Source organism: Streptomyces sp. HNM0575, assembly GCF_012726265.1.
Lineage (GTDB): Bacteria > Actinomycetota > Actinomycetes > Streptomycetales > Streptomycetaceae > Streptomyces.
Genome location: NZ_JAASAG010000011.1, coordinates 230,382 through 288,052, shown reverse-complemented (window position 1 = coordinate 288,052; position 57,671 = coordinate 230,382). Strand labels below are relative to the sequence as shown.

At 72.2% G+C, this 57,671-nt stretch carries 47 protein-coding genes and 1 pseudogene (2 of these 48 cut by a window edge); 27 read left to right on the top strand and 21 right to left on the bottom strand.

Annotated features, from left to right (window positions below; translation table 11 throughout):
* From HCC61_RS25150 to HCC61_RS25140, 3 genes are all read left to right on the top strand, one after another.
* On the top strand, nt 1-81 hold the final stretch of the coding sequence (locus tag HCC61_RS25150) for a cysteine dioxygenase family protein (RefSeq protein WP_169139227.1). 393 nt of this gene lie to the left of the window's left edge; the window shows 81 of its 474 coding nt (coding positions 394-474); its start codon lies off the left edge, out of view; the stop codon is at nt 79-81.
* A gap of 108 nt (nt 82-189) precedes the next feature.
* Nucleotides 190-1,221 carry a 2-phospho-L-lactate transferase gene (locus HCC61_RS25145; protein ID WP_169139106.1) on the top strand — a complete coding sequence of 344 codons (1,032 nt, stop codon included), beginning with the start codon at nt 190-192 and terminating at the stop codon, nt 1,219-1,221.
* Nucleotides 1,218-2,717 (top strand): coenzyme F420-0:L-glutamate ligase, encoded by a 1,500-nt coding sequence (locus tag HCC61_RS25140; protein ID WP_169139104.1) that lies wholly within the window; start codon nt 1,218-1,220, stop codon nt 2,715-2,717. The genes HCC61_RS25145 and HCC61_RS25140 overlap by 4 nt, the downstream gene beginning before the upstream one ends.
* A gap of 146 nt (nt 2,718-2,863) precedes the next feature.
* Here HCC61_RS25140 and HCC61_RS25135 read toward each other — a convergent pair whose 3' ends face one another.
* From HCC61_RS25135 to HCC61_RS25125, 3 genes are all read right to left on the bottom strand, one after another.
* Nucleotides 2,864-3,718 (bottom strand): DNA-3-methyladenine glycosylase 2 family protein, encoded by an 855-nt coding sequence (locus HCC61_RS25135; RefSeq protein WP_240969283.1) that lies wholly within the window; start codon nt 3,716-3,718, stop codon nt 2,864-2,866.
* Between the two features lie 344 nt (nt 3,719-4,062).
* Nucleotides 4,063-5,145, bottom strand: a complete 1,083-nt coding sequence (locus tag HCC61_RS25130) for an NDP-sugar synthase (protein WP_169139100.1) — start codon at nt 5,143-5,145, stop codon at nt 4,063-4,065.
* Nucleotides 5,146-5,348: 203 nt separating this feature from the next.
* A complete protein-coding gene (locus tag HCC61_RS25125) occupies nt 5,349-6,851 on the bottom strand; it encodes a peptidoglycan recognition protein (protein WP_169139098.1) in 1,503 nt (500 codons plus the stop codon).
* 223 nt (nt 6,852-7,074) lie between these two features.
* Here HCC61_RS25125 and HCC61_RS25120 point away from each other — a divergent pair, with 223 nt between their 5' ends.
* From HCC61_RS25120 to HCC61_RS25105, 4 genes are all read left to right on the top strand, one after another.
* Entirely contained in the window at nt 7,075-7,830 is a 756-nt protein-coding gene (locus HCC61_RS25120) for a TIGR03089 family protein (RefSeq protein WP_169139096.1), read from the top strand.
* Between the two features lie 196 nt (nt 7,831-8,026).
* A complete protein-coding gene (locus tag HCC61_RS25115; RefSeq protein WP_346777374.1) occupies nt 8,027-9,505 on the top strand; it encodes an LCP family protein in 1,479 nt (492 codons plus the stop codon).
* A gap of 164 nt (nt 9,506-9,669) precedes the next feature.
* On the top strand, nt 9,670-11,352 hold the full coding sequence (locus tag HCC61_RS25110; RefSeq protein WP_169139094.1) for an LCP family protein: 1,683 nt from the start codon (nt 9,670-9,672) through the stop codon (nt 11,350-11,352).
* A 225-nt stretch (nt 11,353-11,577) separates the two neighbouring features.
* Nucleotides 11,578-13,107, top strand: a complete 1,530-nt coding sequence (locus tag HCC61_RS25105; RefSeq protein WP_240969264.1) for an LCP family protein — start codon at nt 11,578-11,580, stop codon at nt 13,105-13,107.
* Nucleotides 13,108-13,273: 166 nt separating this feature from the next.
* Here the strand turns inward: HCC61_RS25105 and HCC61_RS25100 are convergent, their stop codons facing one another.
* Nucleotides 13,274-14,308: a glycosyltransferase family 2 protein gene (locus tag HCC61_RS25100; protein ID WP_346777373.1), complete on the bottom strand. Its 1,035-nt coding sequence runs from the start codon at nt 14,306-14,308 to the stop codon at nt 13,274-13,276.
* 113 nt (nt 14,309-14,421) lie between these two features.
* Here HCC61_RS25100 and HCC61_RS25095 point away from each other — a divergent pair, with 113 nt between their 5' ends.
* A complete protein-coding gene (locus tag HCC61_RS25095) occupies nt 14,422-15,912 on the top strand; it encodes an LCP family protein (protein ID WP_240969263.1) in 1,491 nt (496 codons plus the stop codon).
* 109 nt (nt 15,913-16,021) lie between these two features.
* Here HCC61_RS25095 and HCC61_RS25090 read toward each other — a convergent pair whose 3' ends face one another.
* The gene (locus HCC61_RS25090; protein ID WP_169139090.1) at nt 16,022-16,582 is read right to left on the bottom strand and encodes an acyl-CoA thioesterase; all 561 of its coding nucleotides are present in this window, start codon (nt 16,580-16,582) and stop codon (nt 16,022-16,024) included.
* Nucleotides 16,583-16,730: 148 nt separating this feature from the next.
* Here HCC61_RS25090 and HCC61_RS25085 point away from each other — a divergent pair, with 148 nt between their 5' ends.
* Complete coding sequence (locus HCC61_RS25085) at nt 16,731-17,951, top strand: LCP family protein (protein ID WP_169139088.1); 1,221 nt, start codon at nt 16,731-16,733, stop codon at nt 17,949-17,951.
* Nucleotides 17,952-18,034: 83 nt separating this feature from the next.
* Here the strand turns inward: HCC61_RS25085 and HCC61_RS25080 are convergent, their stop codons facing one another.
* Nucleotides 18,035-18,412 carry a VOC family protein gene (locus HCC61_RS25080; RefSeq protein WP_169139086.1) on the bottom strand — a complete coding sequence of 126 codons (378 nt, stop codon included), beginning with the start codon at nt 18,410-18,412 and terminating at the stop codon, nt 18,035-18,037.
* A 76-nt stretch (nt 18,413-18,488) separates the two neighbouring features.
* Here HCC61_RS25080 and HCC61_RS25075 point away from each other — a divergent pair, with 76 nt between their 5' ends.
* Complete coding sequence (locus HCC61_RS25075; protein WP_169139084.1) at nt 18,489-19,049, top strand: CGNR zinc finger domain-containing protein; 561 nt, start codon at nt 18,489-18,491, stop codon at nt 19,047-19,049.
* 118 nt (nt 19,050-19,167) lie between these two features.
* On the opposite strand, the gene HCC61_RS25070 is transcribed toward HCC61_RS25075, so the two are convergent.
* Entirely contained in the window at nt 19,168-20,520 is a 1,353-nt protein-coding gene (locus HCC61_RS25070; protein ID WP_169139082.1) for a UDP-glucose/GDP-mannose dehydrogenase family protein, read from the bottom strand.
* A gap of 204 nt (nt 20,521-20,724) precedes the next feature.
* Between HCC61_RS25070 and HCC61_RS25065 the strand changes: the two genes are divergently transcribed.
* Nucleotides 20,725-21,912, top strand: a complete 1,188-nt coding sequence (locus HCC61_RS25065; protein ID WP_277349091.1) for an acyl-CoA dehydrogenase — start codon at nt 20,725-20,727, stop codon at nt 21,910-21,912.
* Between the two features lie 46 nt (nt 21,913-21,958).
* Here HCC61_RS25065 and HCC61_RS25060 read toward each other — a convergent pair whose 3' ends face one another.
* Together HCC61_RS25060 and HCC61_RS25055 are read right to left on the bottom strand one after the other, a co-directional pair.
* On the bottom strand, nt 21,959-23,101 hold the full coding sequence (locus HCC61_RS25060; RefSeq protein ID WP_169139078.1) for an alpha/beta hydrolase: 1,143 nt from the start codon (nt 23,099-23,101) through the stop codon (nt 21,959-21,961).
* Nucleotides 23,102-23,256: 155 nt separating this feature from the next.
* A complete protein-coding gene (locus HCC61_RS25055) occupies nt 23,257-24,762 on the bottom strand; it encodes a peptide MFS transporter (protein WP_169139076.1) in 1,506 nt (501 codons plus the stop codon).
* A gap of 537 nt (nt 24,763-25,299) precedes the next feature.
* On the opposite strand from HCC61_RS25055, the gene HCC61_RS25050 reads away from it, so the two are divergent.
* Both HCC61_RS25050 and HCC61_RS25045 read left to right on the top strand, forming a co-directional pair.
* Nucleotides 25,300-25,983 (top strand): response regulator transcription factor, encoded by a 684-nt coding sequence (locus tag HCC61_RS25050; protein WP_169139074.1) that lies wholly within the window; start codon nt 25,300-25,302, stop codon nt 25,981-25,983.
* 25 nt (nt 25,984-26,008) lie between these two features.
* The gene (locus HCC61_RS25045) at nt 26,009-27,292 is read left to right on the top strand and encodes a HAMP domain-containing histidine kinase (RefSeq protein WP_169139072.1); all 1,284 of its coding nucleotides are present in this window, start codon (nt 26,009-26,011) and stop codon (nt 27,290-27,292) included.
* On the opposite strand, the gene HCC61_RS25040 is transcribed toward HCC61_RS25045, so the two are convergent.
* Nucleotides 27,206-27,742 carry a GtrA family protein gene (locus HCC61_RS25040; protein ID WP_169139070.1) on the bottom strand — a complete coding sequence of 179 codons (537 nt, stop codon included), beginning with the start codon at nt 27,740-27,742 and terminating at the stop codon, nt 27,206-27,208. The genes HCC61_RS25045 and HCC61_RS25040 overlap by 87 nt on opposite strands.
* A 258-nt stretch (nt 27,743-28,000) precedes the next feature.
* Here HCC61_RS25040 and HCC61_RS25035 point away from each other — a divergent pair, with 258 nt between their 5' ends.
* From HCC61_RS25035 to HCC61_RS25025, 3 genes are read left to right on the top strand one after another with little or no spacing between them, the layout of a single operon-like run.
* Entirely contained in the window at nt 28,001-29,212 is a 1,212-nt protein-coding gene (locus tag HCC61_RS25035) for a 5-(carboxyamino)imidazole ribonucleotide synthase (protein WP_169139219.1), read from the top strand.
* Nucleotides 29,209-29,745 carry a 5-(carboxyamino)imidazole ribonucleotide mutase gene (purE, locus tag HCC61_RS25030; protein ID WP_169139068.1) on the top strand — a complete coding sequence of 179 codons (537 nt, stop codon included), beginning with the start codon at nt 29,209-29,211 and terminating at the stop codon, nt 29,743-29,745. Before HCC61_RS25035 ends, purE begins: the two co-directional genes overlap by 4 nt.
* Nucleotides 29,745-31,007, top strand: coding sequence for a dipeptidase (locus tag HCC61_RS25025; RefSeq protein ID WP_169139066.1), 1,263 nt, complete (start codon nt 29,745-29,747; stop codon nt 31,005-31,007). Before purE ends, HCC61_RS25025 begins: the two co-directional genes overlap by 1 nt.
* 123 nt (nt 31,008-31,130) lie before the next feature.
* Here the strand turns inward: HCC61_RS25025 and HCC61_RS30935 are convergent.
* Nucleotides 31,131-31,538 (bottom strand): annotated as a pseudogene (locus HCC61_RS30935) (ATP-binding protein); the annotation flags it as partial.
* A 566-nt stretch (nt 31,539-32,104) separates the two neighbouring features.
* Nucleotides 32,105-32,485: an STAS domain-containing protein gene (locus HCC61_RS25015; RefSeq protein ID WP_169139062.1), complete on the bottom strand. Its 381-nt coding sequence runs from the start codon at nt 32,483-32,485 to the stop codon at nt 32,105-32,107.
* Nucleotides 32,486-32,729: 244 nt separating this feature from the next.
* On the opposite strand from HCC61_RS25015, the gene HCC61_RS25010 reads away from it, so the two are divergent.
* Nucleotides 32,730-33,731 (top strand): RNA polymerase sigma factor SigF, encoded by a 1,002-nt coding sequence (locus tag HCC61_RS25010; RefSeq protein ID WP_169139061.1) that lies wholly within the window; start codon nt 32,730-32,732, stop codon nt 33,729-33,731.
* Nucleotides 33,732-33,873: 142 nt separating this feature from the next.
* On the opposite strand, the gene hutI is transcribed toward HCC61_RS25010, so the two are convergent.
* From hutI to hutU, 4 genes are all read right to left on the bottom strand, one after another.
* Nucleotides 33,874-35,052, bottom strand: a complete 1,179-nt coding sequence (hutI, locus tag HCC61_RS25005) for an imidazolonepropionase (protein WP_169139059.1) — start codon at nt 35,050-35,052, stop codon at nt 33,874-33,876.
* 512 nt (nt 35,053-35,564) lie between these two features.
* Nucleotides 35,565-36,935 (bottom strand): formimidoylglutamate deiminase, encoded by a 1,371-nt coding sequence (locus HCC61_RS25000; protein ID WP_346777372.1) that lies wholly within the window; start codon nt 36,933-36,935, stop codon nt 35,565-35,567.
* Between the two features lie 11 nt (nt 36,936-36,946).
* Entirely contained in the window at nt 36,947-38,170 is a 1,224-nt protein-coding gene (locus HCC61_RS24995; protein WP_169139217.1) for an allantoate amidohydrolase, read from the bottom strand.
* Between the two features lie 425 nt (nt 38,171-38,595).
* Nucleotides 38,596-40,290 (bottom strand): urocanate hydratase, encoded by a 1,695-nt coding sequence (gene hutU / locus HCC61_RS24990; RefSeq protein ID WP_169139055.1) that lies wholly within the window; start codon nt 40,288-40,290, stop codon nt 38,596-38,598.
* A 138-nt stretch (nt 40,291-40,428) separates the two neighbouring features.
* Here hutU and HCC61_RS24985 point away from each other — a divergent pair, with 138 nt between their 5' ends.
* Nucleotides 40,429-41,931: a diaminopimelate decarboxylase gene (locus tag HCC61_RS24985; protein WP_169139053.1), complete on the top strand. Its 1,503-nt coding sequence runs from the start codon at nt 40,429-40,431 to the stop codon at nt 41,929-41,931.
* Between the two features lie 95 nt (nt 41,932-42,026).
* Here the strand turns inward: HCC61_RS24985 and HCC61_RS24980 are convergent, their stop codons facing one another.
* Together HCC61_RS24980 and HCC61_RS24975 are read right to left on the bottom strand one after the other, a co-directional pair.
* Nucleotides 42,027-43,067: a LysR substrate-binding domain-containing protein gene (locus HCC61_RS24980; RefSeq protein WP_169139051.1), complete on the bottom strand. Its 1,041-nt coding sequence runs from the start codon at nt 43,065-43,067 to the stop codon at nt 42,027-42,029.
* 431 nt (nt 43,068-43,498) lie between these two features.
* The gene (locus tag HCC61_RS24975; RefSeq protein WP_169139031.1) at nt 43,499-44,668 is read right to left on the bottom strand and encodes a 5-methyltetrahydropteroyltriglutamate--homocysteine S-methyltransferase; all 1,170 of its coding nucleotides are present in this window, start codon (nt 44,666-44,668) and stop codon (nt 43,499-43,501) included.
* Between the two features lie 289 nt (nt 44,669-44,957).
* Between HCC61_RS24975 and HCC61_RS24970 the strand changes: the two genes are divergently transcribed.
* Both HCC61_RS24970 and HCC61_RS24965 read left to right on the top strand, forming a co-directional pair.
* Nucleotides 44,958-46,346, top strand: coding sequence for an APC family permease (locus HCC61_RS24970; protein WP_169139029.1), 1,389 nt, complete (start codon nt 44,958-44,960; stop codon nt 46,344-46,346).
* A 63-nt stretch (nt 46,347-46,409) separates the two neighbouring features.
* Nucleotides 46,410-47,153: a maleylpyruvate isomerase family mycothiol-dependent enzyme gene (locus HCC61_RS24965; RefSeq protein WP_169139027.1), complete on the top strand. Its 744-nt coding sequence runs from the start codon at nt 46,410-46,412 to the stop codon at nt 47,151-47,153.
* Between the two features lie 170 nt (nt 47,154-47,323).
* Here the strand turns inward: HCC61_RS24965 and HCC61_RS24960 are convergent, their stop codons facing one another.
* On the bottom strand, nt 47,324-48,184 hold the full coding sequence (locus HCC61_RS24960) for a MurR/RpiR family transcriptional regulator (RefSeq protein WP_169139025.1): 861 nt from the start codon (nt 48,182-48,184) through the stop codon (nt 47,324-47,326).
* A gap of 70 nt (nt 48,185-48,254) precedes the next feature.
* Entirely contained in the window at nt 48,255-49,763 is a 1,509-nt protein-coding gene (locus HCC61_RS24955) for an aromatic amino acid ammonia-lyase (RefSeq protein WP_169139023.1), read from the bottom strand.
* A 137-nt stretch (nt 49,764-49,900) separates the two neighbouring features.
* On the opposite strand from HCC61_RS24955, the gene HCC61_RS24950 reads away from it, so the two are divergent.
* The 6 genes from HCC61_RS24950 to HCC61_RS24925 are packed head-to-tail and all read left to right on the top strand — an operon-like array spanning nt 49,901 to nt 55,609.
* Entirely contained in the window at nt 49,901-51,247 is a 1,347-nt protein-coding gene (locus HCC61_RS24950) for an ABC transporter ATP-binding protein (protein WP_346777380.1), read from the top strand.
* A 41-nt stretch (nt 51,248-51,288) separates the two neighbouring features.
* Complete coding sequence (locus HCC61_RS24945; RefSeq protein ID WP_169139215.1) at nt 51,289-51,951, top strand: ABC transporter permease; 663 nt, start codon at nt 51,289-51,291, stop codon at nt 51,949-51,951.
* 3 nt (nt 51,952-51,954) lie between these two features.
* Complete coding sequence (locus tag HCC61_RS24940; RefSeq protein ID WP_169139019.1) at nt 51,955-52,626, top strand: ABC transporter permease; 672 nt, start codon at nt 51,955-51,957, stop codon at nt 52,624-52,626.
* Nucleotides 52,627-52,654: 28 nt separating this feature from the next.
* Entirely contained in the window at nt 52,655-53,608 is a 954-nt protein-coding gene (locus HCC61_RS24935; protein WP_169139017.1) for an ABC transporter substrate-binding protein, read from the top strand.
* Between the two features lie 32 nt (nt 53,609-53,640).
* Nucleotides 53,641-55,155, top strand: a complete 1,515-nt coding sequence (locus tag HCC61_RS24930; RefSeq protein ID WP_206322968.1) for a cytosine permease — start codon at nt 53,641-53,643, stop codon at nt 55,153-55,155.
* Between the two features lie 10 nt (nt 55,156-55,165).
* The gene (locus tag HCC61_RS24925) at nt 55,166-55,609 is read left to right on the top strand and encodes a hypothetical protein (RefSeq protein WP_169139013.1); all 444 of its coding nucleotides are present in this window, start codon (nt 55,166-55,168) and stop codon (nt 55,607-55,609) included.
* Nucleotides 55,610-55,946: 337 nt separating this feature from the next.
* On the opposite strand, the gene HCC61_RS24920 is transcribed toward HCC61_RS24925, so the two are convergent.
* A complete protein-coding gene (locus HCC61_RS24920; RefSeq protein ID WP_169139213.1) occupies nt 55,947-57,353 on the bottom strand; it encodes a cystathionine beta-synthase in 1,407 nt (468 codons plus the stop codon).
* Nucleotides 57,354-57,646: 293 nt separating this feature from the next.
* On the opposite strand from HCC61_RS24920, the gene HCC61_RS24915 reads away from it, so the two are divergent.
* Nucleotides 57,647-57,671, top strand: the beginning of a protein-coding gene (locus HCC61_RS24915; RefSeq protein WP_169139011.1) for an SGNH/GDSL hydrolase family protein. It continues 1,004 nt past the right edge of the window; only the first 25 of its 1,029 coding nucleotides appear in the window; its start codon is at nt 57,647-57,649; its stop codon lies beyond the right edge, outside the window.

Below are 57,671 nucleotides of genomic sequence, written 5' to 3'. Positions count from 1 at the left end.
ATGGACGAGCCCCGTACCGCGGTGGGCGCGTGCGCGGCGCACGGGCCGTGGGCCGCGCCGGAGCCGCTCGCGGCCGGATGAGCGGGGGCCTGGCGGCGCAACGGCGCCGGGCGGGCACCGGCCCGTGCGGGACGACCACGAGGTGACCGCCCTGCTGTTCGAAGGCCGTCTGCTGACACACTGGTCGGCATGGAGCGGATCGTGGTTCTGGCCGGGGGCATCGGTGGTGCCCGATTTCTGCGCGGGCTGAAGTCGGCGGTGCCCGACGCGGACGTCACCGTCATCGGCAACACCGGTGACGACATCCATCTCTTCGGGCTGAAGGTCTGCCCCGACCTCGACACCGTGATGTACACGCTCGGCGGCGGCATCCACGAGGAGCAGGGCTGGGGCCGGGCCGGCGAATCCTTCGCGGTGAAGGAGGAGTTGGCGGCGTACGGCGTCGGCCCCGAGTGGTTCGGGCTCGGCGACCGCGACTTCGCGACCCATATCGTCCGTACGCAGATGATGAGCGCCGGATACCCGCTCAGCGCCGTCACCGAGGCTCTGTGCTCGCGCTGGCAGCCCGGGGTGACGCTGCTGCCGATGACGGACGACCGGGTCGAGACGCACGTGCTGATCGACACGGCGGACCTGGAGGGGACGGCAGGCGCCGCGCCGGGTTCCGGCGGCGGCACGGGCTCCGGCAGCGGCTCCGGTGGCGACAGCCGCAAGGCCGTGCACTTCCAGGAGTACTGGGTGCGGCTGCGTGCCTCCGTCGACGCACACGCGGTGGTGCCGGTGGGCGCCGAGAACGCGAAGCCCGCGCCCGGAGTGCTCGACGCCCTCGCGGACGCGGACGTCATCCTCTTCCCGCCCTCCAACCCCGTGGTCAGCGTGGGCACGATCCTCGCCGTGCCGGGGATCAGGGAGGCCATCGCCGACGCCGGGGTGCCGGTCGTCGGGCTGTCGCCGATCGTCGGGGACGCGCCCGTACAGGGCATGGCGGACAAGGTGCTCGCGGCGGTCGGCGTCGAGTCCACGGCGGCCGCGGTCGCACAGCACTACGGCAGCGGGCTGCTGGACGGCTGGCTCGTCGACACGGTCGACGCCGGTTCGACGCAGGCCGTGGAGGACGCCGGAATCCGTTGCCGCGCGGTCCCGTTGATGATGACGAGCACGGAGGCGACGGCCGCGATGGCGCGTGAGGCGCTGGCGCTGGCGGAAGAGGTGGGCGCATGACGGCGGGCGGCGGCAGAGCTCGGCCGGCCCCGGCTGCGGCACCCGCGTACCGGGTGTGGGCCCTGCCGGGAATCCCCGAAGTGCGCCCCGGCGACGACCTGGTGAAGCTCATCGTCGACGCCGTGACGAACGGCCCGGCCGGCGACGTGACCGGTGCCGGGGCTACCCCCGCCGGACTCGCCGACGGCGACGTGCTGATCGTCACATCGAAGATCGTGAGCAAGGCCGAGGGCCGCATCGTGCGTGCGGACGACCGCGAAGCGGCCATCGACGCCGAGACCGTGCGCGTGGTCGCACGCCGCGGGCCCGCCCGGATCGTGGAGAGCCGGCACGGCTTCGTGATGGCGGCGGCGGGCGTGGACGCCTCCAACACCCCCAAGGGGACTGTGCTGTTGCTGCCGGAGGATCCCGACGCGTCGGCAGCGCGGATCCGCGAGGGAGTGCGGGACGCGCTCGGCGCGGACGTCGGCGTCGTCGTCACCGACACCTTCGGACGGCCGTGGCGCGAGGGACAGACCGACGTGGCGATCGGCGCCTCGGGCGTACGCGTGCTGGAGGACCTGCGCGGCGGGCTCGACACCTTCGGCAACCCGCTCGGCGTGACCGTCACCGCCGTAGGGGACGAACTGGCCGCGGCCGGCGAGCTGGTGAAGGGCAAGGCGGACGGTTTTCCCGTCGCGGTCGTACGCGGTCTGCCGCAGCACGTGCCGGGGGCGGCGACCGGACCCCGCGCGCCCGGAGCGGAACCGGAAGCCGCGCCAGAGGCGCAACCCGCGGGAGAAGCACAGGACTCAGGCACGGCTCTCGCCGGAGGCGCGGCCGAGCCGGAGCCCGTGGCGGACACCGCGCGTGCGCTGGTACGGGACGCCGCGCACGACATGTTCCGGCTGGGCACCTCCGAGGCCGTACGGGAGGCGCTCGCCCTGCGCCGTACAGTCCGCGAGTTCACCTCCGAACCGGTCGACGGCGGCGCGGTACGCCGTGCCGTGGACGCCGCGGTGACGGCCCCCGCTCCGCATCACACGACGCCGTGGCGCTTCGTACTGCTGGAGTCGCCCGAAGCGCGGCTGGAGCTGCTCGACGCGATGCGCGAGAAGTGGACCGCGGATCTGCGGGCGGACGGGAAGAGCGAGCAGAGCATCGCCAAGCGGGTGCGGCGCGGCGACGTGCTGCGCGACGCCCCGTACCTGGTGGTGCCGTGTCTCGTCGCGGACGGTTCGCACGACTACCCGGACGAGCGGCGCTCGGCGGCGGAGCGGGAGATGTTCGTCGTCGCGTGCGGCGCGGGCATCCAGAACTTCCTGGTGGCCCTTGCCGGGGAGCAGTTGGGCTCGGCGTGGGTGTCGTCGACGATGTTCTGCCGGGACGTGGTGCGCGAGGTGCTGCGGCTGCCCGGCGACTGGGATCCGATGGGCGCCGTGGCCGTGGGACATGCGGCGGCGCCGCCGCGGCAGCGTCCGCCGCGCCGGGGCGACGACTTCACCGAGGTGCGCTGAGGCGACGACACCGGGGCGAAGGTTCCGAGGGGATGTCACCAGGGCGAAGGCACCGAGGAGTCGGCCCGAGTCGAAGGCGCCCGGCGGCCCCGGCCCGGCCCCGTCTCACAGCCGTGCGATCCCGTCTCACAGCCGTGCGATCCGTCTCACAGCCGTGCGATGTCGCCGATCGGGAACCTCGGCTGACGCCGGGCCGGCGCCCGCCCCGCGAGCATGATCAGCCGGGCCGCGCGGTGCCGCTGTCCCTCGTACGGGGCGAGCAGTTCCAGCATCCCCGCGTCGTCGGTGTCCCGGGCGCCGGTGAGTGAGTAGCCCACGATGCGCGGCAGATGCAGATCGCCGACGGTCAGCGCGTCGGGATCGCCGTTGCTGCGCTGAAGGGTCTCGGCCGCGGTCCACGGGCCGACGCCCGGGATGAGCTGTAGCCGCCGCATCGCCTCCGCCAGCTCCATCGAAGCGGCCTCCTCCAGCCGCGGCGCGCGCTGTGCCGCACGTATCACGGCCGCCGAGCGCTTGCCGTCGACTCCGGCGCGGTGCCACTCCCAGGAGGGGATGCGGCACCAGGCACGCGGTTCCGGCATCACGTACAGGTTCTGGTGCGGGCCCGGCGCGCGCTCCCCGAACCGGCGCACGAGGAGACGCCATGCGCGGTACGCCTCATGGGTCGTCACCTTCTGTTCGAGCACCGACGGGATCAGCGCCTCCATCACGAGCCCGGTGCGCGGCAGCCGCAGCCCCGGGTGGCGCCGGTGCGCCTCCCTCGTCAACGGATGGTGCGGGACGAAGGCTGACGGGTCGTCGTCCGCGCCGAGCAGCGCCGGCAATCGTTCCAGGCACCAGTCGCCGCCGGGTCCCCAGGCCTCGGCCCGTACGGCGCCGCACGCGGCGTCGGCGGTCACACGCAGCGTCGCGGGGCCCGCCGGTGTGCGGGTCCCGCGCCACACCGCGCCGCCTTCGCTGCGGTAGCAGGGGTCGTACGGACCGCGCCCCAGCACGCGCAGATTGCCGCCGAGGTCGTACGAGGCGGGCGCGGTCCAGGTACGGGTGGCGGTACGGGTGGCAGACACGCCCGACAGCGTATGTGCGGTGCGCGGGCGGGGGCCCGGCCGGGGCAGAGCGGGACGGAACGGTGACCGGCGACGGGACGGCGGGCGGTCGCCGTGGGGCGCCAACGCCCGCCGCCGCGCGGGCAGTTCACGGCCGGGCCGCGCGCCGGGCGACTGGGATCCCCGGCCGGATCCCCGGCCGGGGCGTAGATCTCAGCGCGGATCGCGGCGCGGAGCGGGTCACGGATCGGGGTGCGGATCGGTCCCCGGCGGTGTCACCCGTCGGGTCACCTGCCGTGTCACCTGTCGGACGAGAAGCGCACAGCGCCCGCCGGGATGTGCGCGTCGCACCACACGCGGACCCCTTCGCGCAGCTCGTTGTCCTCGCCGACGACGGCGCCGTCGCCCACGACCGCGCCGTCGAGCACGGCACCCGAGCCGATGCGGGCGCCGGTGCCGATCAGCGAGTCACGTACGTCGGCGCCCGCTTCGACGACCGCGCCGTCCAGCACGGTCGATCCATCGACGCGCGCTCCGGCGCCGACCGTCGCCCCCGCGCCCACGACGGTGCCGCCGGTCAGCTTGGCGTCGGGCGCGACGCTCGCGGTCTCCAGCACGAGGTGTTCGCCGCAGCGGCCGGGCAACGCCGGCGAGGGGGCACGGCCGAGCACGAGGTCGGCGGAGCCGCGTACGAACGCCTGCGGCGTGCCCAGGTCCAGCCAGTAGGTGGAGTCGACCATGCCCTGAAGGTGCGCGCCGTCGGAGAGGAGACCGGGGAAGGTCTCGCGCTCCACGGATACGGGGCGCCCGTCCGGGATGGTGTCGATGACGGAGCGGTCGAAGACGTACGCGCCCGCGTTGATCTGGTCGGTGACGATCTCCTCGGGCGTCTGCGGCTTCTCCAGGAAGGCGGTGACGCGCCCGTCCGCGTCGGTGGGCACCAGCCCGTACGCGCGCGGGTCGTCGACGCGGGTGAGGTGGAGGGAGACGTCGGCGCCGGTGCGGGTGTGGGTGGCGACGAGCGCGCCGATGTCGAGGCCGGTGAGGATGTCGCCGTTGAAGATCAGGACCGGCTCGGAGGGCGCGGCGCGCAGCCTCGGCGCGACGTTGCGGATGGCTCCGCCCGTGCCGAGCGGCTCCTCCTCGGTGACGTACTCCAGGTGCAGTCCCAGCTGGGAGCCGTCGCCGAAGTACGGCTCGAAGACCTCCGCGAGATAGGAGGTCGCCATCACCACGTGATCCACACCGGCCGCCCGCGCTCTCGCCAGCTGGTGGGCGAGGAAGGGGACCCCGGCCGCCGGCACCATCGGCTTCGGTGTGTGCACGGTCAGCGGGCGCAGCCGGGTGCCCTTGCCCCCGACCAGGAGGATCGCTTCTGTCACCGGTGTTCTTCGCTTCCTGACTGGTGGAGGAGGCGGCCTGAGCCGGGGTGGTCGGCGGCCAGTTTATGCAGGACGCGGCAGGGGCGGGGCCGCGCAGGCGCACGGGCCGGTACGGCGGGCGGCCGGGCCCGTGCGGGCGCTCCGTCCGCGCCCCGGCCGCTCCCGTACCAGTTCCCGTACCAGCTCTCGTATCAACTCCCGTATCAGCGCCTGCCCTGAAGCCGCGCCGCCTCGGTGCGGACGGCGGGGAGTTCGCGGTAGAGGCTTTCGCCGGGGCACTCCGTCGTGAAGCCGTCCCGGTGTCCCGAGACGGCGTTGAACGCCACCTTCTTGCCCTTCTCGTACTTGCTGCCGCCGCCCGAGGTCAGGGTCACCCTGGCCGACGCGTCGACTCCGTGCACGCCGAGCTTCCACGCCGTCAGCTTGGACAGCGCCTCCTTGGCGGCCTTCGACGGCGCGGTCTTCGAGTACGTGCCGAGCACGGCGATCCCGGTGGTGTCCGCGTTGAAGCCGAGGGTGTGGGCGCCCATCACGGGTTTGGCCATCCCGCCCGCGCGGCCCTCGTAGATCTTTCCGCACTTGTCGACGAGGAAGTTGTAGCCGATGTCGCGCCAGTGGCTGCTCTGGACGTGGTAGCGGTAGACGGCCCGGATGATCCCCGGCACGTCGGCGCAGCTGTAGTCGTTCGTCTCGGCCGAGTGGTGCACGAACGCCGCCTTCACGGTCTTGCTGTAGCTGAACTCCCGCTCGCGCAGCGTCTCGTCCGCGCCCCAGCCCTTGCGGGTGACGATCGCCGGGCGCGGGCCGATCCGGGTGTCCTTTGCGCGGTCCGTTTCCGAGGGGGTGGCGTCGGCGGCCTCGTCCCCGTACGTACTGCGCGTATCGGCCCTGCTGAGCTCGGGGAGGACTCCGCCGGGGCGCTTCGCGGGATCGTCGTCGCTTGGCCCGTCCCCGGCCCGCGAGCCGGAACCCGACCGCGACCCGGAACCGGCCCCCGCGGACCCCGACTCCGAGGACCCGGATCCCGCGGACTTCCCCGGGTCGACGAGTTCGAGGCGGGCGCCCTCGGGCAGCCGGGTCTCCGCCGCCTTCCGGTCGGAGGAGCCCCCGCCGGCCTTCGTCCCGCGCGCGGGGTCCGGCACGATCCGTACGCGCACCGCCGTGGAGTCGCCGGTCCACAGGGGCGCGGTGGCGCCGACTGCCTTCTTGCCCGAGCGGTCGTGCTCCGCGGGTTCCTGGGTGCCGTCGCCGTGGGTGTCGAGCGTCCGCCACGCGGACCACTTCGCGGTGCCGGACCCGCGCGTCTGCACCTGGAGACGTCCCGGCGGTACGGCGGAGGAGTCGTCCCAGACGACGCCCACCAGTGAGAAGGGCTTCACCTTGCGGGACGTCACGCGCCTTCCGCCCGACGGGTCGTCCTCCCAGGCGGAGAGCAGCTTGTCGCCGGCGCGGGTGCCGTCGCCGGAGCGCAGCGGGAGCGACCGGGTGCTGCCCGGGATCTTCGGGCCGCCGCTGTCCGCGGCGGAGATCCGGCTTCCGCGCTCCGCGCCGCCGGGACCGCGCAGGGCGGCGGGAGGTGCGGCGTCCTCGCCGGACGACGAGCGCTTGCCGTGCAGCATGGATTCGGCGGACTCGGTGGGCGCGAGCGGCAACAGCAGAGCTCCTGCACACGCGGCACCGATCGAGGTGACTAGTAGTGCTCGCATGACGCGATCGTGCACATAGGCTCACTTGTCTGTCTATTCGGGCAAATTGGAGCGAAGCTGATGCTCCATCCGATGCCCCTGTCACGCTCCGTCAGCGGTCACGGGTCTGCCGGACGGGCCGTGACGGACGCTCCCGAACGGGCCGTGACGGGCAGGGGCCGCGCTTCGTACGACCGCACCCTCGGGTGCCGCCCGGCCCACGCGCCCGCGTAGGGTTGCCCGCGTGAGCACTTCACCGCGCACTCCCGCCGGCCTGCTGAGTTCCGCCCTCGACCAGGACCCCGGGCGCCCGCTGGTGACCTTCTACGACGACGCCACCGGCGAGCGCGTCGAGCTCTCCGTCGCCACCTTCGCCAACTGGACGGCGAAGACGGCGAATCTGCTCCAGGACGAGCTGGCCACCGAGCCGGGCGACCGGCTCGCCCTGCTGCTGCCCGCCCACTGGCAGACGGCCGTCTGGCTGCTGGCCTGCTCCTCCGCCGGCGTCGTCGCCGACATGGCGGGCGACCCGGCCGGCGCCTCGCTCGTCGTCGCCGGACCGGACACCCTCGAAGCGGCCCGCGCGTGCGGCGGCGAGCGCGTCGCCCTGAGCCTCCTTCCGCTCGGTGCGCGCTTCCGTGAGCAGCCCGAGGGGTTCATGGACTACGCGGCCGAAGTGCCGGGCCAGGGCGACCGGTTCATGCCGTACGCACCGGTCGGACCCGGCGACGAATTCCTCCGGCCGCCCGGCGGCGAGACCCTCACGGGCGGCGAGGCCGTCGAGCGCGCGCTCGCGGACGCGGAGTCGCTCGGCCTGAAGGCGGGTTCGCGGGTGCTCTCGCTGCGCCCGTACGACAGCTGGGACGGACTCAGCGCCGGGCTGCTGGCCCCGTTGGCGGTCGGCGGATCGGTCGTGCTGTGCCGTAATCCCGAGCGGCTCGACAGCGCCGGCCTGGGCAAACGCGCCGAGGACGAGCGCGTCACCCACACCATCGACTGAGCGGCGCTCCCGACCCGCTTCTCCTCCCGGCCCGGCTCAGGACGGTCGGCGATGATCGACGTCAATCAGTTGTGATCAGCAGCGATCAGCGCTGCGTACAACCTTGTACGGGTATCGGGCGTCTGCTCAGTGACCGGCGCCCACACGCCTGTACGCGTCCCCATGCGCCGCCGAGACCACGAGGGATGACGCAGACGTGACCGACTCCGGGACCGACGAGGACAGACCGGCAGGGACACGGCACGGCCGGGCACGGACATCCGCACCGGCCACACTGGCCGCCCCGGCCGATCCACGCGCCCACCACCGCACAGCCGCCACGGAACCTCCGCGCCCACGCACCTCCGCCTCCGCCTCCGCCTCCCCTTCCGCCCTCGGCCGTCGGCCGCCGGAGCTCCCGGCACCTACGCCACCCCCGCCCCCGCCCCGGCGCCGCAGACGCTGGCTGCGACTGCTCGCGCTCACCGCCTCGCTGCTGGTGCTCGCCGCGGCCGGCATCGGCTGGACCCTCTACAACAGGCTCGACGGCAACATCCGTACGGACGACGCCACCGCCCGCGACCTCAAGGACTACGAGAACGAGCGCCCGCACCGCGCCACCGGCGAAGCCGAGAACATCCTCCTGCTCGGCTCCGACAGCCGCCGCGGCGGCAACAGCGCCTACGGACACGACGAGGGCGGCCAGCGCTCCGACACCGCGATCCTCCTGCACATCGCCGCCGACCGCCGCAGCGCGACCGGCGTCTCGATCCCCCGCGATCTGATGGTCGGCATCCCCGCGTGCACGGACCCGGACGGAGGCCGCGGCGAGCCCCGCTTCGGGCAGTTCAACAGCGCGTTCCAGAGCGGCGGCGCGGCCTGCACCATCCGTACCGTCGAGACGCTCACGGGCCTGCGCGTCGACCACCACCTCGTCGTCGACTTCACCGGCTTCAAGTCGCTGGTCGACACGGTGGGCGGCGTCGAGGTCTGCCTTCCGGGCGCGGTCCACGACCGGGACGCCAAGCTCGAACTGCCCGCGGGGCGGCAGACCCTGGGCGGCGAGGACGCCCTCGGCTATGTGCGGGCGCGGCACGGGCTCGGCAACGGCAGCGACACCGACCGGATGAGCCGCCAGCAGGAGTTCCTCGGCTCGCTCGTGAAGAAAGTACGGAGCAACGGTGTGCTGCTCAATCCGGCGAAGCTTTATCCCGTGCTGCATTCCGCGACGTCCGCACTCACCGCCGACGCGGGGCTCGATTCCCTCGGCGAGCTGTACGAACTCGCGCGCGGCGTACGGAACATCCCCGAGGACCGCGTGCGATTCCTCACCGTTCCGAGGCAGTCGTACAGGCTGGACCGCAATCGCGACGAACTGACCCAGCCGGAAGCCGGCCGGCTCTTCGCGCAATTGCGGGCGGACCGCCCCGTGAGGATCGGCGGACGGCCCGGCGAGAACGCCGGGGCGGACGGCCGCGACGGGGACGGCGGCACCACGGCGGAGAGCGGCGGAAGTACCCCGCGCGCCTCCGGAAGCCCTGATCACAAGGACAGGAACCAAGCCGGGGCCGGTGCCGTCAGACCCTCGGTGCCAGCGGGCGGGGAAAGCCCGGCACCCGACGGCGGCGAACGGCCGGGGGACCCGGCGCCGGTGTATCGCGGAACGACCGCGGCGCGCGATGTCTGCCGTACATGACATCTCCACCGCCGACCACATTGGGATTGGGGCGAATTGACCACTTTCGAGCTTGTGGAATTTGCCACCGGCGTCGCTCGGCGCCGAACCTGCCGGATAGTGTGGCCGCTCCGGTCCGCCCCGACAGGGCGACGCCAGCCGGCATATGGAGGACTTACGCAATCGTGAACGCGCAAGGCCGTGGGCATGCGGGAGACGTCGATCCCGCGGATCAGTGGGTGTTCGACCCGAACACCGGCAGCTACAAGCTGCGGCTGAATGCTGGCGCCGGCGATTCCCGGAATCCGTCGGCCCGCAACCGTCCCGACGCGTCGCGCCAGCGGAGATCCTCCTCCGCCCAGCAGAGCGAACCCAGGCTTCCCTCGCAGCGCCGCCGCGGCGGCCGCGGCCAGCCGCCGCCTCCGCCCGCCGGCCACGGCCGCCGCAAGCGCAGGCCGGGCCCGTCGAGGAAGCAGAAGGTACTGCGCTGGAGCGCGGGGACGCTGGGGCTGATACTGGTCGCCGGCGGCACGGCGGGCTACTTCCTGTACGACCACTTCAACGGGAACATCAGCAAGGTCGACGTCGGCAAGAGCAACGCAGCCGTGACCGACGGCCCGGTGAACATACTCGTGCTCGGCACCGACTCCCGTAAGGGCAAGGGCAACTCCGGCTACGGCGACAACGCGAGCGTCGGCCACGCCGACACCACGTTCCTCTTCCATGTCTCGAAGGACCGCAGCAACGCCACTGCGCTGTCCATTCCGCGCGACATGATCACTGACATTCCGAACTGCCCCACGAAGCAGAAGGACGGCTCGACGCAGACCGTCCCAGGGCAGCAGCACGTACGGTTCAACACCAGCCTCGGCCAGTCCGGCCGCGACCCGGGCTGCACCTGGCGGACGGTCGAGAAGATGACCGGCGTCAAGATCAACCACTTCATGATGGCCGACTTCAACGCCGTCAAGTCGCTCTCCACCGCGGTCGGCGGCGTGCAGGTGTGCACGGCGAAGCCCATCAAGGACCCCAAGTCCCACCTCGACCTCAACGCGGGCAAGCACGTCGTCAAGGGCGAGCAGGCCCTGGCCTTCGTACGCACCCGGCACTCGGTCGGATTCGGAAGCGACCTGGACCGCATCAAGCTCCAGCAGCAGTTCCTCAGCTCGATGATCCGCAAGATGAAGTCCGGGGGCACGCTCAGCAGCCCGTCGAAGCTGTTCGACCTGGCCAACGCCATGACCAAGGCGCTGACCGTCGACACCGGCATCGGCACCGTGGGGAAGCTGACCGACCTCGCGAAGGACCTTCAGCGGGTGAACATCAAGAACATCACCTTCGCCACAGTCCCGGTCGTGGACAACCCTGAAGACCCGGCGACCGTCGTAATGAATGAAGCGAAGGCGAACCCTCTCTTCAAGATGGTGCAGGCGGACAAGTCGCTTTCCCAGACGAAGAAGGGCTCCAAGGGGAAGGAGCCGGCCAAGGCGAAGAAGGCACCCGCGTCCCAGGTGCGCGTCGACGTACGCAACGGCGGCGGACCCGTGGGCGCGGCCCAGGAAACGGTGGACTGGCTTCAGAACCAGCAGGGCGTCCGGCTGTCGACCAATGCCGGCAACGCTCAGGCCCAGCTGTCCAAGACCAGGCTGGAGTTCTCCTCCAGCCAGGCCGGGCAGGCGGCCACGCTCGCCGAGATGATGGGCCTGCCGAAGTCTGCGATGAAGCAGAGCGAAAGCGTCGGCAAGGCCATGGAACTCACCCTGGGCAAGGACTTCACCAAGGCGGGAGAGCCGGTCTCCGCACCCGAGAAGGCGCCTGACGGTGTCCAGAACGTCAAGGCGAACGACAAGAAGGTCTGCGCGAAGTGACGTAAGCGCCCTTCGGCGCCGCCGACCAGGCGCACGAAGGGCCCGACCGCTCACACCGCGTGGGGACGGAGACGGGGAGGTCCCGTGCGGCAGCGGAACGGCACCGGAGGTGCCCGGGGGATGCAGGGCGGAGCGCCTGTGCGCGACCGCGGGTGGGACTCGCAGTACGAGGCAGGCCGCGTACCGCGACAGCGACAGCGGTACTCACAGAACGGCGGCGGCGGTATGGGTACGGACGACTTCGGCGGAGGCGGGGGCGAGGGCGGCGGCCCTCCCCGCAAGAAGAGACGCGTCCTGCGCTGGTTCACCGTCTGCCTGTCGCTGCTCATACTCGCCACCGCCGGCGCGGGCTACTTCTACATAGAGCACCTCAACGGCAACCTCAGCAAGGACATCCTCAACCTCGGCGACAGCAAGCTCGACAAGAGCAATCCGAACGCCGCCGGCCAGACCCCGATGAACATCCTGCTGCTGGGATCGGACTCCCGGCAGTCCAAGTCGAACGTCGAACTCGGCGGCGCGAAGGGCGACAGCGGCCGTCCTCCGCTCGCAGACGTGCAGATGCTGCTCCACGTCTCGGCCGACCGCAGCAACATGTCGGTGATCTCCGTACCCCGTGACACCAAGGCCACGATCCCCAAGTGCACGGATCCCGACGACAAGAAGGTCTACGACGAGACGACCGACAAGATCAACACGAGCCTCCAGCACGGCGGTCCGGGCTGCACGGTCGCCACCTGGGAGGAGCTGACCGGCATCCCCGTCGACCACTTCATGATGATCGACTTCTCCGGTGTGGTCTCGATGGCGGACGCTGTCGGCGGAGTCCCGGTCTGCGTGAACAACAACGTCTACGACCCGCAGTCCAAGCTCCGGCTGAAGAAGGGCAACTCCGTCGTACGCGGCGAGCAGGCCCTCCACTGGCTGCGCACGCGCCACGGCTTCGGCGACGGCAGCGACATCGGCAGGGCCCGCGCCCAGCACCTGTACATGAACTCGATGGTCCGCCAGCTGAAGGCCGGCACGAAGCTCACCGACCCCGGCAAGATGCGCGGCCTGGCCGAGGCGGCCACCAAAGCGCTCACCGTGGACGAGGGCCTCGGCAGCGTGAAGAAGCTCTACGACCTCGGCAACGACCTGAAGCGGGTGCCGACAAAGCGCATCACCATGGTCACGATGCCCTGGCAGTACGCGCCGGGCGGCTATGTCGTACCGAAGAACGGCGACGCCGACCACACCTTCTCGCTCATCCGCAACGACGTCGCCCTGGACGGCAAGGACAAGAAGAAGGCGCACGCCAAGAAGCCGGAGCCGACCGAGCCGACCCAGCCGAGGTCGGAGATCCCCGTACGGGTGATGAACGGCACAGGAAGCGCGCTACAGCCGCCGGTGAGCGGGCGGGCCGGCGTCGTCTCCGAGCAGCTCGGACGCAAGGGCTTCGCACAGACCACCGCCGACCAGACCCCCAAGTCGCAGGCGGACACGACGATCAGCTACCAGCGCCGGGACCAGCGCGGCAACGCACTGGCCGTAGCGAGGGCGATCGGACTGCCCGAGAACGCCGTCAAGCACTCCAGCGGGGTGCAGGGGGTGACGCTGGTGGTCGGCGGCGACTGGCGCGAGGGCACCTCCTACCCGAAGGGCGCGGGCCGCTCCGGCGGCGAGCAGGAGAACAAGGCGCCCGACAGCGCCGACGCCCTGCGCGGCGACGACGACAAGGCGTGCATGGAGGTCAATCCTTCGTACGTGTGGTGACCCCGGCGACCTCGCGGACGGCACCGGGCACCGGGTCACGGGGGGGCGTACGAGGCATCGGCACCGCGAGCATGAGAGCCGCGACATGAGAGCCGCGACATGAGAGAGGGGCAGCCGCCGAAGCGGCTGCCCCTTCCATGTGTCCGCCGTGCCGTCGATGCGCGGATCAGTTCGTCGCGGGGACCGGCGCCCTGCGGGACGCGATCACCTTGCGCGCCAGCTTCCGCGGGCTCGTCAGGAAGCCCCAGCCCCACGACATGTGCATCGTCGCCAGAGCCACGGGTATCCACGCCCGGCTCTTCACCGGCAGCCCCTTCCCCGCGGGCAGCGACCCGAGGACGACGGCCGCCAGATAGCCGCCCGGCACGACGAACCCCAGGGGGAACCCGGCCAGGCCGAGCGCCGTCCCCAGCGCGATCGCGCACAGGGCGGTCGGCGGCGCGAGATAGCGGAGGTTGATCGACCCGGCGTGGTAGCGCGCCACGACATGACGCCAACGCCCGTAGTTGCGGTACTGCTTGGCCAGCGCGCCGACGCTCGGCCGCGGACGGTATTCGACCTTCAGCTCGGGCGAGAACCAGACCAGTCCGCCCGCCCCGCGGATGCGGAAGTTCAGCTCCCAGTCCTGGGCGCGGATGAACTCCTCGTTGTAGCCGCCCTGTTGCTCCAGCACATCGCGCCGGAACACCCCGAGATAGACGGTCTCGGCCTCCCCCGCCGTACCGCCCGTGTGGAAGGCGGCGTTGCCGACGCCGATCTTCGACGTCATCGCGGCCGCGACGGCCCGCTCCCAGTCCTTCTCGCCCTCGGCGTGCATGATGCCGCCGACGTTGGCGGCACCGGTCTCGGACAACAGCCGTACCGCCGTGGCGATGTACCCGGGCGAGAGCATGCCGTGCCCGTCCACGCGCACCACCACGGGATGCCGGGAGGCCTTGATGGCGGCGTTCAGCGCCGCGGGCGTGCGTCCGCTCGGATTGGGGACCGTGTGCACGCGGGGATCCTCGGCGACCAGCTCCGCCGCGATCTCGTCCGTACGGTCCCCGGAGGGTCCGAGTGCGATGACGACCTCCAGCTCACCGTCGTATTCCTGCTGGAGGATGTGCTTCACGGAGCTGCGCAGATGCCGTTCCTCGTTGAGCACCGGCATGATCACCGAGACCGGGGGCAGCTCCGCGCCCGGGGAAGTCCAATCAGTCACGTGTTCACGTTACCGCGGCGCCGGAAGGCCCCCGCACGCCAGCCGGGTGCCGTCGGGATCGCACGACGGCGTGTGTTCAAGTAGCGCAGATCGTATCGCCCTACGGTATGGCAATGCGCGCGGAAGCACACAAAAACGGCCGGAAGGCCCGTTGGGGACTGCGCCTGACGACTGCTCTCTCCGTGCTGGTTCTGGGGGCGAGCGGCGTCGGCCACGTCATGGTGAACGGACTCAACGCCGATGTGAACAGGGTCGATCCGTTCCAGGGGCTCACCGACCGGCCACGGGACACCGGCGGCGTCAACTTCCTTGTCGTGGGCACCGACCGGCGCGACAAGCTCTCGCACGAGGACCGGCAGAGATACCGGCTCGGCGGCTCGGCGTGCGACTGCACGGACACGCTGATGCTCGTGCACCTCTCCGCCGACCACGACCGCGCCAGCATCGTCAGCCTCCCCCGCGACTCGTACACGAAGCTCCCCGCGCACACCGACCCCAGCGGCAGACGGCACCCCGCCGAGGCCGCGAAGCTCAACTCGGCCTATGCGCACGGCGGTGCGCATCTGACCGTGCGCACCGTCGAGGCGATGAGCGGCATCCACATCGACCACTACCTGGAGGTCGACTTCACCAGCTTCATGCGCACCGTCGACGTGCTGGGCGGCGTGCCCGTCTGCACCGAGCAGGCGCTCCACGACAACTACTCCGGGCTGAATCTGCCCGCTGGCACCAGCACGCTCGACGGCGGCCGCGCGCTCCAGTACGTACGGGCAAGGCACCTCGGCGACGGCTCCGATCTGAGCAGGATGGAGCGGCAACAGCACTTCCTCGCCGCCGTCATCGAGAAGGCCACCGACAGCGGCGTGCTGATGAACCCGGTGAAGCTGAGGAAGGTCGCCTCCACGGTCCTCGACTCCGTACGCGCCGACTCCGGGCTCGGCAGCGACCAGATGCTCGAACTGGGGCGCGCGCTGCGGCGCTTCGACTCCGACTCCTCGGAGTTCGTCTCCGTGCCCGTCGCGGACGCCGACCACCGGGTGCGGAAGCTGGGCTCCACGGTCAAGTGGGACGAGCGCAAGGCCCGGCGGCTCTTCGCGAAGCTGCGCGACGACAAGCCGCTCACGGAGCCGGAGCACCACGACACCGAGCGCGCCGGGGGCTCCGGCGGCGGCAAGACGGCACGCGACCCCGCTCCCGCGACCGTGGACGTCCCGCCCGGCGCCGTCCAGGTTCAGGTGGACAACGGCACCCGGCGCGAGGGCCTGGCGCGCGACGTCGAGCGGCGGCTGCGGGGCACGGGCTTCGCCACGACCGGCTCCCCGGGTGCGGCGGACCACGACGACGCCTCCCGTACGACGATCGCCTACGACCCCCGCTGGTCCCGCTCGGCACAGGCGCTCGCCAAGGCCCTGCCGGGCGCCCGGCTGGTGAAGGAGCCGGACAGGGGTCCGGTGATGAGGGTCACGGTAGGACGGGAGAGCCACAGCGTGCGGAAGGTGCGCGTCAGTTCGCCGTCGACCGGGGCACCGTCCTCCGGGCGGCCGGGCAGCGGCAAGCCCGACAGCGGCGCCGTCAAGGGCGGCGAGCAGGCCTCCTGCGCTTGACGGGCGGCACCGCACCCGCTCCGGTCACTCCGATCGCTCCGAGCGCTCCGGGGCTCTGCCGTTCCGGCCGCTGCCACCGCCGGCCGCTCGCCACCCCCCGGCTCCGCCGTCAGGCGCCGTTCTCCGGTGCGGACTGCTCGCGCCGCCTGAGGGCCCGCAGCTCCTTGATGGCCCGGCGGCTGGCCAGCCGGTGCGTGCGGCGGATCTGCGCCTCCTGGTTGCGCCGCTTGTCCGGTTCCGTCTGCGGCAGTACGGGCGGTACGGGGCGGGGCCTGCCGTCGGCGTCGACGGCGGCGAAGACCAGGTAGGCGGAGCCGACGTGGGTCGCCGGGACGGCCTCGTTCCAGCGTTCCGCCAGTACCCGCACGCCGATCTCCATCGAGGAGCGGCCCGTCCAGTTCACCTGCGCCTTGACGTGGACGAGGTCGCCGACGCGCACCGGCTCCAGGAAGACCATCTCGTCCATGGACGCCGTCACCGCGGGCCCGCCGGAGTGCCGTCCGGCGACCGCGCCCGCCGCGTCGTCCACGAGTTTCATGATCACGCCGCCGTGCACGGTGCCGAGCAGGTTCGTCTCGTTGCCCGACATGATGTGCGAGAGCGTCGTGCGGGAGGCGGCGGTGGGCTTGCCCTTGACGTCCGCGTCCGCCGCGGGAACCTGGTCGGCCATGACCCCACCCTAGGGCGTGAACCCGCTGTGACCGGGCGGTGGCCGTACAGCGGGCGAACAGTGGCTTTGCATCAGAACAGCTACAGCATCTGTCCGATCTCGCCCCCGGGCTGTGTTCCTCAGGGCCGGTCAAGGCAGACTGCCCTCCATGAATGACTGGCCCGGTGGATGGAACGACTCACACGACAGGTACGGCAGCCCGCGAGCCCACAGAGGCGTGCCGCCGCAGTCGAGGGGCGGCTATGAACCGGGCTACGGCGGTCAGCCCGGCTACTACGACGGCCCGTCGGCGGACTACGACTCGGGTTACAACACCGGGCAGGTCTACGGCGGCAGTGGCGACCGCGGCTACGACGACTACGGCCCGTACGACGACGTGCCCCGCAGGCGGCGCGGCCCGCGCTTCAAGACGGTGGTGATATCCCTCGTCGTCATCGTGCTGGCCTGGGGGATCGGCACGTACTTCTGGGCGGACTCCAAGCTGCGACGCGAGGTCGACCTCAGCATCGTCGAGAAGCGCCCGGAGGCCGGCCAGGGCACCAACTACCTGATCGTCGGATCCGACAGCCGCGAGGGCATGACCGCGCAGCAGAAGAAGGACCTGCACACGGGCTCGGCCGAGGGCAAGCGGACCGACTCGATGATGATCCTGCACGTCGGCAGCGGCGGCCCGACGCTGGTCTCGCTGCCGCGTGACTCGTGGGTCACGATCCCGCCGTTCACCGGCTCCGAGTCCGGCAAGCACTTCGACCGCACCCAGCAGACCAAGCTCAACGCCGCCTACGCGCAGGACGGCGCCACGCTCCTGGTCCGTACGGTCGAGCACAACACCGGGCTGAAGATCGACCACTACGCGGAGATCGGCTTCGGCGGCTTCGCCCAGATCGTGGACTCGGTCGGCGGCGTCGAGATGAACATCCCGCAGGACATCAAGGACAAGAACTCCGGCGCGGACTTCAAGAAGGGCAAGCAGACGCTCGACGGCAAGCAGGCCCTCTCCTTCGTGCGCAACCGTCACGCGGGGACCGGGGACAGCGACCTGGGCCGTACGAAGAACCAGCAGAAGTTCCTCGCGGCGCTGGCCAACCAGACGGCGACGCCCTCGACGGTCCTCAACCCGTTCCGGCTCTACCCGACCATGGGCGCCGGTCTGGACACGCTCGTCGTGGACAAGGACATGAGCCTGTGGAGCCTGGGTTCGATGTTCTTCGCGATGAAGGACGTCAACAGCGGCCAGGGCAAGCGGATGAACATGCCGATCTCCGGGCCCGCGCCCGCCGGGTCCCTCCAGTGGGACAAGGCGAAGGTCCAGCAGCTCACGCAGCAGCTGAAGAACGACGAGCAGGTCACCGTCACCTCCACCCGCTGAGACGGCGGCGGCACGGGCCTCTGCACCCGTGCCGCGGAGGCGGCCACAGGCGCCGTCAGTCGCGCGGTCAGCCGCGCGCGGCGTCAGTCACAGGCGCACAGACAGAACGGGTGCCCGGCAGGGTCCAGATAGACGCGGAAGCCGCGCTTGCCTCCGTCGTCGCCCTGGACCAGCCGGGCACCCAGTTCGAGCACCTCTTTCTCCGCCGCGTCCAGGCGCTCCTTCGGCACGTCCAGATCCACGTGCAGCTGCTGGGCGTGCTCCAGGCTGGGCCACTGCGGCGGAACGAATCCGGGCGACTCCTGGAACGAGAGCCGCTGCCCGCCGGGCCCGGTGACGTCCACCCAGTCCTTCCTGCCGCCCGGCTCGACGGTCCAGTCGAGGACCTGTGCGTAGAACTCGGCCAGGCGGTGGGTGTCGGGACAGTCGAGTACGACGGTGTTCATGGTGGCGATGGCCATTGTTACCCCTTGAATGCTCTAACCGGTAACGCTGTCGGTTACCAGATGATGGCCCTTCATCGGTAACCTGACAAGGGTGACGGACCGATCTCCCCCGGAAGCACTCATACTGGTACGGGAGTTCACGAACACCCTCGACGTGGAGACGGGCGAGGACGAACTCGCCGCGCCGGGCGGCCTCGCCCGCTTCGCACGGCGTCACGGCATCGAAGGGCTCGGCGGGAGGCGTACGGCGGCCCGGCGGTCGGCGCTGCTCGGCGAAGTGCACGAGCTGCGCGAGGCGCTGCGAGCGGCGTGCCTCGCGCACACGGGCACGGACATGGACCCCGGAGCGTCGCGGACGCTCGCGCGCCTGCTCGGTGAGGCGCCGCTCGTCGTGGCCGTGGACGGCGCGGGCCGGGCAGCGCTGCACCCCGCGGAGGGCCTCACCGGGGTGCCGCTGCTGACCGCCCGTATCGCCGCGGACATCGCCACGGCGGAGGCGGACGGAGCATGGCAGCGCCTCAAGGCGTGCGAGGCGCACGACTGCCTGTGGGTGTTCTACGACCGCAGCCCGGCGGGGCGGGGGCGCTGGTGCTCGATGGCGGTGTGCGGGAGCCGGGCGAAGATGCGCACGTACAGGGCGAAGCAGCGCTGAGCCGCAGCGCGCGGGGCGGTGGTCGGGCGGGGCCGGGCGGCGGTCAAGGGGCCGCCGTCACGCCGCGCGCCGATCCTCCGCCTCCTCCGCCGCGCTACGGCGCGGGCGCGCTGCCGGGTCAGGCCGTGGGCCGGCCCAGCGCGCGGAACGTCCAGTCCTCCTTGCGCCAGAGCGCCGGGTCCAGGGTGTTGCGGCCGTCCAGCACGCGCCGTACCGCCACGACCTCGCCCAGCGCCGCCGGGTCCAGCTGCTGGAACTCGCGCCACTCCGTCAGATGCAGTACGGCGTCCGCGCCCCGCACCGCCTCCAGCGCGCTCGGCGCGTACCGCAGCGTCGGGAAGACCGCGCGGGCGTTGTCCATGCCCTTGGGGTCGTAGACCGTCACCTGTGCGCCCTGGAGGTGGAGCTGGCCCGCGACGTTCAGCGCCGGCGAGTCCCGTACGTCGTCGGAGTCCGGCTTGAAGGTGGCGCCGAGCACGCCGATGCGGGTGCCCAGCAGGGTGCCGCCGACCGCCTCGCGGGCAAGCTCGACCATCTGGGCACGCCGCCGCATGTTGATGGAGTCGACCTCGCGCAGGAACGTGAGCGCCTCGGAGGCGCCCAACTCACCGGCGCGGGCCATGAAGGCGCGGATGTCCTTGGGCAGGCAGCCGCCGCCGAAGCCGATTCCGGCGCGCAGGAACTTCTTGCCGATGCGGTCGTCGTAGCCGATGGCCTCGGCGAGCTTGGCCACGTCGCCGTCGGCGGCCTCGCAGACCTCGGCCATGGCGTTGATGAAGGAGATCTTCGTGGCGAGGAAGGAGTTGGCGGAGGTCTTCACCAGCTCCGCCGTCGGGAAGTCGGTGACGACGAAGGGCGAACCCTCGGCGAGAGGTGCCGCGTAGACCTCGCGCAGCAGCTTCTCGGCGTGCTCGCTGCGTACGCCGACGACGATGCGGTCCGGGTGCAGGGTGTCCTTGACGGCGAAGCCCTCGCGCAGGAACTCCGGGTTCCAGGCGAGCTCCGCGTCCCGGCCGGCGGGGGCCAGCTCGGCCAGCCGCTCCGCGAGGCCCGCGGCGCTGCCGACCGGCACCGTGGACTTGCCGACCACCAGGGCGGGACGGACGAGATGGGGCGCCAGCGAGTCGAAGGCCGCTTCGACGTAGCTCATGTCGCACGCGTACTCGCCGTGCCTCTGCGGGGTGTTGACGCAGATGAAGTGGACGTCGCCGAACTCCGCCACCTCCTCGTAGGACGTGGTGAAGCGGAGCCGCCCGCTGGAGTCCGGGAACCCGGCCACGTGCCTGCGCAGCAGCTCCTCGAGACCCGGCTCGTACATCGGGGTCTCGCCGCGCTCCAGCGTCGCGATCTTCTCGGGCGAGATGTCCAGCCCCAGCACCTCGAAGCCGAGCTCGGCCATGGCGGCGGCGTGCGTGGCGCCGAGGTAGCCGGTGCCGATCACTGTGATCTTGAGCGGAGCCCTGTCGGTCATGGTTGGCTTGCTCCTGTAGGACGACTCGGACGACGTTCCGCACGCTCCGGGGAACGCTGCCCGCGCAGCATATCGGGGGCCGCCTGTCGCGAAACTCACGTATCCCGGGCCGTGCAGCGGGCCCTAGAATCGTCGTTACTTAACGGTAATTAGCACGGAGCCCTCGCCGTACCGCACAGCACAGCTGATGAGGAGTGAGAAACCTTGGCGCCATCGGGAAAAAGCGCAGCCGCTGACTTCGGTCTCTACCGGCCGTCCGAAGAGCACGACATGCTCAGGGACTCGGTGCGCGCCCTCTCCGAGGCGAAGATCGCGCCCTTCGCCACCGAAGTGGACGAGGAGGCCCGCTTCCCCCAGGAGGCCCGGGACGCGCTGGAGGCCAACGACCTGCACGCCGTGCACGTCCCGGAGGCCTACGGCGGCGCCGGTGCCGACGCGCTCGCGACCGTCATCGTCATCGAGGAGGTCGCCCGGGTGTGCGCCTCGTCGTCGCTGATCCCGGCGGTCAACAAGCTCGGGTCGCTGCCCGTGATCCTCTCCGGCTCCGAGGAGCTGAAGAAGCGGTATCTCTCGCCGCTCGCCGCGGGCGAGGCGATGTTCTCGTACTGCCTGAGCGAGCCGGACGCAGGATCTGACGCCGGCGGCATGAAGACCAAGGCCGTACGGGACGGCGACCACTACGTCCTCAACGGCGTGAAGCGCTGGATCACCAACGCCGGCGTCTCCGAGTACTACACGGTCATGGCGGTGACCGACCCCGACAAGCGCACCAAGGGCATCTCCGCCTTCGTCGTGGAGAAGGACGACGAGGGGGTCTCCTTCGGCGCCCCGGAGAAGAAGCTCGGCATCAAGGGCTCCCCGACCCGCGAGGTCTACCTCGACAACGTGCGCATCCCCGCCGACCGGCTGCTCGGCGAGGAGGGCACCGGCTTCGCCACCGCGATGAAGACCCTGGACCACACCCGCATCACGATCGCGGCCCAGGCGCTCGGCATCGCGCAGGGCGCCCTCGACTACGCCAAGGGATACGTCGCGGAGCGCAAGCAGTTCGGCAAGCCGATCGGCGACTTCCAGGGCGTGCAGTTCATGCTCGCCGACATGGCGATGAAGCTGGAGGCGGCACGTCAGCTGACGTACGCGGCCGCGGCCAAGTCCGAGCGCATCGCCCTGGGCGGCCCCGACGAGGACCTGACCTTCTTCGGCGCGGCTGCCAAGTGCTACGCCTCGGACGCGGCGATGGAGATCACGACGGACGCGGTCCAGCTGCTCGGCGGCTACGGATACACCCGGGACTACCCCGTCGAGCGGATGATGCGCGACGCCAAGATCACGCAGATCTACGAGGGCACGAACCAGGTGCAGCGGGTCGTGATGTCCCGCAACCTGCCGTAGGCCCGGCCGCCCGCGGCGCCGTCCGCGGGTCCCGTCCGCGGGCCGTTCAACGGTGGATGCGGCCGTACGGCGCCGGAGCGGGCGTCGTACGGGCCGCGATCCAGCTCAGCACCGTCCGCTCCACCCCCGGCGAGGTCAGCAGCCCGCCGCCGTGCTTGTCGCCCGGCACGGTCATGACGGTGACGTCGTCCGCGGCCATGCCGTGCCGCACCTCCGCGTCGCGCACCGCGCGGGAGTGCGCCACGGGTACGAAGTCGTGGCGGGAGTGGACGAGCAGCATCGGCGGATCGTCGGCGCCGGAGGCACGCCCGGCGGCCGACATGTCACGCCAGACCCGCAGGCACGCCTCGGGGCTCCGGGCTCGCTCGCGCTCCCGGGCCGGACCGCGCACAGGGCCCTCGGCATGCTTTCGCGCGGCGCCTGCGGCGGACGGATCGCAGCCCGCAAGCCGCTCCGCGTTCGCCCTCAGCACCGCAAGGCCCGCGCGGTCGCCGTCCGCCGCACGCGGGGTGCGCCAGGCGCGGTACGGATCGGCGACCGGGGAGAGCGCCACGACACCCGCGATGTGCCGCCGCCCCGCCCCGTACGTACCGGCGGCGGCCGCGACCTGCCCGCCCGCGGAGGAGCCCAGCAGCACGATCCGCTGCGGATCCAGGCCGAAGCGGTCGGCACGGTGCCTGATCCAGCGCAGGGCGCGCAGCACGTCGTCGCGCTGGGCCGGCCAGGGGGCATCGGTGTTGCGGCGGTAGTCGAGGCTGAAGACGGCGGGACCGGCGGCGGCGATCCGCCCGGCCCAGCGGTTCCAGCCGGCCGAGCGCTGCTGGTACCAGAAGCCGCCGTGCACGACGAGGAGACCGGTGCGGCGGGGTCCGGGACGTGCCGGGTTCGGATCGCTGTAGGCGACGAGGCGCTGGCGCGGCAGCGGTCCGTATGAGTACGCGTGCTGTTCCACGCCCGGTCCGCGGGCCGTGTGCCCGCGGGCACCGGCTCGGCCGCGGTGCCCCTGAGCGCCGGGCCCCTGAGCGCCGGACTCCTGCGCGCCGGACTCCTGAGTTCCCTGCTCCTGAACGCCGGGTCCCTGCTCCCCGTGCCTCGCGGCCCCCGCGCGCTCCGGGACGTCCCGTACCACCTGTGACGTGCACAGCAGCAGTGCCAGGCACGTGACCAGCAGGAAGGGGAGGCTGCGCACACAACCAGCGTCGGTGCCCCCGTGAGGGGCCGCAACAGCACTCCCCGTGTGCGCCCGTGGCGGGACGCCGGAGGTCATACGTACGGCGGCCCCGGCTCCGCGCGATGGGGAACCGGGGCCACGGTGCGGCTGCCGCTCGGGCCGCCGCCGTGGCGCTACTTCACGGCGCCCAGCAGCGGGTTGACCTTCCTGCGGGCGGCGAGGAACGCGAAGCCCGCGAGCGCCGCGATCACTCCCTGCACGGCGAAGCCCGTGGTGCTGCTCGCGGCGTCGCCGACCACCAGCTGGACGATCGCGAAGACGCAGTCGCCGGCGGTGACCGCCAGGAACCACACGCCCATCAGCTGGCTCGCGTACTTGGCGGGCGCGAGCTTCGTGGTCACCGAAAGCCCGACCGGGGAGAGGCACAGCTCCGCGACGGTCTGGAGCAGGTAGACGGTGATCAGCCACAGCGGGGTGACCTTGGAGCCGCCGTCGGCCGCGGCGATGGCCAGCATCATGACGCCGAAGGAGACGCCGATGCCGATCAGGCCGAGGGAGAACTTGGTCGTGGTGGCCGGGTTGCGGCTGCCGAGCTTGACCCAGAGGGCGGCCAGCACGGGAGCGATGACCATCACCCACAGCGGGTTGACCGACTGGAACCAGCTCGTCGGGAAGTCGATCCCGAACAGGTCGGTCGAGGTGCTCTTCTCGGCGAAGAGGCTCAGCGTCGAGCCGGACTGGTCGAAGATCATCCAGAAGATCGCCGCCGCGACGAAGAACCAGATGTAGCCGGTGAGCTTCTTCCGCTCGTCGTCCGTGACCTCGCTGTCGCGCCGCATCCGCACGAAGTAGTACGTGGGCAGCACGAGGCCGGCGATGCTCAGCGGCCACAGCACCCAGTCGATGGTGAAGAGGTCGCCGAGGACCACGGCCGCGTAGAAGACGGCCGCGACGACGGCGGCGATCACGGTGTTGCGGATCGCCTTGTTGCGGTCGGTGGTGTCCAGCGGCTGCGGTACGACGCTGGACTCGGGCGCGAGGTGCCGGGTGCCGATCAGGAACTGGACCAGGCCCAGGCCCATGCCGACGGCGGCCAGCCCGAAGCCCAGGTGCCAGCTGATCTTCTGCCCCGCCCAGCCGATGAGCAGCGGTGCGGCGAAGGCGCCCAGGTTGATGCCCATGTAGAAGACGGTGAATCCGCCGTCCCTGCGGGGGTCGTTGGGACCCGCGTAGAGGTGGCCGACCATCGTGGAGATGTTGGCCTTCAGCAGGCCGGATCCGACGCCGATGAAGACCAGGCCGAGGAAGAAGAGGGCGTCGACGCCCACCGCCAGCAGCGCGTGGCCGATCATGATCACGAACGCGGATATGGAGACCGTCTTGCGGGGGCCCCAGACGCGGTCGCCGAGCCAGCCGCCCGGCATCGCCATCAGGTAGACGGTCGCGTTGTAGACGGAGTAGAGCGCCACTGCGGTAGCCGAGGCCATGCCCATGCCGCCCTCGGACGCGGCGGCCGTCAGATAGAGGACGAGCAGGGCGCGCATCCCGTAGAAGCTGAAGCGCTCCCACATCTCGGTCATGAACAGGGTGGCGAGACCGCGGGGGTGACCGAAGAAGGTCTTGCCGTCGGCCGCGGGCGGATGCTGCGCCGCGTCCTCGGACGTTGCTGTGGAGGCCATGTGGGGGGTTCCTCGCTGTGTGAGAAGGGGGCCGGTGCCGTACGCGGGCGGGGTGCTGCCTTCGTACGGGAGCCCCGCGTGCTTCTCACACGGCAGGGCCCGGCGCTGGGGACATGTGGCTGTGGTGCCGCTTCCGCCGCACGGTCCCGAGGCCGGGAGGCAAGGGCGGGCCCTTTGCGGACGTACGTCCTGAGTCCGGCGGGCCGGGGCCGGCTCGTGCGTGTGCTCGCCCGCCGCCCTTGGCGGAAGTCCGCCGCCGGACCGGCCGGCCACGGGCGCAGGGGCCCGGCTGGCCGACGACACAGGATCACCGCCGCACTGGTCTCCGCCGGGGCGCCGCCCCCTGGGTGATCACGCCGGAAGCCAGCTCACCATACGTCAGGGGGGCGCCCGCAACGGAAGGGTTTGGGAGCAGGATCACAGGCACAAGGCGTAAATTCCCTGCCAATCCGAAGGTAACGAGTTCGCATCTCCGATGATCCGCGCTGGTTGGCAGGGACCGGCCTTGCCCTCGGCGACGAGGACTACCATCGGGCCATGACCCGAGTACTGCTCGCCGAGGATGACGCCGCGATCTCGGAACCCCTCGCCCGCGCGCTGCGCCGTGAGGGCTATGAGGTGGAGGTGCGCGAGGACGGCCCCGGAGCCCTCGACGCGGGCCTCAAGGACGGCATCGACCTGGTCGTCCTCGATCTCGGGCTGCCCGGGATGGACGGCCTGGAGGTCTGCCGCCGGATGCGCAACGAGGGCCACGCGTTCCCGGTGCTCGTCCTCACCGCACGCGCCGACGAGGTGGACACCGTCGTGGGTCTCGACGCGGGGGCCGACGACTACGTGACCAAGCCGTTCCGGCTCGCCGAGCTGCTGGCCCGCGTACGCGCGCTGCTGCGGCGCGGCACCGCCGCCGAGCCGCCTGCGCCGCCCGCCGCCACGCACGGTGTGCGCATCGACGTCGACTCGCACAGGGTGTGGATGGGCGAGGAGGAACTCCAGCTGACGGCCAAGGAGTTCGACCTGCTGCGCGTGCTGGTGCGGGACGCGGGCCGCGTCGTCACCCGCGACCAGCTGATGCGCGAGGTCTGGGACACCACCTGGTGGTCGTCCACGAAGACCCTGGACATGCACATCTCCTGGCTCCGCAAGAAGCTCGGCGACGACGCCGCCAATCCGCGCTACATCGCCACCGTGCGGGGCGTCGGATTCCGCTTCGAGAAGAGCTGAGGGCGTACGGCGTGGAGGGCTGCACGTGCGGCGCAGGCTGATTCTCTCGACGCTCGCCGTCGTGCTCGTCGTCGTCGCCGTGTTCGGGATCTCGCTCGTCCTCGTGGAGTCGCGTTCCATCGAGAACAGCGCCCGCGACAACGTGCGGTCCGAGGCCGTGCAGTTGGTCTCCGTCGTGGAGAGCCGCATCGTCGCCGGCGAGAAGGTCTCCCCGGCGACCATGGACAACGCCGTGCCGCACAACCGGCACGTCCGCATCGAGGTGCCGGGCAAGAAGGCCATCACGCTGGGCGAACGCCCCGAGGGCAAGGTCATCGAGGCGTCGCAGAGCGGGGCGCACGGCGAGCGGATCACCGTACGGCAGGGATACAGCTCGGTGCAGGACGAGCTGGGCCGCACGCTGCTGATCATCCTCGCCGTGGCGCTGCTCGCCGTCGCCGCCGCCGCCATCCTCGCCGTACGGCAGGCGCACCGCGTCGCCGCTCCGCTCACCGACCTCGCCGAGACCGCCGAGCGGCTCGGCTCCGGCGACCCGCGGCCGCGGCACCGGCGCTACGGCGTGCCCGAACTGGACCGCGTCGCCGACGTGCTGGACGGCAGCGCCGACCGCATCGGGCGGATGCTGACCGCCGAGCGCCGCCTCGCCGCGGACGCCTCGCACCAGCTGCGCACGCCGCTGACCGCCCTGTCGATGCGGCTGGAGGAGATCATCGCCACATCCGACACCGACGACCCGGAGGACCGCGCGACCGTCAAGGAGGAGGCGACGATCGCGCTGGCCCAGGTCGAGCGCCTCACGGACGTCGTGCAGCGGCTGCTGACCAACTCCCGGGATCCGCGCTCCGATTCGGCCGTCGGCTTCGACCTCGACGAGGTGATCAAGCAGCAGACGGAGGAGTGGAAGCCGGCGTACCGCAGCGCGGGGCGGGCGATCGTACGTTCCGGAAAGCCGGGTCTGAAGGCCGTGGGCACACCGGGCGCGGTCGCCGGCGTACTGGCCACGCTGATCGAGAACTCCCTGATGCACGGGGCGGGACGAGTCGCGCTGCGCACCCGCGTCACCGGGAACCAGGTCGTCGTGGAGGTGACGGACGAGGGCCCCGGCGTGGACCCGGAGCTGGGCTCGCGGGTCTTCGAACGGACCGTCAGCGGCCACAACTCCACCGGCCTCGGGCTCGCCGTGGCCCGCGATCTCGCGGAGGCGGACGGCGGACGGCTGGAGCTACTTCAGCACCGCCCGCCGGTTTTCGCGCTCTTCCTCAGCCGGGAGACCGTCCGCGGAGCGGGAGCCGGCGAGGACGCGGCCTGAACCGGAGACGAAGACCCACGTGCGGTAGGTCCAGAAGCGGAAGACCGTGCCGATGCCGAGGCCGATGACGTTCTTCGCGATGTTGTCGGCGAGCGGCGAGGTGTAGCCCATGCCGTAGTGGGAGACGGCGAGCACGGCGTTCTCGATGACGAGCGCGATGCCGCTGAAGAAGAAGAACCGCACCGTCTCGCGGTGCATGCGGCGCTTGTCGCTGTGCCGGTACGTCCAGTAGCGGTTGCCGAGGTAGTTGGTGCCGATCGCGAGGACCTGGGAGATCACGCCGGAGCGGATGGGCGCCAACTGGAGCGTGTGGATGCACAGGTTGAAGACGGCCACGTTGATCAGGAAGCCGACCGCCCCGACGGCGCCGAACTTCGCGACCTCGCGGAAGAGGCGTTCGAGCCTGGTGCGCAGGCCTCTCAGCGTGCGCGCTGCGCTCCAGTCACCCATAGTGCGGCTTCCCCGTTCCGGTCGTCGTCGTCCGTCCCCCGCGCCACATGCTAACCAGCGCCGCTCCGCTCCCGCAGTGCGGCCGAGCCGGGCCCGTGGCGGGCGGGCCACCGGCGGCGCGTCGGCGCGGACACCGCCCGTGCGAGCCGTGCGGCGGTCCGTGCCGCGCGCCGTGGGTCTCTGCTGCCGGTCACCCACCACGCACGGGGGTAGACGCCGTACGGATACGCTGAGGTTGTGACGTTCCCCGTAGTCGGCATGGTCGGTGGCGGCCAGCTAGCCCGTATGTCCCATGAAGCGGGCATTCCGCTCGGCGTCGGATTCAGGCTCCTCTCGGACACCCCGCAGGACTCCGCAGCGCTGGTCGTCCGTGACGTCGTGGTCGGCGACTACCGCGACCTCGGCACGCTGCGCGACTTCGCGCGGGGCTGCGACGTGGTCACCTTCGACCACGAGCACGTGCCCACGGAGCATCTGCGCGCGCTCGAGGCGGACGGCGTGGCCGTACGGCCCGGATCCGGCGCCCTGGTGCACGCCCAGGACAAGGGCGTCATGCGGGAGCGGCTCGACGCCTTGGGCGTGCCCTGCCCGCGGCACCGCATCGTGGCGGACCCGGCGGACGTCGCGGCCTTCGCGCGGGAGGTCTCCAGTGGGGACGACGACGACGGCGGCGGGGACGGGTACGGAGACCGGGAACGGGAGGCGGCCGCGGGTGCGGACGCCGGCCCGGGCGCCGCCTTCCCCGTGCCCGTCGTGCTGAAGACCGTGCGCGGGGGCTACGACGGCAAGGGCGTCTGGGTCGTGCGCGACCGCGACGAGGCGGCCGTGCCCTTCAAGGCGGGAGTGCCCGTACTCGCCGAGGAGAAGGTCGACTTCGTGCGCGAGCTGGCGGCCTGCGTGGTGCGCTCGCCGCACGGTCAGGCCGTGGCCTACCCCGTCGTCGAGTCGATCCAGGTCGGCGGCGTCTGCGACACGGTGATCGCGCCCGCGCCCGGACTCCCCGGCGACGAGGCCGTACAGGCGCAGGAGTTGGCGCTGCGGATCGCGCAGGAGCTCGGCGTCGTAGGTCACATGGCCGTCGAGCTCTTCGAGACGCGCGACGGACGCGTCCTGGTCAACGAGCTGGCGATGCGCCCGCACAACTCCGGTCACTGGACCCAGGACGGCGCCGTCACCTCGCAGTTCGCCAACCATCTGCGCGCCGTGCTCGACCTGCCGCTCGGTGATCCGCGCCCGCGCGCCCGCTGGACGGTGATGGCGAACGTGCTGGGCGGCGACTATCCGGACATGTACTCGGCGTACCGCCACTGCATGGCCCGCGACCCGCAGTTGAAGATCCACATGTACGGCAAGGACGTGAAGCCCGGCCGCAAGGTCGGCCACGTCAACACCTACGGCGACGACCTGGCCGATGTACGCGAACGCGCCGCGCACGCCGCCGGATACCTGCGAGGAACGATCACCGAATGACGAATGGAACCCCGCTCGTCGGCCTCGTCATGGGCTCCGACTCCGACTGGCCGGTCATGGAGGAAGCAGCCAAGGCGCTCGACGAGTTCGAGGTGGCATACGAGGCGGACGTCGTCTCGGCGCACCGCATGCCGCGCGAGATGGTCGCGTACGGCGAGGAGGCGGTGGAACGCGGACTGCGCGTCGTCATCGCGGGCGCGGGCGGCGCGGCCCATCTGCCGGGCATGCTCGCGTCGGTGACTCCGCTGCCGGTCATCGGCGTACCGGTGCCGCTGAAGTACCTCGACGGCATGGACTCGCTGCTGTCCATCGTGCAGATGCCCGCGGGCGTGCCCGTCGCGACGGTCTCCGTCGGCGGTGCGCGCAACGCGGGGCTGCTGGCCGTGCGGATGCTCGCGGCGCAGGATCCCGAACTGCGGGAGCGCATGCGGAAGTTCCAGGAGCAGCTGAACGAGGAGGCCACCGAGAAGGGCCGCCGGCTGCGCAGCAAGGTCGAGGCGGGCAGGACCGGCTTCGGCTTCGGGGGCGGCTGATGACGGCGGCCGGGACCGGGGAGTCCGGGGCCGGGGACTCCGGGACCGGGGAGTCCGGGGCGGAGGCGTCCGGCGCGCAGGAGCGGCTGGCCCGCGCGCGTGAACTGCTCGCCGAACACCCCGTGCTGGACGGGCACAACGATCTGCCGTGGGCGCTGCGCATGCAGGTCTCCTACGACATCGCGCGCCGCGACGTCTCCCGCGACCAGTCGGCCCATCTGCACACCGACATCCCGCGGCTGCGGGCGGGCGGCGTCGGCGGCCAGTTCTGGTCGGTGTACGTGAGCTGCGAGCTGGCCGGGGACGCGGCGGTCAGCGCGTGCCTCGAACAGATCGACGTCGTACGGCAGTTGGCGGCGGCACACCCGGCGGACCTGCGGCTCGCGCTCACCGCCGCCGACGTGGAGGACGCTCGCTCCGAGGGCCGCGTCGCCTCGCTGATGGGCGCCGAGGGCGGCCACTCCATCGCCAACTCCCTCGCCACGCTGCGCGCCCTGCACGAGCTGGGCGTGCGCTACATGACGCTCACCCACAACGACAACACCGACTGGGCGGACTCGGCGACCGACGAGCCGCGCCACGGCGGCCTCACCCGCTTCGGCGAGGAGGTCGTACGGGAGATGAACCGGGCCGGGATGCTCGTCGACCTGTCCCACGTCGCGCCCTCCACGATGCGGGACGCGCTGCGCGCGAGCGAGGCGCCCGTGATCTTCTCGCACTCCTCGGCGCGAGCGGTGTGCGACCACCCGCGCAACGTCCCCGACGACGTGCTGGAGTCGCTGCCGCGCAACGGCGGCGTGGCGATGGCGACCTTCGTACCGAAGTTCGTGCTGCCGGAGGCGGTCGCGTGGACGAAGGGCGCGGATGACAACATGCGGGCGCACGGCCTGCATCCGCTGGACACGAGCGAAGAGGCGATGCGCCTGCACCGCGCGTACGAGGCGGAGCATCCCCGTCCGGTCGCCGACGCCGGCACCGTCGCGGACCATCTGGACCACATGCGCGAGGTCGCGGGCATCGACCATCTCGGCATCGGCGGCGACTACGACGGGACGGCGTTCGTACCGGCACAGCTGGAGGACGTCTCCGGCTATCCGAACCTCGTCGCCGAACTGCTGCGCCGCCGCTGGTCGGAGGAGGATCTCGCGAAGCTGACGTGGCGGAACGCGGTGCGGGTGCTGGGCGACGCGGAAGCGGTCTCGCGTGAACTGCGGGCCCGGCGGGGGCCGTCGGTGGCGACGATCGGCGCGCTGGACGGCTGACGGCGGGGCGCGGGGAGCGGCGGGGTCGGAGGCCCGGACACGAGGGCGCGAGGCGCCCGGCTCGGGCTCGCTCAGCCCGGCCCGAGGTCTCAGGTCGCCCAAGTCTAGGCCGGTCCTCATCTCTCAGCCCGGCGCGGCCAGTTCGGCCCAGACCGTCTTGCCCATGCCCTCCGGATTGCGTACGACGCCCCAGTCCAGGCAGAGCCGCTGCACGATGAACATGCCGTGCCCGCCCGGGCGTCCGGCACGGTGCGGCGTACGCGGCGACGGGGAGCCGCTGCCCTGGTCCACGATCTCCAGCCGCAGCACCTCGGAGCCGCTGCCCACGCGCAACTCCTCCGGCCCGTCCGCGTGCAGGCACGCGTTCGTCACCAACTCCGAGACGACCAGCAGGACATCCTCGGCGGCGGCGCGCTGGTCGCCCGTCGCGGCCGGCAGCCATCCCCAGTCCTGGAGCGCCTGGCGTACGAAGTCACGGGCACGGGGAACGGCACCGGCGACGCCGACCAGGCGCAGCCTGCGCACCTGGCGCATCGGACGACCCTTCCCGGTCTCTTCCTGTACGGCCTGGCCGGAGTCGCCCGGCTGATCGGCCTGAGCCGCCTTGCCGGGCGCATCGGACGACTGCTCCGGGCCGCCGGCGGCGGCAGCGGCCGCCGAGGCAGCCGCCGGCGCGGACGATGCCGCGGACGACGAGGTCGACGAGGAGGCGGACGATGAGGAGGTGGACGGGGAAGCGGACGTGGACGGTGACGCGGACGATGACACGCCGGACCCACCGGTCATGGCCCCGCCCCCGGCGCTCCCGGCCCCGGACGCGGCCGCCGTCGCGGTGCCCTCGGGCTCCGGACCGCAGTCGCCCGCCGGAGACGGCCGGGTGGTGCTCATCAGCGGTTCACCTCACCGATCACCGATAGTGCCTCTCGTCGCCCGGCGCCGCGGCGGCGGGCGATTCGCGAGTGTTCTGACTCCCCATGTGGCTGGCTCAGAGAATCTCCTGCCCTACGGGCCCGTGAGAACACCCACTGATGCGGACCTCCTGATGTGACGCGTGTAACTCGCGTGTTGCGCCATGTACACATCCGGCGTGATACGCATCACGCCTCCGCCACATTGGCGAGGGCCGCGTCCAGGTCGTCGTGGAGGGTGAACACCGCACCCGCGCCCGTGATCTCGAAGACCCGGGCGACCACGGGCCGCATCCCGGCGAGGTGTACGCCGCCGCCGGCGGCCTCGGCCTTGAGCCGGGCGCCGAGCAGGACATTGAGGCCGGTGGAGTCGCAGAACTCCAGCCCCGCGCAGTCCACCACCAGCCTGCTGCCGCCGTCCGCGAGCGCCCGCTCCAGCGCATCGCTGAACAGGTCCGCGGTGTGGTGGTCGAGTTCACCCTCGGGCGTCACGACGGCACTGCCCGCCTGGTGCCGTACGTCGACCGTCAGCCGACCCCGGCTCGTGCTGCCGGGCATCCCGCGGTCCATGCACACCCCTCTTGATCGCAAAAGCGCCGTCTCTTCTGCCCCCGTGAACCGACTCGAACCCTACGCCCTCACCGGCAGTACCGGTAGACGAACAACCCACACATTGGGGCAAATTCGGACATTTAGCACTTGCCATGCCCGTACGCGAGCGGGTAGGCGTATAGGAATACAGAAACACGTCGGCTTTGGAGGCGCCGCACCTTCGTAGTGCACGTCACGGCTTCGGCAGCCAGATGCCGAGATGATGGAGGACACCACCATGTCACCCAGGCTCGACCAGGGGATACCGGACGCCCCCACCGACCCGGTCGTTCCGGAACAGCTCGGCACGGGCCGGCTCGTACCGGAGCAGCTCGGCGCGGAGCAGCTAGGCACCGAGCAGCTCGGCCTGGGCCAGGTGCCGGAACCCACGAGCCAGGAAGCGGTCGAGGAGATCTTCGACCAGCTCCAGCTCCCGGAGATCCCGCCCTACGACGAGGTGGGCCCGGTCGATGCGCGAGCGATGTCGAAGACCCTCTTCAAGCGTCTGGAGAAGCTGGACGAGGGCACTCACGAGTTCGCCTACGTACGCAACACGCTCGTCGAACTCAACCTGGCCCTGGTCAAGTTCGCGGCCTCCAGGTTCCGTTCGCGCAGCGAGCCGATGGAGGACATCGTCCAGGTCGGCACGATCGGCCTGATCAAGGCGATCGACCGCTTCGAGCCTGAACGCGGTGTCGAGTTCCCGACGTTCGCGATGCCGACGATCGTCGGCGAGATCAAGCGCTTCTTCCGTGACACGTCCTGGTCGGTACGCGTGCCGCGGCGGCTCCAGGAGCTGCGCCTCGACCTGGCGAAGGCCGGCGACGAACTCGCCCAGAACCTCGACCGCGCGCCGACGATGGAGGAGCTGGCCGAGCGCCTCGACATCTCCGTCGAGGAGGTCGTCGAGGGCATGGCCGCGAGCAACGCCTACACCGCCAGCTCGCTCGACGCGCAGCCCGAGGAGGACGACACCGAGGGCGCCCTCGCGGACCGCATCGGCTACGAGGACAACGGCCTCGAGGGCATCGAGTACGTCGAGTCCCTCAAGCCGCTGATCGCCGAACTCCCGGCGCGCGACCGCACGATCCTCTCGCTGCGCTTCGTCGCCAACATGACCCAGAGCGAGATCGGCGAAGAGCTCGGCATCTCCCAGATGCACGTCTCACGCCTCCTGTCGCGCACGCTGAACAGACTGCGCAAGGGCCTGATGGTCGAAGAGTGACCCGCCTCGCGCGGCACGGCACCCCGAACACGACCCGCGAGCGGGCCGCCCCGGAAGACACCGGGACGGCCCGCTTCGTCGTCGTACGGACGTTGCGACGCGAGGGCCGGGGGGCCAGGGGCCGGAGGGCCGTTTTCGGGGTTCAGGGCGTGACCAGGGTGCCGTGGTGCCAGACGTGGGTGGTGAGGGGGACGCCCGGGCGGTAGGCGAGGTGGACGTGGGACGGGGCGTCCAGCAGGGTCAGGTCCGCGAGAGCGCCCGGGCTGAGGCGGCCGACGTCGGTGCGGCGCAGGGCGCGGGCGCCGCCCGCCGTGGCGGACCAGACGGCCTCGTCCGGGGTCATCCCCATCTCGCGTACGGCGATCGCGACGCAGAAGGCCATCGACGACGTGAACGACGAACCCGGATTGCAGTCCGTGGAGAGCGCGACCGTGGCGCCCGCGTCCAGCAGCCGGCGTGCGTCCGGGTAGACGGCCCTCGTCGAGAACTCGCACCCGGGCAGCAGCGTGGCGACGGTGCCGTCCGCGTTGGCGAGGGCGTCCACGTCGGCGTCGTCGAGGTGTGTGCAGTGGTCGGCGGAGGCGGCGCCGAGTTCGACGGCGAGCTGGACGCCCGGGCCCTGCGAGAGCTGGTTGGCGTGGATGCGGGGCGTGAGTCCCTTCGCCAGGCCCGCGGTGAGGACGGCGCGGGCCTGGTCGCCGTCGAAGGCGCCCTTCTCGCAGAAGACGTCGATCCAGCGGGCGTGCGGGGCACAGGCGTCGAGCATGGGCCCGGTGACGAGCTCCACATAGGCGGCCGGGTCGTCGGCGTACTCGGGGGCGACGATGTGGGCGCCCATGTACGTGACTTCGTCGGTGTGCGCGGCGGCCACGCGCAGCGCGCGCGACTCCTGTTCGGGGGTGAGCCCGTAACCCGACTTGGTCTCCATCGTCGTGGTGCCCTGGCGGCGGGCCTCGTCGAGGAAGCGGGCCAGGTTGCGTGCGAGTTCGCCGTCCGTCGCCTCACGGGTCGCGGCGACGGTCGTACGGATGCCGCCCGCGGTGTAAGGGCGGCCGGACATACGGGCGTTGAACTCGGCGGTGCGGTCACCGCCGAAGAGCAGATGCGAGTGGGAGTCGACGTAGCCGGGGAGCGCGGCGCGTCCGGCCGCGTCGTGCGCGGAGTCGGCGGCGGGGGCGTCGGCGGCGGCACCCACCCAGGCCACGCGTTCGCCGTCGAGGACGACGGCGGCGTTCTCGACGATGCCGAGGGGTCCGCCGTCGCCGAGGGCGGGGTCGTTGGTCACCAGGGTGCGGATGTTCGTGACGACGGTGCTGGTCATGTCGGGTTTCCTCGCGTGGTCGCTGGCGCTGGCGCTGTGCGTTCCTGATACGTGGGGGCCCTCACGGGCCCCGGCTCCGTCGGGGTACGGCTGTCCCGGAGGGCTATCCCGGGCTCCGGCTCCCCCGGACTCGGCCCAATCGGGCGCCCCGGCTCCCCCCGGGCTCCGGATTCCCCGGACTCGGCTCTCCCGGACTCGGCCGCCTCGGGCGCTCCGGCTCCCCCGGACTCGGCCGCCTCGGGCGCTCCGGCTCCCCCCGGGCTCCGGCTCTCCGGGTACGGCCGGGCCCGGGGTGCCAGCCCAACTCCGGGACGCCAGCCCGACTTCGGGGTGACCGTCCGACTTCGGGACGCCGGTCCGACTCCGGGGGGCGTCCGACTTCGGGACGCCGGTCCGGCTCCGGGGTGCCAGCCCAACTCCGGGACGCCGGTCCGACTCCGGGGTGCCGGTCCGACTCCGGGGAGCAAGCCCAACTCCGGGGTGCCGGTCGGGCCCCGGAGGCCGGGCGGGGGTCAGTGGAGGGCACCGATCGCCTCGGCCAGGGCCGCGGGGACGTCGGGGACGTACGCGTGGCGGCCGTCGCGGACCACGTGCCGGCCGGCGACGACCGTGTGGCGGACGTCGGCCGCCGTCGCCGCGAAGACCACGGCCTCGGCGGCCATGCGCGGGGCGGGCCCCACCGTCCGTACCGAGTCGGTCGCCACCGTCGTGAAGTCGGCGAGCATGCCCGCCTCCAGGCGCCCCGCCTCCGGCCAGCCCAGCGCGGCGTGCCCCTGCTCCGTGGCCGTGCGCAGCAGCTGCGCGGCCGTCCAGTGGCCGCGTGCGCGGGTGCGCAGCCGCTCGTCGAGTTCGAGGGCCCGCGCCTCCTCCAGCAGGTCGACGACGGCGTGGCTGTCGCTGCCCAACGAGAGCGTGGCGCCCGCGCGTTCGAGGCGGGGCGCGGGCCCGATGCCGTCGGCGAGGTCGCGTTCGGTGGTGGGGCACATGCACACGCCGACGGAGGCGTCACCGAGCAGCTTGACGTCCTCACCGGTGAGGTGTGTGGCGTGCACGGCGGTCGTGCGGCGGCCGAGCACCCCGTGGTCGGCGAGCAGCCGCGTCGGGGTACAGCCGTGGGCCTCCTGGCAGGCGTCGTTCTCGGCGGTCTGCTCGGAGAGATGGACGTGCAGCGGCGCGGAGCGCTCCTCCGCCCACTCGGCCACCGGGCCCAACTCCCTTGCGGGGACGGCCCGTACGGAGTGGATCGCGGCGCCCGTACGCGCGTGACCGCCCTCCTGGGCGCGCAGCGACGCCGCCCGCTCGGCCCACGCCGCGGCCGTGCCGTCGGAGAAGCGCAGCTGATGGCGGCCGGGCGGCGCGCCCCTGCCGTCGCGTCCGAACCCGGAGGCGAGGTAGGCCGTGTCGAGGAGGGTGATGCGGATCCCCGCGTCGGCCGCGGCGGCGATGAGGGCGCGGCCCATGGCGTTGGGGTCGTCGTAGCGCTCGCCGCCGGGCGCGTGGTGCACGTAGTGGAACTCGCCGACGCAGGTGATGCCCGCCAGCGCCATCTCGGCGTACACGGCGCGGCCCAGCGCGTATGCGGAGTCGGGGTCGAGGGCGCCGGCGGCCTGGTACATCATCTCGCGCCACGTCCAGAACGTGCCCGAGCCGATCTGCACCGTGCCGCGCAGCGCCCGGTGGAAGGCGTGCGAGTGGGCGTTGGCGAGGCCGGGCAGCGTGAGGCCGCGCAGCGGTTCGGCGCCCGGGGGCGGGGCGCCGGCTCCCGTGCGTACGGCGGTGATGCGGCCGTCGCCGCCGGTCTCCAGGACGACGTCCGGCTCGACGGTGCCGTTGAGCCAGGCGTGGCTGCACCAGTACGTACGGGAAGGGGCGTCGGATGTCACGGACGGGGAGGTCATCGGCAGGCCAGCCCTTCCAGCACGTCGGCGAGTGCTCTCACTCCGGCCACGCAGTCGTCCTCACCGGCGTGTTCGGCGGGCGAGTGCGAGACGCCGGTGGGGTTGCGCACGTACAGCATCGCCGTCGGTACGGAGGCGGAAAGGATGCCCGCGTCGTGGCCCGCGCCGGTGGGCAGCAGCGGCGCCCCGCCCAGCTCCCGGGCGATCCGGTCGCGCAGGCCGTGGGCGAACTCCACGACGGGCGTGCGGGATTCACGGGTGACGCGTACCTCGACGCCGTCGCCGCGGGCGCGCAGCGTGGCCGCGTCCTCGACGGCGGAGACGACGGCGGCGAGGGTCTCCTCGTCGGGGGCGCGGGAGTCGAGCCAGCCGCGCACGAGGGACGGGATGGCGTTGACGCCGTTCGGCTCGGCGGCGACCTTGCCGAACGTGGCGAGCCCGCCGATGCGTTCGGCCTCCTCGCGGGCGGCGAGCACGGTCGCGGCGTACGTGAGCATCGGGTCGCGGCGGTCCTCCAGGCGCGTGGTGCCCGCGTGGTTGGCCTCGCCGTGGAAGTCGAAGCGCCAGCGGCCGTGGGGCCAGATCGCCGAGGCCACGCCGACGGGGAAGCCTCCCGGCGAGCCCGGCGCCTCCGGGCCCGCGAGCGCGCGCCCCTGCTCGATGTGGAGCTCGACGAACGCGCCGACGCGCGCGAGCCGTTCGGGATCGGGACCGATCGAGTCGGGGTCCTGCCCGGCGCGCTCCATGGCCTGCGGGAGGCTGATCCCGTCGGCGTCGCGCAGCTGGTGCGCCTGCTCCCTGCTCAACCCCCCGGCGCTGAGCCGGGATCCGACGCAGGCGAGCCCGAAGCGTGCGCCCTCCTCGTCGGTGAAGTTGACGATGCCCAGCGGGACGGTGAACCGCGCGCCCCGCGCCCGCAGTTCGTCGAGCGCGGCGAACGCGGAGACGACGCCGAGCGGGCCGTCGAAGGCGCCGCCGTCGGGTACGGAGTCCAGATGGGAGCCGGTGACGACGGCCTTCCCCGGGGCGATCTCCGCCGACGTGCGTGCGCCGAGCCAGGCCCACTGGTTGCCGTTGCGGTCCGACTCGTAGGCCAGACCGCGGGATTGGGCCTGTGCGCGGAACCAGGCGCGGCAGTCGGAGTCCGCGCCGGTCCAGGCGTAGCGGCGGTAGCCGCCGCTCTCGCGATGGCGGCCGAGGGGGGCGAGCTCGCGCCACATCTCGTGGAACGAGGCGTGCGCGGGCTGGGCCTGGCGGCCCCCGCCGAGGCCGGGCACGGCCGCGCGGTCCGCGCGATGCGCGTCCACGCCGCGCGCGCCGCCCGAGAGGTCACCGCCCGAGCCCCGGCCGGGCACGCCCCCGCGGTCCGCGCCATGCACGTCCGCGCCGCCCGAGACGCCCGAGACGTCACCGCCCGAACCCCGGCCGAGCACGCCCCCGCGGTCCGCGCCATGCACGTCCGCGCCGCCCGAGACGCCCGAGACGTCACCGCCCGAGCCCCGGCCGGGCACGCCCCCGCCGCTCGGGCCGCTCGCGCCGTGCCCGGAGTCCGGTGCCGGTCCGGCCGCCGTTCCGGGGCGGGGCGGCTCTCCGGCCGCGGGCGCCGGGACGTCCGCGCCGTCGGGGTTCGCCGCGTTCCCTGTCGTCACGCGCCGATCCCGCCTTCCGGGGCTCCCGGGCCCTCCGGGCCCTCCCGCATCGGCACCCGCACGCCCCGCTCGGCGGCGATCTCCTCCGCCCGCTCGTATCCGGCGTCCACGTGGCGTACGACGCCCATGCCCGGGTCGTTGGTCAGCACCCGCCGCAGCTTCTCGCCCGCGAGCGGCGTCCCGTCGGCGACCGTGACCTGGCCCGCGTGCAGCGAGCGGCCCATGCCGACGCCGCCGCCGTGGTGGATCGAGACCCAGGTGGCGCCGGAGGACGCGTTGACCATGGCGTTCAGCAGCGGCCAGTCGGCGATGGCGTCCGAGCCGTCGCGCATCGCCTCGGTCTCCCGGTACGGGGAGGCCACCGAGCCGCAGTCGAGATGGTCGCGCCCGAGCACGAGCGGGGCGGTCAGCTCGCCGCTCGCCACCATGTCGTTGAACCTCTCGCCCGCGCGGTCCCGTTCGCCGTAGCCGAGCCAGCAGATGCGGGCGGGCAGGCCCTGGTAGTGCACGCGCTCGCCGGCGAGCGCGATCCAGCGGGCCAAGGACTCGTTCTCGGGGAAGAGTTCGAGCAGTGCGCGGTCCGTGGCCGCGATGTCCTTCGGGTCGCCCGAGAGCGCGGCCCAGCGGAAGGGCCCCTTGCCCTCGCAGAACAGCGGCCTGATGTACGCCGGTACGAAGCCGGGGAAGTCGAACGCCCGCCCGTAGCCGTGCAGTTGTGCCTCGCCGCGGATGGAGTTGCCGTAGTCGAAGACCTCGGCGCCGGCGTCCATGAAGCCGACCATCGCCTCCACGTGCCGGGCCATCGACTCGCGCGCCCGACGGGTGAAGTCGGCGGGCTCGTCCGCCGCGTACCGCTCCATGTCATCGAAGTCGACGCCCGAGGGCAGGTACGCCAGCGGGTCGTGCGCGCTGGTCTGGTCGGTGACGATGTCGACCGGGGCGCCGCGCCGCAGCAGCTCGGGCACCACTTCGGCGGCGTTGCCGAGCACGCCGACGGAGAGCGGGCGCCGCTCGTCGCGTGCCTTCGTCGCCAACTCCAGCGCGTGATCGAGGGAATGGGCCCGTACGTCCAGATAGCCGTGGCCGATGCGGCGCTCGAGGCGGGACGGATCGCACTCGACGCAGATCACGACGCCGCCGTTCATCGTCACGGCGAGGGGCTGCGCGCCGCCCATGCCGCCGAGCCCGGCGGTCAGCGTGACCGTGCCGGCGAGCGAGCCGCCGAACCTCTTGGCGGCCACGGCGGCGAACGTCTCATACGTGCCCTGGAGGATGCCCTGCGTGCCGATGTAGATCCACGAACCGGCCGTCATCTGCCCGTACATGGTGAGCCCGAGGGCGTCCAGCCGCCGGAACTCCTCCCAATTGGCCCAGTCCCCCACCAGGTTGGAGTTGGCGATCAGCACGCGCGGCGCCCACTCGTGCGTGCGCATGACCCCGACGGGACGGCCGGACTGCACCAGCATCGTCTCGTCGCCGTCGAGGGTGCGCAGGGTGCGGACCATGGCGTCGAAGGACTCCCAGTCGCGGGCGGCCTTGCCGGTGCCGCCGTAGACGACGAGCTTGTCGGGGTGCTCCGCGACCTCCGGGTCGAGATTGTTCTGAAGCATCCGCAGGGCGGCCTCCTGCGGCCATCCCCGGGCGCTCCGTTCGCTGCCGCGCGGCGCCCGTACGGGTCGCGGTCCTGACATCTCCGGTGCCTCCCTGCCGTGTGCCTGTGCCGACTCCCCCGACGTCATTTATTCACACACTGTACGGAGTGAATAGACCTAGTCAATATCGCCGATGGTCCCCACCCCTGGCGGGACCGGACGTGCTTGGCTTGTCGTATGCACGACTTCAGCGACAGCAACGCCACCACGGGATCCGAGTCCGGGCCCGGCTCCGCCGCCGCCCTCGCCGCACGGCGCGACCTGGCCGTACGCGCCGCCGTCGAGCAGGGCCTGGTCGACGGCGACGGGCAGCCGATCGCCGCCCTCCTGGACGTACGGGCGATACGCGAGGCGGCGGCGGCGCTCCAGAGGGCCTTCGAGGGCGTGGCCGCCCCCGGCCGCCCCGTACAGCACACCTTCGCCGTGAAGGCGGCCTCCCTCGTGCCGGTACTGCGCCTCCTCGCGGACGAGGGCATCGGCTGCGAGGTCGCCAGCCCCGGCGAGCTGGCCCTGGCCAGGGCCGCGGGCGTGCCCGCCGGGCAGATCGTGCTGGACTCCCCCGCGAAGACCGCCGGGGAGCTGCGCGAGGCCCTCGCCCTCGGCGTCGCGCTCAACGCCGACAACCCCGCGGAACTCGCCCGCCTCGACGAGCTGATCGCCCCTGGCGGGCCAGCGCCCGCGCCACTGGGCCTGCGCGTCAATCCGCAGATCGGCGAGGGATCCATCGGCGCGATGAGCACGGCCACCGCCACCTCGAAGTTCGGCGTCGCCCTCGTCGACCCCGGGGCGCGCGAGTGGGTCGTACGGGCCTACCGGGAACGCCCCTGGCTCACCCGGCTCCACTCCCACGTCGGATCGCAGGGCATGCCGCTGGAGCTGATGGCGGAGGGCGCCCGCGCCACGTACGAGCTGGCGGAGGAGATCAACGCCGCCGTCGGCCGGCAGCAGGTCGACACCCTCGACCTGGGCGGCGGTCTCCCCGTCAACTTCGGCGGCGACGAGATCACCCCGACCTTCGAGGAGTACGCGCGGCTGCTGGCCGCGACCGTGCCCGGGCTCTTCGACGGGCGGTACGGCGTCGTCACGGAGTTCGGGCGGTCGCTGCTGGCCAAGGCGGGCACGGTGCTCGCCCGCGTCGAGTACGCGAAGTCCGCGGGCGGACGGCACATCGCGGTCACCCATGCGGGGGCACAGATCGCCGTGCGTACGGTCTTCACGCCGGAGGCGTGGCCGCTGCGGGTCGCGGCGTACGACGCGGAGGGCGAGCCGAAGGGCGCGGCCGTCCGCGTCGGCGGCGAACACGACCGCGTCGGCGGCGAACACGAGGGCCGCGAACACGAGGGCGGTGACGGGGCCGGTGACGGGACGGTCGAGCAGGACATCGCAGGGCCGTGCTGCTTCGCGGGCGACCTGGTGGCCCGCGGCAGGCGGCTGCCCCTGCTGGAGGAGGGCGACTACGCGGCGCTCCTGGACACCGGCGCCTACTACTTCTCCAACCCCTTCGGCTACAACTCCCTGCCACGGCCAGGGATCTACGGCTTCACGGTCTCCGGCGGCAGCGGCGAGACGGATGGCGCCCCGGGCAAGGTGCGGTTCATGACCGTCCGCGAACCCCAGTCGCTCGCCGGCATCGTGGCGGACTCGGGCGGCGCCCACAGGGACACGCTCCGGGACGGCTGAGCGGGGCGGCTGAACGGGGCGGCCGACACGGGACGGCCGACACGGGACGGCCGAACGGGACGGCCGAACGGGACGCCCGCGCCCGCGAGCCCGGTTCAGCCTCCTCCCACCTGCCCGCTTCCCACCGGCCCGCCCGCCGGCGACCGGTCCTCCTCGGCGGGCCCGCCCGGCCCGCCCGGTCCGGCCGCTCCGTCCGATCGGCCCTCCTCGGCCACGAACTCGCCGTGCTTGGCGGCGAGTTCGCCGAGCAGCTCAAGCGCGGCGGCCACGGCGGGATGGTCGTCGCCGCCTCTCCGCACGACGCTCAGGAAGCGCCTGGACGGCACGTGCCGGCCCGTCAGCGGCGTACGTACGAGATCGAAGTGCGGAGGCAGCTGCGCGAGGCGCGGCACGAGGGCGACGCCGAGGCCGTGGGCGACGAGCGAGGCGATGACGCTCCACTCGCGCACCTCGTGCGCGACGTCCGGTGCGAACCCGGCGCTGCGGCACTGCGCCAGCACGAGCTGACGCGTGGAGCAGGGGCTGCCGGGGGCGTCCAGGATCCACGGCTCCGCCGCCAGGTCCTCCAGCGCGGGGCCGGGCTCGCGGGCGCAGGCGTGGTCCGCGGTGGTGAGCAGGTCGAACGGGTCGTCCAGCAGCAGCCGTTGCTCGAAGCGCCGGTCGTTGAACGGGGGGTTCTCCGGCATCGCCTCGACCACGGCCAGATCCGTGTCGCCCGAGAACAGCAGGTCGAACGAGTCGAGCGGCTCGGCCTCCCGGATCTTGACGGTCAGCCCCGGCCACCGCCGCTGAAGCTGCACGGCCACGGGCGCCAGCAGCCTGGAGGCGGCGGTCGGAAAGCCCGCGACCCGCAGGACTCCGCTCGGCTGCCCGACCGCGGTGGCGTGCAGCTCGGCCTCCGTGCGCTGCCACAGCTCCTCGATGGCGTCGGCGTGCCGGAGCAGCGCGTGCGCGGCCTCGGTCAGCCGCACCTTGCGGCCCTGCGGCTGAAGCAGGGTGACGCCCAACTCCCGGCCGAGTTGCCTGACTTGCTGCGAGACGGCGGACGGCGTCAGATGCACGGCCGCTGCCGCCGCGGTGACGGTGCCGTACTGCTCGATCGCCCGGAGCCCGGTGAGACGACGCAGATCAATCATGTAACCGTTGTACACGGTTCGGTGAAGAAACCGAACATGGACCTGAACGTTCGCTCCCGGCAGGCTTGTTGTGCGAGGCGGCACCGGCGACGAGCCGTACCACCCCGCGCATGCGCACCGCACCCGCGCATGCACCCGTACACACACCCGCGCACGCACCCGCACAGCGAGCGAACGAGGAGCCACCAGTGTCCGACTGCCCGTACTGCGGATGGCCCGACGACCGGCCCTTCCGGAATCTGTCCCGGCACCCCACGGAAGAGGGCGTACTGAACTGGACGCGCTGTGCCTGCGGTTCGGTGCAGGCCAGGCTGCTCACCTCCGGCACGGTGAGGATCGTGACGAGGGGGAGGCCGGCGTCCGCCGACGCCGGCCTCCCGGCCTGCCCGGACAGGGCCGCGTCCTGAGACGGCCCCGCGCGGAGGGGCCGGTCAGGCGCCGCCCCAGACCTCCTCCGCCGTCTCGACGATCAGCCGCAGCTTCGCCAACTGGTCGTCGATCGTGAGGTTGTTGCCCTCCAGCGTCGAGGAGAAGCCGCACTGCGGCGAGAGGCAGAGCTGGTCGGCGTCGACGTAGCGCGAGGCCTCCTCGATGCGGCGCTTGAGCGCGTCCTTGCTCTCCAGCTCGGGCCGCTTGCTGGTGACGAGCCCCAGCACGACCTGCTTGCCCTTCGGCACGAAGCGCAGCGGCTCGAAGCCCCCGGAGCGCTCGTCGTCGTACTCCAGGAAGAAGCCGTCCACGTCGAGCCCGCCGAAGAGCGCCTCGGCGACGAAGTCGTAGCCGCCCGAAGCCACCCACGACGAGGCGAAGTTGCCGCGGCACATGTGCGTGGTGATCCGCATGTCGTCGGGGCGCCCGGCGATGGCCCGGTTGATGTTGGCGATGTACGTCTCGTGCTGGTGCTCCGGGTCGCCGCCGATCTCGGCGACGTGGCGGCGCTGTTCGGGGTCGTTGAGGTAGGCGAGGCTGGTGTCGTCGAGCTGGAGGTAGCGGCAGCCCAGGTCGTAGACCCCGCGCACCTGGGCCGCGTACGCGTCGGTGAGGTCCGTCCAGAAGGCGTCCATGTCCGGGTAGACGGACTCGTCGATCGCGGCGCGCCCGCCGCGGTAGTGGACCATGCTGGGCGAAGGGATGGTCAGCTTCGGGGTGATCCCGTCGGCGACGGTGTCGCGGAGGAAGGCGAAGGCGTCGGCGAAGATCGTGCGGTCCAGGCGGACGCGCTCGTCGACGTGTGCGGAGGGCGGCGCCCACTCGATGTCGCCGTCCGCGTTGTGGAACTTCACCCGCAGATTGCCGTCCTGGATCTTGTTGATCCCGCCGAGCGAGTAGATGAAGTCCATGTGCCAGGACTGCCGCCGGAATTCGCCGTCCGTCGCGCCCCGCAGCCCCGCCTCGCGCTGAAGCGCGACGACTTCGCGTACGGCCTCGTCCTCCGCGGCGCGCAGCTCGTCGGCGTCGATGCGTCCGGCGCCGTGCTCCTCCCGCGCGCGCTTGAGTGCCGCCGGACGCAGCAGGCTGCCCACGTGGTCGGCACGGAAGGGCGGCAGGGTCCGCGGGCCGCTCGCCGCCGCGGTGGCCGGCGTCGTCTGCTCTGACGTCATGGGGTGGATCCCTTCTCCCGGTGGAGGGACTCACACTGCTCCGGGGCCGTCCATTCCTCAACCAGGGGTTCCGGTGTCCGGAAGGACGGCAGGCAGGAAGCCCGGGAGGCGGCGACCACGAGGGCGCCGAACACGAGGCCGTCAGGAGGGCATCAGGAGGGCGCCGTCACCGTGCGTTCCGTCACCGCTCCGCCGCCGGCGGCCGTACGCCGTCCACGGAGGAAGACCCGGACGAACGTACGCAGATCATCGCAGCCTGGATGAACACCCCTGTGGGAAACAACAGCGCATGCCGGATTCTCACGCAGCCCCAGACGCCGAGGGCCCCGAGCCCGCCGACCCCGACGCCCGGTCCGACGGGTCGCCGCTCGTCCGCGCCATCGGGCCCGGACTCCTGATCCTCTTCATCGTCGGCGACATCCTCGGCACCGGCATCTACGCCACCACCGGCAAGGTCGCCGGCAAGGTGGGCGGCGCGCTGTGGCTGCCGTTCGTGATCGGGTTCGCGGTGGCGCTGCTGACCGCGGCCTCGTACGCGGAGCTCGTCGGCAAGTATCCGCGGGCGGCCGGGGCGGCGCTCTACACGCAGCGGGCGTTCAAGGTGCCCTTCCTGACGTTCATCGTGGCGTTCATGGTGATGTGCTCGGGGCTGTCGTCGGCGAGCGCGGCGGCCCGCGCCTTCGCGGGCGACTATCTCGGCGAACTCGTGGACGTGTCGCCGACGCTGATCGCGATCCTCTTCGTCCTCGCGCTGGCGGCGCTCAACCTGCGCGGCGTCTCGGAGTCGGTGAAGACGAACGTCGTGCTCACCCTCGTCGAGCTGGCCGGGCTGCTGATCATCATCGCGATCGGGATCTTCGCCGTGCTCTCGGGCGAGGGCGACCCCGGGCGGCTCGGCGACGTCCACACCTCGGACGGCTCCGGATACGCGCTGCTCACCGGCGTGATGGGAGCGACCGCGCTGGGGTTCTTCGCCTTCGTCGGCTTCGAGGACTCGGTCAACATGGCGGAGGAGACCGTCGAGCCCACCCGCAACTTCCCCCGCGCGCTGTTCATCGGCGTCACTCTCACCGGCACCGTCTACGTGCTGGTGGCGCTGGTCTCCTCGCTGCTCGTGGACTTCCGGGTGCTGGAGAAGTCCAGCGGGCCGCTGCTGGAGGTGGTCAAGGCGGGCGGCGTCAGCTTCCCGCCCGAACTCTTCGCCGTCATCGCCCTGTTCGCCGTCAGCAACTCCGCGCTGATCAACATCATGATGGCGTCCCGCCTGTGCTACGGCATGGCCAACGAGGGCATCCTGCCCGCCCTCATGGGACGGGTGCTGCCCGCCCGTCGCACCCCCGTCGCGGGCATCGTCTTCGTCACCCTGCTCGCCGTCGCCCTCGTCTCCACGGGCGAGATCGAAGGCCTCGGCGACACCACGTCCTTCCTGCTGCTGTGCGTCTTCGCCGTCGTCAACGTCGCGGTGCTGGTGCTGCGCAAGGACCGCGTGGCGCACCGCCACTTCCGCACGCCGACCGTCCTGCCCGTCGTCGGCGCGCTCGCCACGGCCCTGCTGGCCAGCCCGCTCGCGGACCGTGCGGCGGACGTGTACGTACGGGCGGGACTGCTCGTCGCGCTGGGCGTCGTGCTGTGGGCCGTGAACAGGGGCTTCATGGCAATCGCCGCACGCCGCCGATGAGTTCGGGGCTCCGGCCGTGTCCGTACGGGGGAGGACCGGAGACGGAGAGAGGCGGGCGGGACGGTGACGGAGGACGGGACCGCGCTGCTGGAGCGGGCGCTCGGCTATGCGCTGTGCGCGCTGCGGCCCGTGACGCCGGGGACGCTCGACCGCCCCACGCCGTGCGGCGGTTGGGACCTGCGGGCGCTGCTGTGGCACGCGGACGACTCGCTCGCCGCGCTGTGCGAGGGGATCCAGGAGGGGTACGTGGGGCTGCCGGGGCCGGAGCCCGCAACGGAACCCGGGTCCGGGTCCGGGTCCGGGAGCGCGGCGGCGAGTACGGGTGCGGGGGCGAGTACGGGTGCGGGGGCGGGCGGAACGGGCCGTGACCCCGCGGCCGTCTTCCGGGCGCGGGCGTCGCGGCTGATGGGCGCGTGGGCGGCCGCCGGGGGCACCCGGGGCCGGCTTGTGGCCGTCGGCGACCTGCCGCTGACTGCGGCGGCGCTCGCACGTGCGGGAGCCCTGGAGATCGCCGTGCACGGCTGGGACATCGCACAGGCCACGGGTCTGCCACGGCCCGTGCCGGCGTCGCTGGCGACCGCGTTGATGCGCACGGCACGGCAGTTGGTGCCCAGGCCCGAGGCGCGGCACCCGCTCTTCGGCCCGCCGCTCACGGTCCCGGCGGAGGCCGATCCGAGCGACCGGCTCGTCGCCTTCCTCGGCCGCGACCCGTACGGGGGCTGGCGCCGGGGCCGGAGCGATCGTGGGCGTAAAGGCCGGGGCCCGTACGGCGGCGGTGACGCGAGGGGCCGGGCCGCCCCGGCTTGATGCCGCCCGGGCATTCCGGCCCGCCCGGCCGCCACGGCCAGCCCGGCTTCCGGCCGTTCCGGCTCCGCGGCACCCGCAGCACGCGCGACACCCGCGGCACCCCGCCCGCCGGGCGCCCCCGCGACCCGGGCGCCCGCACGGACCGCCCGCCTACTCCAGGAACAATCCGCCTACTCCAGGAACAGCCCGCGCTCCGCCGCCCGTGCATCGAACTCCTCCAGCCTCGACTGCGCCTCCGGCAGTCCGTCGCACATCGCCTCCAGCAGCACCCGCCCCAGCAGCATCGGCGCACACGCCGTATCGAAGACGAGTCCCGTGCCGACGGCCGCCGGGAGCAGCAGATCCTCGGGATGCGCGACCGGCGCGAAGGCGCTGTCGGCGACGGTCACGATCCGCAGGCCCGCCTCCCGCGCATGGTCGAGCGCCCCGGCGACCTCCTTGGGATGACGCGGCAGCGCGAAGCACAACAGCACGTCGGCTCCGGCCCGTACACAGCCGTCGATGCGGTCGCACAGCATGCTTCCGCCCTCGTCCAGCAGCCGTACGCCGGGATGGACCTTGGCGGCGAAGTAGGCGAAGCCGCGCGCCTGCGCGGAGGCGGCGCGCAGGCCCAGCACGGGCAGCACCGGGCTGGCCGCGAGCAGCCGTCCCGCGCGCTCCACGGGTGCGGGGTCTGCGAGCAGCGTCGCGAGGTGGCGCAGATTGTCGATCTCGGCGTGCACCGCCTGCTGGTAGGCGTTGTACGGATCGGGCTCGGCGTCCCGCTCGCCCGCCGCGCCCGCCGCCGTCCCGGCCTCCGGCGCTGATTCGCGCAGGTGCCGGCGGAGCGCCGGATAGCCGTCGAAGCCGAGGGCCACGGCGAAGCGGGTGACGGACGGCTGGCTCACGCCCGCCAGTTCGGCCAGCTCGACGCTGGAGAGGAACGGCGCGTCTCCGGCCTGCCGCACCATGCAGTGCGCGATCCGGCGCTGGGTCGGCGTGAGCCTGTGCCCCTCGAAGAGCTTCAGCAGCCGCGCGCTCGCGCTGCTCATCCCGTCCTCCTGCCTTCGGTCGGCCGGCTGTGGCGGCCGGGCGTGCGGGCCGCGGGACCGGTGCCCGCGTTCACAGCGCGGAGAGCCGGTCGAGCAGACCGACGGCCACATCTACATCATCGGACAGCGGACGGTCCGCCATCTCCGGCTCCAGTTCGGCCGCCGCCAGCTCATAGGCCCGGCCGACCGGCAGCGAGGGGTCGGGGACGGTGCCGCGCTGCCGCAACGCACGTACCGCGGCGACCAGTTCGCAAGCCAGCACCTGCCGCTGGTGCTCCGGCATCCGCAGGGCGTGCCGGGCCGCCAGAGAGGCGAAGCTGGCCACTTCCTCCACGCCGCGGGAGAGCACCGCGTGCCCGAGGGAGGCGGGCTGTGCCAGCGAGGTCATCTCGGCCAGGGCGGCACCCGCGGCGTACTCCAGGATCATCACCCCGGAGCTGGCGGGCGTGTCCTCGCTGAGGAAGGGAAGCAGCCCGGTTATGCCCGGTTCGACGAGCGAGACGAGCCGCGCCGTGGACAGCCGGGCCGTCTGGAGCACGGCGAGGCGCAGACCGTCGAGAGCGGAGGCGGCGTGTGCGGCGTAGAAGCTGCCGTGGTGCAGCGCCCCGTAGACGCCCTGGGCGTCGGCGCTGATCAGAGGGTTCTCGGCGGCGGCGTTGAGATCGACTTCGAGCACTCCGGCCAGCGTGTCCGCCGAGTCGAGCGCGGGTCCGTGTATCTGCGGTACGCACCGGAATCCGTACGGGTCCTGGATGCGCCCGCTGGGCGGACCGGGCCGGGCGGGCGCACCGAGAATGCGGCGCATCCGGGCGGCGGCCGTGACGGATCCGGGGTGCGGGCGCGCCCTGTGCACGGGTTCCGCGTACGCCTCGTAGGAGCCGCCGGCCGCGAGGAGGGACAGGGAGGCGACGACGAACGAGGCGTTCTGCAATCTGCGCAGCTCGTCGAGGGCGAGCGCGGACTGGCCCAGGGTGAGCGCGTTGCTGCTGATGAAGGCGAGCGCGTCGTTGCCGTCCAGGGCGACCGCGGGCGGTGGCGGGCCCCCGGTCCAGGGCTGCTCGCCGAGCAGGGCGAGTCCGGTCTGGGCGAGTGCGGCGAGGTCTCCGGTGCCTACGGCGCCGTGCTCGCGCACGACGGGGTGCGCCCCGTTGCGTACGGCATCCAGAAGCGCGAGCACGATCTGCGGGTTGAGCCCGGCGCCGCCCGCGAGCAGCTGGTTGGCGCGGACGACGAGCATGGCCCGCACCTCGCGGGCGGGGAGCGGACTGCCGACGGCGCCGGCGTGGCTGCGCAGCAGCCGCAGCCCGTGGCCCTCGGCGGTGGCGTCCACGTCGACGTCCCCGTCGGCCCGTACGGCGGCGGTGCGGTTGGCGCCGACGCCAGTGTTGCGGCCGTACACCCGTCCGGCGAGGGCGAGTTCGCGGGCGGCGTGCCAGGAGCGCTCGACTCGGGCGAGCGCTTCGGGGCCGGGTTCGCCGATGTCGGCGCGGCCGTGGGCGAGTTGGACCACGGACGTCGTATTCAGGGTCCGGCCGTCCGGGACCACACCCCTCGAAGTGTCCACGATCTGAGACGACATCCGGCCCGACCTCCTCCCACCCGAGACTTCCGGCACGGTCACCGCCGGCTCTCATTCCGTATGGCGGGCGATGGTTACCTGCATTTCACGCCCGGCCCTTGACATCTATTCACACCCAAACGACTGTGCATGACTATATGCAGTCGGGCAAGGGACTCCGGATGATCAGCTTCGACGCAGTCAGCAAGCACTACCCGAACGGCACCACCGCCGTCGACGACCTCACACTCGAACTCCCGGAGGGCGAAGTCACCGTCCTGGTCGGCTCGTCCGGCTGCGGCAAGACCACGACCCTGCGCATGATCAACAGGATGGTCGACCCCAGCGCGGGCACGGTCAGGGTCGCCGGACGCGACGTGCGCGAATCGGACGCCGCCGAACTGCGCAGGAGCATCGGCTACGTGATCCAGCAGTCCGGGCTCTTCCCGCACCGGACCGTCCTCGACAACGTCGCGACCGTCCCGCTGCTGCTCGGCTGGGGACGGCGCAAGGCACGCAGCCGGGCCGCCGAACTCCTGGAGCGCGTCGGCCTGGACGCGGACTCCGGCGGCCGCTACCCGCATCAGCTCTCCGGCGGCCAGCAGCAGCGCGTCGGCGTGGCACGGGCGCTCGCGGCCGACCCGCCGGTGCTGCTGATGGACGAGCCGTTCGGCGCCGTCGACCCGGTCGTACGGACCCAGCTCCAGGACGAACTCCTGCGGCTGCAACGGGACTTGCGCAAGACCGTCGTCTTCGTCACCCACGACATCGACGAGGCCGTACGGCTCGGCGACCGCATAGCCGTCTTCCGCACCGGCGGCCGTCTCGTGCAGTGCGCGCCACCCGCGCAGCTGCTGACCCGGCCCGCGGACGACTTCGTCGCCGGGTTCCTGGGCGCCGAGCGCGGGCTGAAGCTGCTCTCGCTCACCACGCTCGGCGAGGCGGACGTGCCACATGAGCCCGTCACGCCGGTACGGACCGACGAGCCGGTCTCCGGCCTCCGTTCGGACGGCGACGGCGCTTCCCGCTCTGCCGGTGCTTCCGGCGTCCCCGGTGCTTCCGGTGCCCCCGGCCCTTCCGGTGCCCCCGGCCCTTCCGGTGAAGGGGACTGGCGGGTGGCGGTCGCCGCCGACGGCAGGCCGGTCGGCTGGCTCGACGCCGGGAGCCTCCCCCCGGACGGCACCGCGGGCGACGCCGAACTGCTGCCCCTGCGGCCGCTGGGCGACGGGGACTCGCTGCTCGCCGCGCTCGACGAGTCCGTCATCTCGCCGGCGAGGGCGGTCGCCCGCGTGGACGGCGACGGCATGCTCTCGGGAGTCACGGGCCGCGCCGCGCTGCACGAGCGTGCCGCCGCGCACCACGCCGCGGCGGCGACGGCACGTACGGCAGGCACCGGCGGGGCCGACGGGCCCGAAGACGGCACCGGCACCGGCACCGGCACCGGCGGCACCGGCGGCACCGGCGGCGGAGACGTCCGTACGACCGAGGCCGAGGCCGCCTCGTGACGGCCGTCGACTGGGGCTGGTTCCCCGATCACATCGGCGACATGACGGCGCTCACCCTCGACCACCTCTCCATAGCCGTGCCCGCGGTGCTGTTCGGCCTGGTGATCGCCCTGCCGCTGGCGGTCGTCGCACACCGGGTGCGCGTGCTGCGGGGGCTGATCCTCGGCGCGTCCAACGTCCTGTTCACCATCCCCTCCCTGGCCTTCTTCGTGCTGCTGCTCCCCGTCACGGGCCTCACGCGCAGCACCGCGATCACGGGCCTGACCATCTACACCCTGGTCGTCCTGATCCGTAACACCGTCGAGGGCCTGGACAGCGTGCCCGCCCACGCCCGTGAGGCGTCCGTCGCCATGGGGTCGCGGCCGCTGCGCACGCTGCTCACCGTGGAGCTGCCGCTGGCCCTTCCGGTGATCATGGCCGGGGTGCGGGTGGCCACCGTCATGACCATCTCCCTTGTGAGCGTGGCGAGTTACATCGGCTACGGCGGACTCGGCCAGCTCTTCACGGACGGCTTCCAGCGCAGCTACACCACGCCCGTGATCGCGGGCGTGGTGCTGACCCTGGTGCTGGCGGTGCTCGCGGACGGCCTCCTCGTCACCGTTCAGTACCTGTGCACGCCCTGGACCCGGCACCGTACGGCCACGGCCGCCGCCCGCACGAAACGGACCGTCACGGCCGGCGGCACGACGCCCGAGGAGGCTTGATCCATGCTTCAGCTCCTCTCCGACCTCCTGCGGTGGCTGACCAGTCCGGCCCAGTGGCAGGGTCCCGGCGGCATCGGCGTACGGCTGCTCGAACACCTCGAGTACTCCCTGCTGGCCACCCTCGCCGGCGCCGTGCTCGCCCTCCCGGTCGGCCTGCTCATCGGGCACACGAGGCGCTTCGCCTTCCTCGCCATCAACCTGGCGGGCTTCGGGCGGGCGCTGCCGACCGTCGGCCTGGTGACCCTGGTCTTCCTGGCGGGCGGACTGAGCATGTGGCCCGTCTACGTGGCGCTGGTCGCCCTGGCGGTCCCCGTCATCGTCACCAACACCTACGCGGGCATGACGGCCGTCGACCCCGACGTCACGGACGCCGCGAGGGGCGTCGGCATGACGGGCGGCCAGGTGCTCTTCCGCATCGAACTCCCCCTCGCCCTGCCCCTGGTGATGACCGGGCTGCGGCTCGCCATGATCCAGGTCGTCTCCACCGCGACCATCGCCGCGTACGTGAGCTTCGGCGGACTCGGCCGCTACATCTTCGACGGGCTCGCACAGCGCGACCTCGTCCAGGTGCTGGGCGGCGCGCTCCTCGTCGCCCTTCTCGCCGTGCTGCTCGACCTGGCGATGGCGGGTCTCCAGCGCTCGCTCTTCCGCAACCGGCCCGCCGACGCACGCTGACTCCCCGGCACGACCCTACGGAGAAGCCATGCCCAGCATTCCCAGCCCGCGCCGCCGGGCCGTACTCGGCGGGCTCGCCGCCGCGGCCGCCGCTCCCGCCCTCGCGGCCTGTTCCAGCGGCATCACCTCGCTCAAGGGCGAACGCACGGACGGCTCCGGAGCCGCCGACAGCGGAGCCGGACTCGTGGTCGGCACCGCCAACTTCACGGAGAACCAGATACTCGGATACCTCTACGCGGAGGCCCTGCGCGGAAGCGGCGTGAAGGCGACCGTGAAGCCCAGCCTCGGCTCCCGCGAGGTCGTCGTCCCCGCCCTGGAAGGCGGAGACATCGACCTGCTCCCCGAATACCAGGGAAACCTGCTGCTCCACTTCGACAAGAAGGCCGAGGAGACCGAGGCCGGCGCGCTTCAGAACGCCCTGGCGGCCCGGCTCCCCGCATCGCTCGAGGTACTGCCGTACGCCGCGGCCGAGGACAAGGACGTCTTCGTCGTCACCCCCGGCACCGCGCGCGAGCACGGCCTCAAGAGCTACGCGGACCTGCGGAAGACCGACGGCAAGCTGGTCTTCGGCGGTCCGGCCGAGGACAAGACGAGGGTGGTCGGTCTCGTCGGCTTCCGTGAGCGCTACGACGTCACCTTCAAGGAGTTCAAGGCGCTCGACGCCTCGGGCCCGCTGGTCAAGGGAGCCCTCAAGAAGGGCGACGTCGACATCGCCAACCTCTTCAGCACCGACGCCGACATCGGCAGGAACGACTGGGTCGTGCTGAGCGACCCCGAGCACATGGTGCCCGCGCAGCACATCGTCCCCGTGGTGCGCGGCGCAGTGGCCGACGCTCCCGTGCGCAAGGCCCTGGCACGCCTCGGTGCCGTGCTGACGACCGGCGAACTGAGCAGGCTCAACAGGCTCGTCGACGTCGAGCGCAAGGACCCCGACGACGTCGCCGCGGACTGGGCCGCCGAACACCACCTCAACGGGAAATGACGGTCACGGACCGGAAGGGCAGGGCGAGCACGATGGCCACATCCCGCGCGGGCTCCCTGGTGGAGCGCCGCTCCATCGACGTCGTACCGGACGGCGAGCGGCACGGCAGCGCGTTCAGCCAGTTCACGCTGTGGCTCGGCGCCAACCTCCAGATCACCGCCGTGATCACGGGCGCACTCGCGGTCGTGTTCGGGGCGGGGGCGTTCTGGGCCGTCATCGGCCTCGCACTCGGCAACGTGCTCGGCGGAGCCGTGATGGCGCTCCACTCCGCTCAGGGCCCGCGGCTTGGCCTGCCCCAAATGATCTCGTCCCGGGCGCAGTTCGGGGTACGGGGTGCGATCGTGCCGCTGGCGCTGGTCATCGTGATGTACGTCGGCTTCTTCGCGAGCGGCAGCGTGCTCGCGGGTCAGGCGACCGGGGAGCTGACGGGGCTGGGCGAGACCCCCGGCATCGTGATCTTCGCGCTGGCCACCGGTGTCGCCGCCGCCGTCGGCTACCGGCTGATCCACACCCTCGGCCGTCTCGCGTCGCTGATATGCGCGCTCGCCTTCATCTATCTCGGTGCGCGGCTGATGCAGCGCGCCGACCTCGGCACCCTGCTCGCCGACCGCGCCTTCGAGCTGCCCGTCTTCCTGCTGGCGGTCGCGCTGGCGGCCTCCTGGCAGCTGGCGTACGGCCCGTACGTCGCCGACTACTCGCGCTACCTGCCGCGTTCGGCCTCGGCACGCGCCACCTTCTGGTGGACGCTCGCCGGGACCGGGATCGGCTCGCAGTGGTCGATGACCTTCGGGGCGCTCGCCGCGGCCGCCGCGGGCGGGCGCTTCACCGGTCACGAAGTCGAGTACGTCGTGGGCCTCGGCGGCGCCGGACTCGTCGCCTCCGCCCTCTACTTCGTCGTCGCGCTGGGCAAGCTGACCATCAACGTGCTGAACACGTACGGCGGTTTCATGTCGCTCGTCACCAGCGTCAGCGGCTTCCGCGGTCAGGCCGTGCTCTCACAGCGCGCCCGCGCCGCGTACATCGGCGGGATCATGGCGGCCGGCACGGCGCTGGCGCTGCTCGGCAAGGACGGCTTCCTCACCTCGTTCAAGGACTTCCTGCTCTTCCTGCTGACCGCCTTCACGCCCTGGTCCGCGATCAACCTCGTCGACTACTACCTGATCGCCAAGGAGCGGTACGACCTGCCCGCGTTCAGCGATCCGGACGGGCGCTACGGTGCCTGGCGGTGGCGCGCCCTCGCCGTGTACGGGGCCGGGCTGCTCGCCCAGTTCCCCTTCCTGGCAACGCACTTCTACACCGGGCCGCTCGTCGCGCCGCTCGGCGGCGCCGACGTCTCCTGGATCGTGGGACTGGCCGTGCCCGCCGTCGCCTACTGGCTGCTCGCGCGGCACGACACCGCCCACATCCCGGACCGTACGATCCTCGGTCCCGCTCCGTCCGCCGGTGCGCTGCGGGCGGAGGAGCCGCCGGAGGGCGGCGTAGGTGGGGCGCAGCCGCCCGCCGATACGGGTGCTAGCACCACTGCCGGGGGCGGCCCGCACGCGTAATGTCCCGCACATGGACGCCCGCGATCCCGAGCTGAGGCGAGAACTCGACGCCACGCTCCAGACCCGCAGAGAGCTCGGCCAGGAGTACGACGAGGAGTTGATCTCCTCGTTCCTGGAGAAGTTCGACAAGCGCCTGGAGACCGTCGTGGACAACCGGCTGCGCCGCCAGGCCGCGGAGCAGCAGATGCTGATCGCACGCGGCGGCGCACGGGCGTCCGCGGGCGGCGCCTCGCCCGCGTATCCGGAGGGCATGGGTCCACGGCTGCTGGCGGTCGCCTCGCTGGTGCTCGCCGTGCCGCTGTCGGCCATCGCCGCCGTCAACACGGGACTGCCGGGGCTGCTGGTGTGCTGGGCCGGCGTCGTCGGCGTCAACGCCGTGCAGGCGAACGGCTTCCGGCTGCCCTTCGGGCGCGGCAGGGACGACGGCCGCAAGTCCTCCGGCGACTGGGGCTAGCGCACGACCCGGCGGGGGAGCCGGGACCGCGGGAGCACACGGGGGATGCACGGGGGTGCGGAGGTGGCGGGGGGCCGCCGCAACCCCGGTGCGAACACCGGGGCGGGACGAACGGCAGCCCCCCGCGGGGATACACGCCGGTCACCACCGGTCGCGTCCTGGCGTACACGGATCCGGGAGCCGCTCCGGAGTTCCCCGTCGCCATCACGATCCACTCTGGGATACGCGTGTCAACCGCACGTTTCGCGCCCGTGACGCTTGCCTGACACTTCGCCGCGACCGCTCACCCGGCGCCTCCCAACTCCGCTGGCCCGGCCCGCCGCCGGGGACTGCGGCGCTACTTCTTCGTGCCGCTCGCCAGATACGCCAGCAGGTCCTGCCTGCTGACGACCCCGACCGGCTTGCCCTCCGCCAGCACCACGGCCGCGTCGGCCCGTTCGAGCACCGGCATCAGATCGCCCACGGACTCACCCGACCCGACGTGCGGCAGCGGATCGCTCATGTGCTTCTCCAGGCGGTCGCCGAGCGAGGCCCGCTGCGCGAACAGCGCGTCCAGCAGCTCCCGTTCGACGACGGACCCGACGACCTCCGCGGCCATCACGTCCGGATGTCCCGCGCCGGGCTTGACCACCGGCATCTGCGAGACGCCGTACTCGCGCAGGACCTCGATCGCCTCGCCGACCGTCTCCTCGGGGTGCATGTGCACGAGGGAGGGCATGGGGCCCTCCTTGTGCCGCAGTACGTCTCCGACGCGTACGGCCGTGGCCTCGCCCTCCTCCAGGAAGCCGTAGTCGTTCATCCACTCGTCGTTGAAGATCTTGCTGAGGTAGCCGCGGCCGCCGTCCGGCAGCAGCACGACGATCACCGCGTCCTCGGCGTCCTCGTCCTGGCCGAGCCTGCGCGCGACCTCCAGCGCACCGACCACGGCCATTCCGCACGAGCCGCCCACCAGCAGGCCCTCCTCCTTGGCCAGACGGCGCGTCATCTGGAAGGAGTCCTTGTCGGAGACGGCGACGATCTCGTCGGCTACGCCGCGGTCGTAGGCCTCCGGCCAGAAGTCCTCGCCGACGCCCTCCACCAGATACGGGCGCCCGGACCCGCCGCTGTAGACGGAGCCCTCCGGGTCGGCGCCGACGATGCGCACCCGCCCGTCGCTGATCTCCTTGAGATAGCGGCCCGTTCCGGAGATGGTGCCGCCCGTGCCGATGCCCGCGACGAAGTGCGTGATCCGCCCGTCGGTCTGCTCCCACAGCTCGGGTCCGGTCGACTCGTAGTGCGAGCGCGGATTGTCGGGGTTGCTGTACTGGTCGGGCTTCCAGGCGCCGGGAGTATCGCGCACGAGCCGGTCCGAGACGTTGTAGTACGAGTCGGGGTGCTCGGGATCGACGGCCGTGGGGCAGACCACGACCTCGGCGCCGTATGCGCGCAGCACATTGATCTTGTCCGTCGACACCTTGTCCGGGCAGACGAACAGGCAGCGATAGCCCTTCTGCTGGGCGACGATGGCGAGCCCGACACCGGTGTTGCCGGAGGTGGGCTCGACGATGGTGCCGCCCGGGCGGAGTTCGCCGGACGCCTCAGCCGCCTCGATCATCCGCAGCGCGATCCGGTCCTTGACGGAGCCGCCGGGGTTGAAATATTCGACCTTCGCGAGAACCGTGGCACGGATACCCTCCGTAACACTGTTCAGCTTGATCAGCGGGGTGTTGCCGACAAGGTCGATCATGGACTCGTGATACTGCAACGTGGTCTCCGCGCGTCCGTGGGCAGCGTCGTTGCGTGCCCTTACCGTCACGATATTGCGCAACACGCGCACACCGGAGGCCCGTTGCGAAGGTTGCAGAGCGGTCCCCACGGGGCAACACAGTGTTAAGGGCGCTCGGCCCGCACGTCACAGGACGCGCACCCAGCGCTCACACCGACTACCCAACCAGAGTGCCTTTTCATGCACTCCCCGCGGTGTCGTCCCAGGTGACACTCGCGTCACCCGGTACAGCAGCACACCCACGAACCACCAGCAGGAGGCGGACCAGACACATGCCGATGTCGAAGGCGGCGAGCG

Bases quoted from the DNA above. Each gene is read 5' to 3' on its own strand.
- HCC61_RS24995 (WP_169139217.1), bottom strand. From the start codon at position 38,170: ATGTGGCGCGAGCTCGCCCCCCTCGGCCGCCATCGCGAGAGCGGCGGC.
- HCC61_RS25145 (WP_169139106.1), top strand. From the start codon at position 190: ATGGAGCGGATCGTGGTTCTGGCCGGGGGCATCGGTGGTGCCCGATTT.
- HCC61_RS24940 (WP_169139019.1), top strand. From the start codon at position 51,955: ATGCTTCAGCTCCTCTCCGACCTCCTGCGGTGGCTGACCAGTCCGGCC.
- hutI (WP_169139059.1), bottom strand. From the start codon at position 35,052: ATGACCAGCACCGTCGTCACGAACATCCGCACCCTGGTGACCAACGAC.
- HCC61_RS25085 (WP_169139088.1), top strand. From the start codon at position 16,731: ATGAATGACTGGCCCGGTGGATGGAACGACTCACACGACAGGTACGGC.
- HCC61_RS24980 (WP_169139051.1), bottom strand. From the start codon at position 43,067: ATGATTGATCTGCGTCGTCTCACCGGGCTCCGGGCGATCGAGCAGTAC.
- purE (WP_169139068.1), top strand. From the start codon at position 29,209: ATGACGAATGGAACCCCGCTCGTCGGCCTCGTCATGGGCTCCGACTCC.
- HCC61_RS24975 (WP_169139031.1), bottom strand. From the start codon at position 44,668: ATGACGTCAGAGCAGACGACGCCGGCCACCGCGGCGGCGAGCGGCCCG.
- HCC61_RS24930 (WP_206322968.1), top strand. From the start codon at position 53,641: ATGGCCACATCCCGCGCGGGCTCCCTGGTGGAGCGCCGCTCCATCGAC.
- hutU (WP_169139055.1), bottom strand. From the start codon at position 40,290: ATGTCAGGACCGCGACCCGTACGGGCGCCGCGCGGCAGCGAACGGAGC.
- HCC61_RS25080 (WP_169139086.1), bottom strand. From the start codon at position 18,412: ATGGCCATCGCCACCATGAACACCGTCGTACTCGACTGTCCCGACACC.
- HCC61_RS25070 (WP_169139082.1), bottom strand. From the start codon at position 20,520: ATGACCGACAGGGCTCCGCTCAAGATCACAGTGATCGGCACCGGCTAC.
- HCC61_RS25035 (WP_169139219.1), top strand. From the start codon at position 28,001: ATGGTCGGTGGCGGCCAGCTAGCCCGTATGTCCCATGAAGCGGGCATT.
- HCC61_RS25095 (WP_240969263.1), top strand. From the start codon at position 14,422: ATGCGCGCGGAAGCACACAAAAACGGCCGGAAGGCCCGTTGGGGACTG.
- HCC61_RS25040 (WP_169139070.1), bottom strand. From the start codon at position 27,742: ATGGGTGACTGGAGCGCAGCGCGCACGCTGAGAGGCCTGCGCACCAGG.
- HCC61_RS24945 (WP_169139215.1), top strand. From the start codon at position 51,289: ATGACGGCGCTCACCCTCGACCACCTCTCCATAGCCGTGCCCGCGGTG.
- HCC61_RS24950 (WP_346777380.1), top strand. From the start codon at position 49,901: ATGCAGTCGGGCAAGGGACTCCGGATGATCAGCTTCGACGCAGTCAGC.
- HCC61_RS25010 (WP_169139061.1), top strand. From the start codon at position 32,730: ATGGAGGACACCACCATGTCACCCAGGCTCGACCAGGGGATACCGGAC.
- HCC61_RS24925 (WP_169139013.1), top strand. From the start codon at position 55,166: ATGGACGCCCGCGATCCCGAGCTGAGGCGAGAACTCGACGCCACGCTC.
- HCC61_RS25140 (WP_169139104.1), top strand. From the start codon at position 1,218: ATGACGGCGGGCGGCGGCAGAGCTCGGCCGGCCCCGGCTGCGGCACCC.
- HCC61_RS24955 (WP_169139023.1), bottom strand. From the start codon at position 49,763: ATGTCGTCTCAGATCGTGGACACTTCGAGGGGTGTGGTCCCGGACGGC.
- HCC61_RS24970 (WP_169139029.1), top strand. From the start codon at position 44,958: ATGCCGGATTCTCACGCAGCCCCAGACGCCGAGGGCCCCGAGCCCGCC.
- HCC61_RS24960 (WP_169139025.1), bottom strand. From the start codon at position 48,184: ATGAGCAGCGCGAGCGCGCGGCTGCTGAAGCTCTTCGAGGGGCACAGG.
- HCC61_RS25050 (WP_169139074.1), top strand. From the start codon at position 25,300: ATGACCCGAGTACTGCTCGCCGAGGATGACGCCGCGATCTCGGAACCC.
- HCC61_RS25090 (WP_169139090.1), bottom strand. From the start codon at position 16,582: ATGGCCGACCAGGTTCCCGCGGCGGACGCGGACGTCAAGGGCAAGCCC.
- HCC61_RS25055 (WP_169139076.1), bottom strand. From the start codon at position 24,762: ATGGCCTCCACAGCAACGTCCGAGGACGCGGCGCAGCATCCGCCCGCG.
- HCC61_RS25015 (WP_169139062.1), bottom strand. From the start codon at position 32,485: ATGGACCGCGGGATGCCCGGCAGCACGAGCCGGGGTCGGCTGACGGTC.
- HCC61_RS25125 (WP_169139098.1), bottom strand. From the start codon at position 6,851: ATGCGAGCACTACTAGTCACCTCGATCGGTGCCGCGTGTGCAGGAGCT.
- HCC61_RS25105 (WP_240969264.1), top strand. From the start codon at position 11,578: ATGGGTACGGACGACTTCGGCGGAGGCGGGGGCGAGGGCGGCGGCCCT.
- HCC61_RS24935 (WP_169139017.1), top strand. From the start codon at position 52,655: ATGCCCAGCATTCCCAGCCCGCGCCGCCGGGCCGTACTCGGCGGGCTC.
- HCC61_RS25025 (WP_169139066.1), top strand. From the start codon at position 29,745: ATGACGGCGGCCGGGACCGGGGAGTCCGGGGCCGGGGACTCCGGGACC.
- HCC61_RS24985 (WP_169139053.1), top strand. From the start codon at position 40,429: ATGCACGACTTCAGCGACAGCAACGCCACCACGGGATCCGAGTCCGGG.